We start from the raw sequence: 45,437 nt of genomic DNA, 5'->3' as shown, positions 1-45,437 counted from the left end.
CCGGCCCCCCCCGCCCCCCTCCCCGCCGCGCCCCCCCCCCGGGGGGGGGCGCCGGGGGGGGGGCCGGGGCGGCCCCGAGGGGGGGGTCCGGCCCCCGCCCCTGGACCAACACCGCCGTACAACTCCCCCCCCCCGCCCAGTGGACCCGCCCCTTCGGCCTGCTGCGGCCCGCCGACGAGATAGCCATGCTCACGCGCCGCTACATGCACGAGTACGGCGCGACCCGCGACCACCTCTTCAACGTCGCCCTCGCCTGCCGCAACCGGGCCAACCAGAACCCCGCCGCGATCATGTACGACCGCCCCCTCACCCGCGATATGTACATGACGTCACGCTGGATCAGCGAGCCCCTCTGCCTCTTCGACAACTGCCTGGAGACGGACGGGGCGTTGGCCTGCGTCATCGTCAGCAGGGAGCGTGCCCGCGACTGCCGGCACACCCCCGCATACGTCCACTCCGCCGCCCAGGGCCTGCCCGCCCAGCACCACGGCATGGTCAACTACTGGAACGACGACCCGCTCACCGGCCCCGCCTGGACCGCCGCCCGGCACCTGTGGAAACACGCCGACTTCACGCCCCAGGACATCGACGTCGCCCAGATCTACGACGCGTTCACGCCCCTCATCCCGCTCTCCCTCGAGGGCTACGGCTTCTGCGGGCGCGGCGAGGGCGGGGCGTTCACGGAGGGCGGCGCGCTGGAGATCGGCGGACGGCTGCCGCTGAACACGGGGGGCGGCGGGCTCTCCGAGGCATACGTGCACGGCTTCAACCTCATCAACGAGGGCGTGAAGCAGTTGCGCGGGACGAGCACCGCCCAGGTGCCGGGGGCCGCCACCTGCCTGGTCACGGCGGGCGAAGGGGTTCCGACGTCCGCACTGCTGCTGAGGAGTTGAGACCATGCTGGCTCCCGTCACCGACACCGACGGCGCCCCCTTCTGGCGCTACGCCGCCCAGGGGGAACTGCGCATCCAGGCCTGCGCCGACTGCGGCGAACTCCGCTTCCCGCCCCGCCCCTGCTGCCCCCACTGCCAGTCCTTCACGAGCGAGTGGCGGCAGGTCAGCGGACACGGCCGGATCTGGTCGTACGTCGTCCCCCACCCGCCCCTGCTGCCCGACTACGCGGCGCAGGCGCCGTACAACGTCATCGTCGTCGAACTCGCCGACGCCCCCCGGATCCGCCTGGTGGGGAACCTGGTCACGGAGGCCGGGGCGCCGCTCAACTCCCTTTTTCCCGACCGCGTTCGCATCGGCGCCAGGGTGCAGGTCGTGTTCACCGACACCGGCCTTCCGCAGTGGATCCTGGAGCGCCCATGACCCTCGGCCTCACGACCGACAAGGACACCGGCGTCGCGGTCGTCACCCTCGACCGCCCGGACCGCCTCAACGCGATCGACCTGACGACGGCGACCGAACTGCACGACGCCTGGCGGGAGTTGCGGTTCGACGACTCCGTACGGGCCGTCGTCCTCACCGGGGCCGGGGAGCGGGCGTTCTGCACGGGGATCGACCGGGACTCCGTCGTGCCGCAGCCGAACTCGCCGTACATGACGGACGATCCGCTCCTGCGCATCGGCCCGAAGGCGAACGACCTGTGGAAACCGGTGATCGCCGCCGTGCGGGGCATCGCCTGCGGCGGCGCCTTCTACCTCCTCGGCGAGTCCGACTTCCTCATCGCCGACCCGACCGCCACCTTCTTCGACCCGCACACCACGTACGGGATGGTCAGCGCGTACGAGTCGGTGCTGATGACACAACGGATGCCCTACGGCGAGGCCGCGCGGATGGCCCTCATGGGCACGGCGGAACGCATCTCGGCCCAGCGCGCCTACGACATCGGGCTCGTCTCCGAACTCACGGAGCCTGGCGGGGCGTTGGCGGCGGCCACCGAATGCGCGACGGTGATCGCCGGCTATCCGACGGAGGCGGTCCAGGGGACCGTACGGGCGCTGTGGGCGGCCCGGGAGGGGGCCGTGGCCCAGGGGTTCGCACAGGCGCCGCACCTGGTGGCCCTCGGCAATCTGCCGGGCGAGCGGCAGGCGGAGCTGTTCAAGGGACGGGGACAGGCGTTCCGGCTGCGCTGAACGGCGCCACATGGCGGCCCCTGCCGACCGGGCGTAGCGTCTGCCATGACGGCCGCCGTCCGAAACGCCCCTTCCGTGCGCCAGGCACGACGGCCGTCCCAGCGCCCTTTAGGGGCGCGGGGAACTGCGCGACCAGCCCCCACCGACCCGCACCCGGCAACGAACCCTAAGCAGTCCGAGCCGTCCCCGTACCCTTCTCCGCATCCAGCGCATACACGCAACGATCCTTACTGCACGCGTACACAACCCCATCCCGCACCACCGGCGACCCAGTGATCTCCCCACCCGTCGCCAGCTTCCACCTCAACCGCCCGTCATCGGCCTTGAGCGTGTACAGCAAGTGATCCGTGGACCCGAAGTGAATCCGCCCCTCCGCCACGGACGGCGAACCGACGACGTCCCCGCCCGCCTGGAACCGCCACTTAGGCGTACCGGTGACCGCATCGAGCGTGTAGAGCCCCTTGCCGCTGCCCACATGGACATGCCCCGCGGCCACCAGCACCGGCTCGACGGACGCGCGGGACTCGGTCGCGATGCGCCAGCGATCGCGGCCGTCCGTGGCGTCGAGGGCGTACACCGTGCCGAGGTAGTCGGCGAGGTAGACCCCGCCGCCGGCGACGGCAGGACCGGGGACGAAGGTCGGCGGGCAGAGGAAGACCGCCGGGGCCTCGAAGTGCCAGCGGACATGGCCGGAGGTCACGTCGACGGCGAGGACGCGCGTCCCGGCACAGACGTACACGAATCCGTCGTGGGCCTGCGCCACCCGTACCGGAACGCCGCCGCAGGAGGCCGCGTCGCCGATCGGGTACGACCAGCGCTCGTCGCCGGTACGAGCGTCCAGGGCACGCAGCCGGGCGTCCTGCCAGACGAAGACCGTGCCGTCGTACAGGGCGGGCCCGGCCTCAGGGGACTCGAAGTCGGTCTGCGCGCCGGTGATCTCCCACAGCTTCTGCCCGTTCGAGGCCTCCCATGCCTGGACGCCGCCGCCGCGCGTGCCGGTGATGACGGTGCCGCGGTCGGCCTTGAGCGAGTACACCCAGGCGTCGGTGGACAGGCGCCACAGGTCCGCGCCCTCCCGGGCGTCGAGGGCGTAGAGGGTGGGTCCGTCGGAGGCGTGGATACGGCCGTCCGCGACCGCCATCGACCAGGCGACGTCTCTCGTCTTGAAGCGGCGGCGGCCCGTGGCCACGTCGAGGGCATGGACCTCGAAGGAGGTGACGTAGACGAGGTCGCCGGAGACGGAGGGGGTGCCCCAGACGTCGTTCGACATGCGGAAGCGCCAGGGGCGCCAGCCGGCGGCGGTCTCGGGGGGTGCGGGCTGCGGTGCGGTGACCGCAGGGCCTACGGCGGGCTCCGTGCCGTTGACGCCGGGGCGGGGGCGGGACCAGGAGGCGACCAGGCCGGCCTCTGGAGGGGGTGCCTTCACAGCGGCGGCACGGGCGTCGGCGACGCGTGGGCCGGGTCCGATCGGCACCGCGCCGCCGGCCAGCCGTACGGGGCCGGTGTCGGGGGCGCCGACGGGGGCGGGCACGGGCGCCGGGACGACCGGGTCGTGCGAGGGCGGGGGCGGATGCGCCACGGCGCCCCGACCGCCGCTGCGGCCGGAACCCGGGGTGGACTTGGCCGGCGGGCGTCCGTTGCGGCGGGCCTCGATCAGGCTCACCGCCCGCTCGGGCAGCCACGCCGACGCCGTACCGCTGTCGTCGGAGCCGGAGCCGAAGAGATGGGGGGCCAGCTGGGCCTGGAGGTCGGCCGGGTTGGGGCGGGCGGTGGCCTCCATCTTCATAACGGACTCGATGAGGGGGCGCAGCTCCTCCGGGAGGCCCTCCAGGTCCGGGCCCTCGCGCAGCAGCATGAAGACGGTCTCGACCGGGTTGGCGCCGTGGAAGGGGGCGTGGCCGGTGGCGGCGAAGACGAGCATCGAGCCGAGCGAGAACACGTCGCTCGCGCCGGTCACGCTCCGCGAGTCCTTGGCCTGCTCCGGCGACATGTAGGCGGGCGTCCCCACGGCGACGTTGGTCATCGTCAGACGTGTGTTGGAGACGCCGGAGGCGATACCGAAGTCGATGACCCGGGGGCCGTCCTCGACCACGAGGACGTTCGACGGCTTGAGGTCGCGGTGGACCAGACCGGCGCCGTGGATGGACTGCAGCGCCTCCGCCACACCCGCCGCGAGCCAGCGGACCGCCTGGGCCGGGAGGGGCCCGCACTCGTTCACTATTTCCTCGAGCGAGGGAGCGGGCACATACGCGGTGGCCAGCCAGGGCACGGCCGCCCGCGGGTCGGCGTCGACCACGGCCGCCGTATAGAAACCGGAGACCGCCCGTGCCGCTTCCACTTCACGCGTGAAGCGGACCCGGAAGAGCTGGTCCTCTGCCAGCTCCGTCCGGACCGTCTTGATCGCCACGCGCCGGCCCGAAGCCGAGCGCGCGAGATAGACCAGCCCCATGCCGCCGGCACCCAGCCGTCCCAGCACCTCGAACGGCCCGATCCGCCGCGGATCGTGCTGCGTCAGCTGATCCACCACTTGCCTGCCACCTCCCCGTACGAGCCGCGTCATTCCACATGTGTACGCGACCGAAGTGCAGCGTCTCACCACCGCACCGCCTTGGCGGCACGCACCCTGATTCTTCCTGTCCCGGGCACTGGTTGCGAACCCGGGGGCGGATCGGGGTGTCTTGGGACAAAAACACAGTGCCCTGGGACAGAAACACAGGTTCAGCGCCGCGCAAAGGCCCCTTTCGCATGCTGGACGCGGCATCTCAGCAAGAGATCAGCGCTGCAGCAACGCGAAGGACGCCCCCTGATTGTCCGTGACAACGGCCACCCTGCCGTATGACGCGTCGAATGGGGGTGCCTGTACGCGTCCGCCGAGCTGCCGCACCGTTTCGAGTACGGCGTCGCAGTCGTCGGCACCGAAATGGACGAGGAGGTGGGGCGGCATCTCGGGCGGGAAGACGTCGGAGACGGGCGCACGGCCGAAGTCGGGCTCGGCGTCCGGCCCGAACAGGGCGTCGGTGAACAGACCGCCGTAGAAGTTGTTCGCCCCCTCCGTGTCCCGCGTGTACAGCTCGGTCCAGGCGAACGTGCCGGGCTCGTGCCGCTTGCCGAAGCCGCGGTGCGAGCCCGCCTGCCAGAGGCCGAAGACGGCGCCCTCCGGGTCGGCGACCAGCGCGGCCCTGCCCAGGTCGCCGACCGGCAGGGGCTCGGTGACGATCTGGCCGCCGGCCCTCTGGACCCGCACGGCCAGCGCCTGAGCGTCCGGCGTCGCGAAGTACACGGTCCACACGGTGGGCATACGGCCGTCCGCCTTGTGCGCGAGCGCGGCGACGGGGGCGCCGTCGCGAAGGGCCCATACGGAGCCGCCGTGCGCCGCCGGCTGATCTTCGAAGGTCCACCCGAAAAGTTCGCCGTAGAACCGCTTGCCCGCCGCCACGTCGGGCAGCTGGGCCTCCACCCAGCACGCGACGCCCTCGCCGTATGCCTCTTCGCCCGCGGATGCCCTGTTTTCGGCCATGCCGTCAACGTAACGGGCGCGCACACACCGCGCAGACCAGGCACACCACCCGCTCCACCCCCGTGCACCCCATTTGCAGTCGGCCGAATCGCGCTCCGATCACCCCTCGGTAAGCTGACGGCATGACAGGACAAGTGCGTACCGTCGACGGCCGCGTGGCCGGCCGGCGTGGGCAGGCGACCCGGCAGAAGCTGCTCGACTGCCTCAGCGAGATGCTCAGCTCCTCCCCGTACCGGGACGTCAAAGTCATCGATGTCGCCCGGAAAGCGGGCACTTCGCCCGCCACCTTCTATCAGTACTTCCCGGACGTCGAAGGCGCCGTCCTGGAGATCGCCGAGCAAATGGCCGCCGAGGGCGGCCAGTTGACCGAGCTGCTCGAGGGCCGGTCATGGGTCGGCAAGGCCGGCTGGCAGACCGCGCAGGAACTCGTGGACGGTTTCCTGGAGTTCTGGCGCAGGAACGACGCGATCCTGCGCGTCGTCGACCTCGGTGCCGCCGAGGGAGACAAACGGTTCTACAAGATCCGCATGAAGATCCTCAACTCGGTGAACAACTCCCTGGTGGACGCGGTCGCCGAACTCCAGTCCAAGGGCCGGGTCGACAAAGACGTGAACCCGGCCGCGGTCGCCGGTTCACTGGTCGCGATGCTCGCGGCCGTCGCCTCGCACCAGAAGGGCTTCCAGACGTGGGGCGTCAAACAGGCTGAACTCAAGCCGAATCTGGCGCTGTTGGTGCACCTGGGCGTGACGGGGAAGAAGCCGACGAAGTAGCACGCGCGCTCTTTTCCTTTCCTTCCCAGGTTCCCAGTCCTGTCTGACAGGCGGCGGCTCACTCCGGTGGGCCGCCGCCTGTCGCGCTATCCAGGCAGGGGCCGGTCCTTGACCACGTGCTTCATCACCAGCGTCGACGTCAGCCGCTGCACCCCCGGCAGCGTCGCCAGCCGCTCGTCGTACAGCCGCTGGAAGGCCGCCAGGTCGGCCGTGGCGACGCGCAGCAGATAGTCGGGCTCACCGAACAGCCGCTGCGCCTCCAGTACGTGCTCCACCTCGCTCAGCGCCCGCTCGAACTCGGCGACCGTGTCCCGGTCCTCCTGCCGCATCGACACGAAGACCAGCGCCTCGAAGGTCAGCCCCACCGCCGCCGGATCGACGACGGCCCGGTACCCCTGGATCGCCCCGGTCCGCTCCAGCTCCCGCAGCCGCCGATGACACGGCGAGACACTCAGCCGCACCCGCCCGGCCAGCTCGGTCACGGTCAGCCGCCCGTCCTGCTGCAGCTCGGCAAGAATCTTCCGGTCCACGTCGTCCATGAGGCAGATTTTCCCCCACATTCCGCGATGACGGGCAAAATGAGGGAACACTTTCGACCCATTCCCGCCTAATGTCCCCACCATGGACTCCGGAACGCTGATTTCCTTCCTCGCCGTCGACCTCCTGCTGGTGTGCGTACCGGGCGCCGACTGGGCGTATGTGATCTCGGCGGGCCTCCGCGGCCGTTCCCCCCTGCCGGCGGTGGCGGGCCTGGTCGCCGGCTACGCCCTGCACACGGTCCTGGCGACGGCCGGTCTCGCGGTGCTGGTGGCCAAGTCGCCGGGCCTGCTGACCGCGCTGACGGTGGCGGGAGCGGCGTACCTGGTGTGGCTGGGCTGGGGAGTGCTGCGGAATCCGGGGGTGCCGGGGGTGCCGGGGGCGGATCAGGCGGTCGAGACGAGTCCCGGCCGCGTCTTTCTGCGCGGCGCCACGATCAGCGGGCTGAACCCGAAGGGGCTGCTGCTGTATCTGTCGGTGCTGCCGCAGTTCCTGGTGACGGGGACCGGGCAGCTGCCGGTGCCGGTGCAGACGGCCACGCTCGGCGTCCTGCACATGGCGTGCTGCGCGGCGGTCTATCTGACGGTGGGCCTCCTGGCCCGCGCGGTCCTCGCCGCCCGCCCGACAGCGGCCCGCGCGGTCACCCGCACGTCGGGTGCGGCGATGCTGGGAATCGGGGCGTTTCTGCTGGTGCAGCGGCTGGGGACGCTGTAGGGATCAGTGCCACATCATCGTCGTACGATCCTGAACAGCCGGATCTCCCGCTCCACCCGCGCCTGATACGCCGCATACGGCGGCCAGAACTCCAGCGCCGCCTTCCAGGCCGCCGCCCGCTCCTCCCCCTCCAGCAACCGGGCCCGGACCGGAATGTCCCGTCCCTTCCAGCTGACCTCGGCGTCGGGACGGGCGAGGAGGTTGTGGGTCCAGGCGGGATGGCCGGGGCGCCCGAAGTTGGAGCCGACGAGGATCCAGCTGCGCCCGTCCTCCTCCGGCATGCAGGCGAGCGGCGTACGGCGGGTGAGCCCGCTCTTCGCCCCCGTCGAGGTCAGGATCACCCCCGGCAGCAGCCGTGCGCTCAGCAGCACCTTGCCGCGGGTGAGCCGGTGGACGGCGCGGTCCAGCGCGGGGACGACATGCGGGGCGACCTTGGCGAAGCCCGGCGTGGACGACACCTTCTGCACCAACCGCACCCCGGCATCCTTGACGCCCATCAGACGCTCACCTCCCCACCCGCGAAGAGCCGCGCCCCGTCGGCGGCATGCGCCCGCAGCCGATGCACGGGCCCGAAGAGCAGCTCGTCCCCCGCAGCCCGCTTGAAATACAGGTGAGCCTCGTGCTCCCAGGTGAAACCGATGCCGCCGTGCATCTGTATCCCTTCGGCGGCAGCACCCCGCAAGGCTTCCAGAGCCTGCGCAAGCGCAAGCCCGCCCACCCTGACCGCTTCCGACGAATTCGCCTGCGGTTCAGCAGCGCCCCGAAGGGGCGCGGGGAACTGCGCGACCAGCCCCAACGGTCCCGCAGACGACAGACGACCCATCGCGGCAGTTCCCGCGGCCCACGCCGCGTAGTACGCAGCCGAGCGCGCCGCCTGAATCTGCACGTACACATCCGCCAGCCGGTGCTTCACCGCCTGGAACGACCCGATCGCCCGCCCGAACTGCTCCCGCTGCCCCACGTACTCCACGGTCCGCTCCAGCACCCGGTCGGCGGCCCCGACGGCCTCGCAGGCGAGCACCGCGGCGGTCTGGTCGCCGACGCGGGTGAGGGTCCCGAGGACATCGCCGCCCTCGTCCCCCAACAACTCCGCGTCGACGTCGCGCAGTTGGAGGCGGGCCTGCGGACGGGTCGCGTCGAGTGCGGTCAGCCGGGTGCGGACGAACCGTGCCGCATCCCCGGGTACGAGAAACAGCAGCGTGCGCGAGCGGGCGAAGCCTCCGGCGTGGGCGGCGACGATCAGCAGCTGCGCGCTGTGCCCGTCGAGGACCTGGTCGACCTGCCCGTACAACCGCCAGCCCCCGTCCTCCGTACGCCGCGCCTGGACGCCCCCCGCGCGCCCCCCTCCGGCCCAGTCATCGCCATCGCTGCCGCCGTTGTCGCCGGTCAGCCCGAGCGCGGTGGCGAGCGCGGCGCCCGGCACGCCGAGGGCCGCGGTGAGCGAACCCGCGGCAAGGCGCGGCAGCAGCTCCGCGCGCTGGGCGTCGGTGCCGAGGGCGAGCAGCAGGGGCGCGCTGAGGACGGTGGTCGCGAGCAGGGGTGAGGGGGCGAGGGCCCGGCCCGTCTCCTCCGCCGCGAGGGCGAGTTCGGTGACGGAGCAGCCGACACCGCCGTAGGTCTCGGGAAGGGCGAGCCCGGGCAGGCCGAGTTGTTCGGCGAGGGCTGTCCAGAGTGCGGGATCGTGGCCGGCCGGCTGATCGACGGCGGCGCGCAGCTCCTCCGGTCCGCACCGCTTGTGGAGCAGTTCGCGCAGAGTGCGGCGGATCTCGTCCTGCTCGGTGGTGAAGCTGGCGTCCATGGCTCTTCCCTCCCGATCTGACGGGCCGTCATATTAGGAGCCCACGAACGATATGCCCAGGGGCAGGAGGCCTCTCATGATTCCCGGGAGCCGGAAAGTCGCCGTGGCCGGCGTCGCCCTCTCCGACTGCGGCCGCGTGGACGACACCACCCCGTACGCCCTGCACGCCCAGGCCGCCCGCCGCGCCCTGGCCGACGCGGGCCTCGACAAGTCCGTGATCGACGGCTTCGCGTCGGCGGGCCTCGGCACGCTGGCCCCGGCGGAGGTGGCCGAGTACCTGGGCCTGCGGCCCACCTGGGTCGACTCCACCTCGGTGGGCGGCTCGACCTGGGAGGTGATGGCCGCCCACGCGACCGACGCGATAGCGGCCGGGCACGCGAACGCCGTCCTGCTCGTCTACGGCTCCACCGCCCGCGCCGACATCAAGGCGGGCCGCCGGACCGGCAACCTGTCCTTCGGCGCGCGCGGCCCGCTCCAGTTCGAGGTCCCGTACGGCCACACCCTCATCGCCAAGTACGCCATGGCCGCCCGCCGCCATATGCACGAACACGGCACGACCATCGAGCAGTTGGCGGAGGTGGCGGTGCAGGCGCGGGCGAACGCCGCCCTGAACCCGGAGGCGATGTTCCGGGAGCCGATCACCGTCGACGACGTCCTCGACGGCCCGATGATCGCGGACCCCTTCACCAAACTGCACTGCTGCATACGGTCCGACGGCGGGGCGGCGGTGCTGCTGGTGGCGGAGGAGTACGTACGGGACTGCCGTACGGCGCCGGTGTGGGTGCTCGGCACCGGGGAGCACGTCTCGCACACGACCATGTCCGAGTGGCCGGACTTCACGGTCTCCCCGGCGGCGGTGAGCGGACGGCTCGCCTTCGATCGGGCGGGCGTACGGCCGGAGGAGATCGACTTCGCGGAGATCTACGACGCGTTCACGTACATGACGCTGGTGACGCTGGAGGATCTGGGGTTCTGCGGGAAGGGCGAGGGCGGGGCGTTCGTCGAGAAGGGGCGGCTGAAAGTCGTAGGCGGGGAATTGCCCGTGAACACGGACGGGGGTGGGCTGTCGGCTCAGCACCCGGGGATGCGGGGGCTGTTCCTGCTGGTGGAGGCGGTGCGGCAGTTGCGGGGGGAAGTCGGCGAGGCGCGGCAAGTGCGTAGGCCCGATGGGCAGTTGCCGCGCCTCGCGGTGGCGTCCGGGACGGGCGGGTGGTTCTGCTCGTCGGGGACGGTGGTGCTGGGGAGTTAGGGCCTGGCGGGCACGGTACGGACACCTGGTGACGAACGGACCGCCATGAAGTACCCGTCGGCGGACGTTTTGAATCCTCCCCTCCCTGAAGGGAGGGGATTCCTGGCTCAGGCTGCCTCCTGGAGCAGCGCTCCAGGAGGTCTTCCGCCATCGGCACCAGCCGGGTTGAGACCAGCCCGGACGAGCATCACGCGGGCGGAGTTCTTGTCCCTGGGGGAGACGGCTCCGCATGCGGTGCAGGTGTAGGTGCGCTCACCCAGCGGCAGGCGATGCTTGGCTCTCGCATCGCAGTGCGCGCAGTCCATCGTGGTGTGCGCGGGGTGGACCAGGCGGACGTCCCGCCCGTGCTTGCGGCCCATCTCGATCAGGGCCTGTTTCGTGGCGCCGATGGCGGCGTCGGCGGCCTTGCGGGCCATGGTGGTCTTGGCGAGGAACTTCGGGCGGAAGTCCTCGACCGCAAGGGCGTCGTGGTCGCGCACGACCTTCTTGGCCCACTTGCGACCGGTGTCCTGCCGCTGCCGGGCGATCTTCTTGTGCGCCTTCGCCCGCTGCTTCTTCGCCTCGCAGTAGCCCTTCGATCCGGGCTGTCCCTTCTTCGGTTTGCGGCGGGCCATCATCCGGTCGTACCGGGTCAGCTTCTGCTGCGCCTTCCTGCCGTGCTCGGGGTGGGGGAGGTCATGGGCACTGGAGGTGGTGGTCGCGGTCTCCCGCACACCCCAGTCGATTCCGATCACGCGGCCGGTCTTGGGCAGGGGCTCCACGGTCGCGGGCACGACGAACGAGCAGTACCAGTGCCCCAGGGTGTCCTGGTACACGCGCACGAGGACGGTTCGGCGGGCAGCTCCCGCGACCACACCACCGTCACGACGATGCCCCCGGCCAGATGTAACCGGCCGTCCTTCAGGCGGAACCCGTGCTTGGTGTAGTTGAGGGTGGGCAGCGCCTCACGCCTGGTCTTCCACGTCGGCATCCCGGCCCGCTGCTTTGGCGGCAGGCGCTCCTTGATGTCCTTGTGCGCCTTCGCGCGGGACTTGCCGAAGTCGCGGATGATCTGCTGCTGAGGAACCGATGAGCCCTCCCGCAGCCACGGCGTACGAGCGCGGGCCTCGGTCAGCATCTTGTCGAACTGCGCCGGACCGCACGTCTGCTTCTCCCCGGTGGCCTTGTTGTGTACGTACACGGCCTTGGACCTGGCGACACACTCGTTCCAGATCCACCGGCACCTGCCCCACTCCGCCGCCAGGGCGGTGCGCGCAGTGGACGGCACGCGAAGCCGGTAGGTGTACCGGGCATGCCCGGCCTCCGCGGCCGCACTCACCTGCACCAGGTCACCTCCCAACGTCCCCGGCCGGGATGCCGTGGCATCCCGGCCCCTCCGAGAAGACCGTACGTACGACCACCGCACACGCTTGCTCCGATCGGGCAGCCACAACCCCAACAGGCGATCACGGGAACATGCGTTCGCGCCATTCCGGTGCCGGGCAGCCGTACGGGCGCTCCGCGCCCGGAACCGGATACGGCGACGCTCCGCGCCGCAGCGCCCGAAGCGATCCCCGGTGTGAACGCCGGGGCATCCTCACAAGAAACAGGTGGACACTGGAATGCCACAGGAGTGCTACGGGGGAACCCACAGGAGAATCACAGGAAGACCGCCGAACGACTCGAGTCGCTGGAGGATCCCGACATGGCCCTGACCCGCGAGGAGCGCGAACAGTTCCTGGCCGAGCCGCACATCGCCGCGCTGGCGGTGGACGCCGAGGAGGGGCGCGCACCGCTCAGCGTCCCGATCTGGTACCAGGTCGAGCCCGACGGCACGGTCTGGATCCTGACCGGGCTGGACTCCCGTAAGCACCAGCTGATCAGCAAGGCCGGCAGGTTCTCCCTGATGGTGGACCGGCTGGAACCCACGATCCGCTACGTATCGGTGGAGGGCCCGGTCCTCGACACCACACCCGCCACCATCGAGAAACTCCGCGAACTCTCGGCCCGCTACCTCCCCGCCGAGAAGGTCGACGGCTATGTGGACTTCTCCTGGAACAACCACGGCGAGATGGTGATCATCCGGATGCACCCGGAGCGCTGGGTGTCGTCGGATCTGGGCACGGTTTAGCGGTCACGGGGGCGGGACAGAGGGGCCGGGCGGAGAATCGGAGGCATGGACTCCGAGTTTGTACGTCTACTGCGGTCGTCCCGCGTCTGGGAGGCGGGAGTCACCGAACTCCGCCCCTTCGACCCGGCCACCGCACCCGCCTCCCCCCTCCCGCTCTTCACCACCTGGTTCGCGGAGGCGGTGACGGCAGGCCAGCCCGAGCCGCACACCATGTCGCTGGCGACATCGGACGAGGAGGGCCTGCCGGACGTACGGACGGTCATGCTGCACGGCGCCGACGAGGACGGCTGGTCCTTCGCCACGCACGACCACAGCGCAAAGGGCCGCCACCTCGCGGCCCGCCCGTACGCGGCCCTCGGCTTCTACTGGCCGACCCTCGCCCGCCAGATCCGCATCCGCGGCCCCGTCACCACCGCCCCCTCCCAGGAAGCCCAGTCCGACCTCCACGCCCGCTCCACCGGCGCCCTCGCCGCCGCCCTCACCGGCCACCAGAGCGAAGTCCTCGGCTCCTTGGAGGAGTTGGCGACGGAATCGGCAGCGGCCTGGGAACGCGCCCAGCGCGCCCCGGACACACCGGTCCCGTCCTGGACGCTGTACCACCTCCAGCCGGACACGGTGGAGTTCTTCCAGGGGGACGCGGAACGACGGCATGTGCGGCTGAACTACCGGCGGGCGGAGGAGGGCTGGATCACCGAGTTGCTGTGGCCATGAACTCCCAGGCGAAGCGCGGCGATCAGATTGCGACGATGACCACCGCGTCCTCCAGCCCTTTGAAGTCTTCCGCGTTCCGCGTGTAGAGCGGCAGCCCCCTCACTGAGGCGATTGCGGCAATCATCAAGTCCAGAGGACGCGGGCGAGGATCCCGGTTGGCCGAGATGGTTAGTGCAACCAACGTGCCGTACCTCGCTGCGGCGTCACCGTCGAAAGGCAATGGGTCGAAGTCGGCGACAGCTGCGCCGAGCTTCTCCATCCGAGCGGCTCTCGCGGCAGGGTCCTTGGCCATGGCCACGCCCTGCTGCAGTTCGGCAAGTGTCACGGCGGTGAGTTCCGGCACGGCGGGCAGCGACTCTGGGGCGAGCAGGTCGAGATCGATGTACGTGCAGGTGTCGAGAACTCCCTTGGGGTGACGGTCAGCCACGCCGACGCTCCCACGGATCGTCATCGTCGCCCAGCCGTTCCTCGCCGCCGAAGAACTCGTCCGCCTCCGCACGCATCTGTGCATAGTCCACCCGCGGCAGTCGCCGGTGTCGGGCAACGAGTTCTTCGGCGCTCAGCCTGCGCCGCCGCGCCAGTGGGCGCAATTCAGCGACCTCTATGCCATTGCGCGTGATGTGGTACGTCTCCCCCGCCTCGACCGCGTCCATGACGGCGGCGGAGTTGTTGCGGAACTCGCGCTGCGTGATGGTCTTCATGAGCACGAGTGTAGCCCGGCGTGTCTCATCGTGCTACACCCCGAGAGCCCGGAACACCGGCACCCCCTCCCGGAACCCCACCTCCAGCTCCATCCCCACCCGCAGTTCCCCGCCCCCCACGACCTCCGTCATCATCCGGGGCCCCTCCGCGAGGTCGACGACCGCGGCGACGTACGGGGTGCGCTCGCCGAAGGGTGGCAGGTCGTTGCGGTGGACGACGGACCAGGTGTAGAGGGTGGCGCGGCCGGTCGCGGGTTCCCAGGTGACGTCCTCGCTCCAGCAGTGCGGGCAGAACTCGCGGGGGTAGTGATGGGCCCGGCCGCACGCCCCGCAGCGACGGATCAGCAGACGGCCCTCCGCGGCCGCGTCCCAGTACGTCCTCGTGAACGCGTCGATCTCCGGGACGTCCATGCGCACTCCCCGTGACGGCTACAGAATCTGACGGTACGTCAGTTCAGCAGCGCCCGACGCGGTCGCGCAAGAGGCTGTCGGGGGCCTGTCGAACCGCCGTGAATCTGCGAGCCCGCCTCGAATTCGATGCCGGCATCCGCCAACATCGCCGCCGCCGCGGACAACCTCGGCGACGACGTCAACCACCTGCACCACTGGGACGAGGGACACGGCGCCAGCACCGACCCCGGCGGCTTCATCACCTGGATAGCCAAGGTCGCCGGGTACAAGAACCGGGCCATGAAGCCGGGGGCACGAGAACCGGACCATGAAGTAAGCCCGGAGGCCCGGCCCGTCCGGCCCTCCCTCACGAACGCGGCGTCGTTTCCCGTCATAAAAGCGTGCGCCGCCCAACCGCGACGCCGAGCCCTTTCGCGCAGCCCGGGCCCGGCGTCGCGGCGTATCTACCGGCCCCTGAAAGCCCCCACAATCAGTCGCCCTACGCCACCGGTCCCACTCACACCTCCTACATGCGTGATCAATCCGCAACCAATTCCGGTCTTGACCGAGACCCATCAATCGGCCACGTGATTACGCTCGCGCTCATGGCCGACTCCACAGCGTCCGCATCTCCCGCGAACCAAGCGGCGCAGAGCCCCACAGACCGCCCGGTGTACATCATCGGCGGCGGTCCCGGCGGACTCGCCGCCGCGTACGCCCTGCGCGCCCGCGGCATACGCGCCGTCGTCCTGGAGAAGTCCGACCGGGTGGGCGCGTCCTGGCGGCGCCACTACGACCGGCTGCACCTGCACACCACCCGCCGCCTCTCGGGCCTGCCCGGTCTGCCGATGCCGCGCCGCTTCGGGCGCTGGGTGTCCCGCGACAACGTGGTCCGGTACCTGGAGAAGTACGCCGAGCACCACGAGCTGGAGATCGTCACCAGCGTCGAGGTCTCCCGCGTCGACCGCGCGCCCGACGGCTCCGGCTGGCTGCTGCACGCCACCGGCGGCCGCGAACTCACCGGCGCCGCGGTCATCGTCGCCACCGGCTACAACCACACACCCCACCTCCCCGACTGGCCCGGCCGCGACTCCTACACCGGGGCCCTCCTCCACGCCGCCGACTACCGCAGCGCCGAGCCCTACGCCGGCCGTGACGTCCTCGTCGTCGGCGTCGGCAACACCGGCGCCGAGATCGCCGTCGACCTCGTCGAGGGCGGCGCCTCCCGCGTACGGCTGTCCGTCCGCACCGCCCCGCACATCGTGCGCCGGTCGACCGCGGGCTGGGCCGCCCAGTACACCGGCGTACTGTGCCGCCGCCTCCCGGTCGGCCTCGTCGACCGGCTCGCCCGTCCGCTGGCCAAGATCAGCGTGCCGGACCTCTCGGAACACGGCCTGCACCGTCCCGACACCGGCCTCTACAGCCGGGTCAACGAGGGGTCGATCCCGGTGCAGGACGTCGGCCTCATCGACGCCGTACGCAACGGCACCGTCGAGGTGGTGGCCGCCGTCGACGGCTTCGAAGACGGCAAGGTCGTCCTCGCCGACGGCGACCGCGTCGGCCCGGACGCCGTGATCGCCGCCACCGGTTACGCCCGAGCACTCGACGGCCTCGTCGGCCACCTCGACGTCCTCGACACCCGCGGCAAACCGCTCGTCCACGGCGTCCGCACCCCCCAGCACGCCCCCGGCCTGTACTTCACCGGCTTCACCAACCCCATCAGCGGCATGCTCCGCGAACTGGCCATCGACGCCGAGAAGATCGCGAAGGCCATCGCGAAGAACGAGGCGGGTTCGGTGTCACGGCTGCCGGTCTGACGCCGGGGACGCACTTGTGACGCCGGGGACGCACTCGTGACGGGCGGGCCGCCGCAGGCGACGACAGTCACCGCCGCAGCACTGTGACCGTAGCCCCAGCCACCCCCCATACAGCCGCCTCCGCAGTACCTCCCCGGTTCAACGACTTCCTGACGCAGCGTCAGTTCAGTAATCTGACACTGCGTCAGTTAATTGCTGTCACACAGGAGCGGGGCGACCGATGCTTGGATCAACCCACGGCACCCTTACCACCGACTCCCGCCGGGGCCGGGTCGTCGCCTGCGGCGACCAGCCCGCACCCGCCGTCCACGGCCGCCCGGCCGACGTGGACGACTACGACGTCAGCGGGCGTCCGCTGTATGCGGGCGTCCCCGATCTGGACCGGTTCTTCCGGCCCGAGTCCGTCGCCGTGATCGGCGCTTCGGACGGGGAGGGCCGGCCCAACACCGGCGTCACCCGGCAGCTGTTGTCCTGGGCCGAGCGGGTCGGGGCCCGGCTGTATCCGGTGCATCCCACGCGGGACTCCGTCTTCGGCATCTCCTGCTTTCCTTCCGTCCGGGACCTGCCCGAGCAGGTCGATCTCGCCGTACTGCTGGTCGCCGACCCCCTCCCCGTGATCGAGGAACTGGGCGAGGCCAAGGTGAAGTTCGCCGTCGTCTTCGCCTCCGGGTTCGCGGAGACGGGGGACGAGGGCGCCGTCGCGCAGGGGCAGCTGACGGCCGCCGTGGAGCGGGCCGGTGTGCGAGTGCTCGGACCGAACACCAACCTGAACGCCTTCGAGCGGTTCCGGGACGACCTGGACGGTCCGTCCATCGCCCTCATCACCCAGTCCGGGCATCAGGGCCGCCCCGTCTTCGCCCTCCAGGAACTCGGCATCCGGCTCTCCCACTGGGCGCCCACCGGCAACGAGGCCGATCTGGAGACCGCCGACTTCATCTCCTACTTCGCCGAGCAGCCCGACGTCGGTGCCATCGCCTGCTATATCGAGGGGCTGAAGGACGGCCGCTCCTTTCTGCTCGCCGCCGACCGGGCCGCCCGGCGCCGGGTGCCGGTCGTCGCGGTCAAGGTGGGCCGCACCGAGACCGGCGCCCGCACGGCCGCCTCACACACCGGCAAGCTGACCGGCGCGGACGAGGTGGTGGACGCCGCGATGCGGCAGTTCGGGGTGATCCGGGTCGACGGGCTCGACGAACTCCAGGACACCGCCGCCCTGTTGGCCCGCGCCCGTCCGCCCCGCGCCGATGGAGTCGTCGTCTATTCGATCTCGGGCGGCACGGGCGCGCACGTGGCCGACCTGGCGAGCGAGGCGGGCCTGCGGCTGCCGGAGCTGTCTGAGGCCCGGCAGGCCGAGCTGCACCAGTGGATACCGGAGTACCTCAGCGTGGCCAACCCGGTCGACAACGGCGGGCATCCGGTCGGGGACTGGCGCGGGCGGAAGATCATCGACGCGATCCTGGACGACCCGGAGGTCGGGGTGCTGATCTGCCCGGTCACCGGGCCCTTCCCGCCCCTCAGCGACCGGCTCGTACAGGACCTGGTGGACGCGGCCGAGCGGACCGACAAGCTGGTGTGCGTGGTGTGGGGGTCGCCGGTCGGCACCGAGCCGGCCTACCGCGACGTACTGCTCGGCTCCTCCCGCGTGGCCACCTTCCGCACGGTCACCAACTGCCTCACCGCGGTCCGCGCCCACCTCGACCACCACCGGTTCATCACCGGCTACCGCTCCCCCTTCGACGAGGCACCGCGCACCCCTTCGCCCTCCTTCCGCAAGGCGCAGGCCCTGATGCGCCCAGGACAGCAGCTGAGCGAACACGCGGCGAAACAACTGCTTCGCGCCTACGGAATCCGGGTGCCGCGCGAGCAGTTGGTCACCAGCGCGGCGGCGGCCGTGCGCGCGGCGGGCCTCGTCGGCTACCCGGTGGTGATGAAGGCGTCCGGCGCGCAGATCGCCCACAAGACCGAGCTGGGCCTCGTCAAGATCGGACTGACCTCGGCCAGCCAGGTCCGCGACGCCTACCGCGAACTGACCGACATCGCCCGCTACGAGGACGTCTCGCTGGACGGCGTGCTGGTGTGCCAGATGGTCGAGCGGGGCGTCGAGATGGTCGTCGGCGTCACCCACGACGAACTCTTCGGACCGACCGTGACCGTTGGGCTCGGCGGTGTGCTCGTCGAGGTGCTGCGGGACGCCGCCGTACGCGTGCCGCCCTTCGGTGAGGAACAGGCGCGGGACATGCTCGGTGAACTGCGCGGGCGGGCCCTGCTGGACGGGGTCCGGGGGCGCCCCCCGTCCGACCTCGACGCGCTCGTCGAAGTCGTCCTGCGGGTGCAGCGCATGGCACTGGAACTCGGGGACGACCTCGCGGAGCTGGACATCAATCCGCTGATGGTGCTGCCCAGGGGGCAGGGAGCGGTGGCGCTGGACGCGTTGGCGGTGTGCCGCTGAGATGAACCCACCCAGTGAACTGAACCCGCCGCCGAAAGAACAGAACCCGCCGAACGAACTGAACATGCCTGATGAAGTGAACATCCCCGATTCCCCCCGTGAGGCCGGAAATTCCGCTGAGTCATTGATACGGCACACCACTGACAATCACGTCCGCCGTATCACCCTCAACCGCCCCGAGGCCCTCAACGCCATCACCCCTGACCTGCGAGAACGCCTGATCCAACTCCTCTTGGACGCCTCCGCCGACCCCGCCGTGAGAGCCGTCGTCCTCACCGGAACCGGCCGCGGCTTCTGCGCCGGCGCCGACCTGCGGGGCGGGGCGGCGGGCGGCAGGGAGCGGATCGCCGGTGACGTCGCCCGCACCCTCCGGCTGGGCGCTCAGCGGCTGATCAGCGCCGTCCTCGACTGCGAGAAGCCGGTGATCGCCGCCGTGAACGGCACGGCGGCCGGCCTCGGCGCGCATCTCGCCCTCGCCTGCGACCTCGTACTGGCCGCCGAATCCGCCAAGTTCATCGAGGTGTTCGTACGGCGTGGACTCGTGCCGGACGGCGGCGGCGCGTACCTCCTCCCCCGACTCATCGGCCCCCACCGCGCCAAAGAACTGATGTTCTTCGGCGACTCCCTCCCCGCCGCGGACGCCGAACGCCTGGGCCTGGTCAACCGCGTCGTCCCGGACGCCGAGCTGGACAAAACAGCCCGCGAGTGGGCCGACCGCCTCGCCACCGGCCCGACCCGGGCGATCGCGTTGACCAAGCAGCTCGTCAACGCCTCCCTCGACACCGACCGCACCACCGCGTTCGCCGCGGAAGCGGCCGCCCAGGAGATCAACATGACGACGGCCGACGCGAAGGAGGGGGTGGCGAGTTTCGTGGAACGCAGGAGTCCGGAGTATCGGGGGCGGTGAAGGCCCCCAGACCCCTGCCGCGCGCCCGTCAGCGCTTTACGATCCGCAGGTCACCCACCCCTTCCCATCTGACACCCCGTCAGCTTCAATGGATGACGTGATGGGACACGCAGGAATGGCCGCAGCAGCCGTCCGTTATCTCAGGTCCGGGCCCGCCCGGCCCGTGGAGGCGCTGCCGCGCCCGGAGTTGCGGTGTGTGGGGGAGGACGAGCGGGCGCCGGTCGACCAGGGCGAGTTCCGGCGGGTGCTCGGGAACTTCGCGACGGGCGTGGCCGTTGTCACCTCACCAGCCACCGATGGCGAATCCGGCCCCGCCGGCTTCGCCTGCCAGTCCTTCTCCTCCCTCTCCCTCGACCCACCCCTCGTCGCCTTCATGGTCGGCCGTACGTCGACGACCTGGCCCCGCATCGCCCGCGCGGGCGCCTTCTGCGTGAACGTGCTCGCCGCCGGCCAGGGCGAGTTGTGCCGCGGCTTCGCGGTGAGCGGCGGGGACAAGTTCGCGGGCGTCGCCTACGACGCGGCTCCGGTGTCCGGGTCACCGCGCCTCGCGGGCGCGCTCGCCTGGATCGACTGCACCATCCATGCCGTCCACACCGGCGGCGACCACCTCATCGTGGTGGGCCGGGTGGACGACCTGGGCACCGCCGAGACCCGTGAGGCGCCCCTGCTGTTCCATAAAGGACGCTTCCTGTAATCGGTCAAGCACCCTTGCGCGGTCTGCCTCTCCTCGACCGAGGCGAGGAACCGGTCGTCGAGCCGGGTGGCAGGGTCGACGACTTTCTCCAGGACGCGCATCGACTCGGCCGCCAGCCGGTCAAGTTCTGCCGCCTCGGCGAGGGGAAACGCCAGGGGAAGCGGCAGATCGAGAAGCCGGGTGGAGGTGAACTCGCACTGGTGGACTGTCGGTATTCGAGGGTTGCAGTATTCGCCCTAGAGCGAGCAGTCCCGTACCCGGCTCGCTCACGTCAGCGGTGGCAAAGTGTAAAGCTCTCGCCGAACGGGCGCTGTCTGCGCGAAGACGCCGGAGCAGGAAGAAGACTGGCCTCTTGCGGTGAACCCGCGCCCGGCCGCCCGCGCTCCGGTGCGGGGCCTTCGCCCTCTGTCACCGCGCCGTACGGCCCCCTCCTGGCAGCGGCAATTCCGCGCGACAGAAGACTCACCGGCGCTACGAGGTTCACGGCGCCGGTAGGGCACCGATCTGCTGCATCACCCCGAGGAGATCGGGCTGGCCCCGTTCGCCGACGATCCGGCCGTCGGCCAGGTAGTAGAAGTTCATGGCCTGCACCGAGATCTTGTTGCCGCTCGCCGGGATCCCGAAGAATTCACCGTCGTGGGTTCCCCGCATGGTGAACCGCGCGGCCACAGTGTCGCCTTCGGCGACTGTCTCCTCCAGCGTCCACTGGACGTCCGGGAAGGCGCTGCGCATCATCCCGAGGACTTCCATGTACCCATCGGGCCCCCGCAGTGGTTCCGGGTGGCTTGGCGCATGGAACACCGCGTCTGGAGAAATCACCTCGCGGGCGAGATCCTCGTTGCCCGTGTTGATGAACTCGACGAAACGGTTCATCACTGACTCGGTGGACAGCGGCGGCATCTTGCTGTGCCTCTCTCAAGACGGTGGGTGGATACCTGGCAGCTTACATCGAAACGATGTCCGCATCGATTCGATGTTCGCGTGCGAAGATGGACTCATGCTGGAACTCGCCATACTCGGCTTCCTCGCCGAGGGACCCCTGCCCGGACACGAGCTGCGCCGCCGTATCTCACAGCTGACCGGCTACACGCGGCCGGTCAGTGACGGCAGCCTGTATCCGGCGATCAACCGTCTGACCAGTGCGGGCTTGATCGAGCGGCGCGCCGACCCGGCCGCCGGGGCGGCCCGGTACGTGCTCAGCCTGACCGAGCCAGGGCGGGCCGACATGCTTCAGCGCCTGCGCAAGCCCGCCGACCACGAGATCACCGACTTCACCCGGTTCTACGTCGTCCTGGCCTTCCTCTCCCACCTGCCCGACGTGGCCGAACAGCACGCGGTGCTGCGCAGACGGCTGGAGTTCCTGGAAGAACCGGCGAGCTTCTTCTACGACAACGAGCGGCCCCTGCGTGCCGAGGAGATCGCCGACCCCTACCGGCGCGGCATGCTGCTCACCGCCCGCGCCACCAGCCGCGCCGAACGGACCTGGCTGCGCGAGGCCCTCGGTGAGAAACCGCCCGCATTCGACACCGCATGCACCGCCAGCGATCCGCAAGCGCCCGCCGCTCCCGCGAGCTGACTGTCCACGGAGGTACTCCCATGCTTGCTTCCTGGTACGACGTCCAGGGCCCCGCCGCCGATGTCCTGCACGTCGGTGAACTACCTGATCCCGTCCCCGGCCCCGGCGAGGTCCGCGTCCGCGTCACCGTCTCGGGCGTCAACCCCGGCGACACCAAGAAACGGCGCGGCTGGCTCGGCTCGTCCATGCCCTTCCCGCGGGTGATCCCGCACAGCGACGGCGCCGGAGTCATCGACGCGGTGGGCGACGGCGTCGACGCCCACCGCGTCGGACAACGGGTCTGGGTGTACGGGGCCCAGTCCTACCGCCCCTTCGGCACCGCCGCCCAGTACACCGTCGTACCCGACCACCAAGCCGCACCTCTGCCCGACCACCTCAGTGACGAGCTGGGCGCGAGCCTCGGCATCCCCGGCATCACCGCCCACCGGACCGTCTTCGCCGACGGCCCGGTCGACGGCCGACTGGTTCTGGTCCACGGAGTTCTCGGCGGCGTCGGCTCCCTGGCCGCCCAGCTCGCCCACTGGGCCGGCGCCACCGTGGTCGCAACCGTCCGCCGCACCGCGGACCTCGACCACGTCGACCCGGCCGTCGCCCACGCCATCGCCCTGGATACCGGCGACCCCGCCGCGGCCATCCGCTCGTACGCGCCACGGGGCGTCGACCGGATCATCGAGGTCGCGCTGTCCGACAACGCCGACCTCGACAACGCCGTCGCCGCCAACAACGCTGTCATCGCCGCCTACGCCACCCGCACGGACCGCACCGAGATCCCCTTCTGGCCCCTGCTGTTCAACAACGTCACCCTGCGGCTACTCGGCAGCGACGACTTCCCCGCCGAGGCCAAGCGCCAGGCCGCCCGAGACCTCACCTCCGCCGCCGCCGTGGGCGCCCTCACCGTCGCCGTCGGCGACCGCTACCCGCTGGACGACATCGCCAAGGCCCACGACCACGTCGACGCCGGCGGTGGCCGCGGCCGAATCCTGCTCACCATCCCCCAATAGCGCAGACTCGGAACACTGCCCTGCTCAACTGCCTAGCCCTACGGGCCGGCCCGTCGCGCTGCCAAGTAGTCGGCTGCCCCTTGCTCTGGCTCATCTGCTTGAACCAGAAGCACACGGCCGAGCTGTTGAGCGTGTGGGTGGCTATCGTCCTGATCGGCACCGTGGTGATCGGCGCCGTTGCAGCCCGTGTCGTCCGGGCGACCCCGGGAGGGCGCCGCTTTCTGAGCGGATGAGCCGCGAGGAACATACTCCTTAGAAGTGTGCTCCTAACGGGCGATCATGCAGCAGCCAAGGCCGATCAAGCCGTCACGCATTTTCGACCGAGGCCCTGAGTGGGACGCGCTCACCGCCTTTGTCGACCGGCCCCTGCCGCACGCCGCGCTCGGAGTCCTCAGCGGCAGGCGGCGTATGGGAAAGACATACCTACTGCGGGCACTCGTCGAGCAGTGCGGCGGTTTCTACTTCGGGGCCACGGACGCCACCGAGGCGGAGTCCCTTCGGCAGTTCAGCGCCGCCCTGGCCGCACATGTGGGTTCTCCAGTGCCTTTCTCCTTCGCCACCTGGGACGACGCGGTCTCGTACCTCTTCGGGCTTGCGGCATCCGGCCCCGGGACGCCTGGCGGTCCGGCGCCGGAAACCGCGTTTCTCGTGGTCATCGACGAGTTCCCCTGTCTGGTGCGGGCGGCTCCGGAACTTCCCTCACTGATCCAGCGCGCGATCGACCGGGGCCAGGTTGAGGAGAGCCGCATGCGGCTGCTGCTGTGCGGCTCGGCGATGTCCGTCATGGGCGGGCTGCCGGCCAGCAGCGCACCCCTGCGTGGCAGGGCCCAACTGGAACTCGTCGTACGCCCCTTCGGATACCGGGCGGCGGCGGACTTCTGGGGCGTTGCTGCCGACCCGGCACTCGCTGCCCGACTGCATGCGGTTCTCGGCGGTACGCCCGCATACCGCCGTCAGTTCCTGGCGGACGACGTCCCCGCCGATCTGGAGGGCTTCGACGAATGGATCTGCCGCACGGTCCTCTCGCCGTTCAGCCCTCTCTTCCGGGAGGCCCGCTACTTGCTCGCCGAGGAAGCCGACATCCGGGACACCGCGTTGTACCACTCAGTGCTTGCCGCTGTGGCGCAGGGCAACACCACGCGCGGCGGCATCGCGGGATACATCGGCCGCAAGTCCGTCGACATCTCGCATCCGCTCAATGTCCTGGAGGACAGCCACCTCCTGGTCCGGGAGGCAGACGTCTTCCGAGCCGGGAAATCCCAGTACCGCATCACCGAGCCGAGCCTCTGATCAACTTCTACGAGGCGGTCATGCGCCCGGCCTGGGCCCGGCTGGAAGGGGGCCAGGCCACCGAGGTTTGGGCCCAGGCAGGACAACGTTTCGCGGCGCAAGTGGCCGGGCCGCACTTCGAGGCGATGTGCCGTGAGTATGTGTTGGGGCCTGGGCGGACCCTGCTCAGCACCTCGCTAGGCGAGGTGGGCAACGGCATCGTGACCGATCCGAAAGAGCGCCGGCAGATCCAGGTCGATGTGGCCGTGGTCGAACAGGGGTCCGGCGGAAGCCGCCCGTCGGTCGCCCTGCTCGGCGAGGCGAAGTGGGGCACGGTCATGGGAGTCCCCCACCTCGAGCGTCTGGCACGGGCACGGGAATTGCTCGCCGGGCGCGGCATGGACACGTCTCACTGCGGGTTGGCCTGTTTCAGCGCGGCGGGTTTCAGCGAGGCTCTGCGGGCTGAGGCGGCACGGAGTGGGGTGCTGTTGATCGGCTTGGACGAGTTGTATGGCCGGGCCTTGCCGAGTGGGTTCCTGCCATAGGACGCAGCCTCGGATCAGCCTTAGGGTGACCACACCCTAGGTCGGCAAGGATTGACCCACGGCCCCGAGTTCTGCCGCCGGTGTGACCGGCCGCCGCCGGATCACCAGCGCCATCAGCGCCGCCGCCGCGCACAGCGCGCCCGACGCGTACCAGACCATGTCGTACGAGCCGGAGACATCGCGCACGACGCCGCCGATGAAGGCCACCAGGGCGGCGCCGACCTGGTGGGAGGCGAGGACCCAGCCGAAGACGATGGCGCTGTCGTCGCCGTACTGCTCGCGGCACAGGGCCACGGTGGGCGGGACGGTGGCGACCCAGTCGAGGCCGTAGAAGACGATGAAGAAGATCATCGGCGGGTGGACGCTGGGCGCCAGCAGCATGGGCAGGAACAGCAGCGAGATGCCGCGCAGCGCGTAGTAGACGGCGAGCAGTCGGCGCGGTTCGTAGCGGTCGGTGAACCAGCCGGAGGCGATGGTGCCGACCACGTCGAACACGCCGATGACCGCGAGCAGTGAGGCCGCCACGGGGACGGGCATGTGCTCGTCGTGGGCGGCGGGCACGAAGTGGGTCTGGATCAGGCCGTTGGTGGAGGCACCACAGATCGCGAAGGAGCCGGCGAGCAGCCAGAAGGGGCCGGTGCGGGCGGCCTTGAAGAGGACGGTCACGGCACGGCGCGCGGCGCCCGGCACCGGGTCCGGCTTCGGTACGAACTCCTTCGCGCCGTACGGCTTCACGCCCACGTCGGCCGGGTGGTCGCGCAGCAGCAGCCAGACGAAGGGGACGACCGCGAGGGCCGCAAGGGCGACCGTGATGGCGGCGGGGCGCCAGTTGCCGGCGTCGACCATCAGGGCCAGCACGGGCAGGAAGATCAGCTGGCCGGAGGCCGAGGCGGCGGTGAGGATGCCGGTGACCAGGCCGCGCCGTTCGGTGAACCAGCGGTTGGTGACCGTCGCGGCGAAGGCCAGCGCCATCGAACCGGTGCCGAGGCCCACCAACAGGCCCCAGCACAGCAGCAGTTGCCAGGCCGCCGTCATCCACACCGTGAGACCCGAGCCGATCGCGATCACGGTGAGCGCGGCCACGACCACGCGCCGGATGCCGAAGCGGTCCATCAGGGCGGCGGCGAAGGGTGCGGTCAGTCCGTACAGGGCGAGGTTGATCGAGACGGCGGCCGCGATCGTGCCGCGTGACCAGCCGAATTCCTGATGCAAGGGGTCTATGAGCAGCCCCGGCAGGGAGCGGAAGGCGGCGGCGCCGAGGATCGTCACGAAGGCGACGGCGGCGACGAACCAGGCGCGATGGATGCGGGTACGGCGCGGCTTGTGCGGGGTCCGGCCCGCGGCGGTGGCTTCGGTTGTCTGCGTCACGACAACGAGCTTCGGGCCTGCGCGCCCTCAGATCCATTGGCCCGAAGGACAGCATTCGTTAGGATCGGGCCATGAGCATGAGCCGGAACGTCGTGAGCGCGAGTGAGGGCGGACTCCATGAGCGTGAGTGAGCCGGAGCACCTGAGCGTGAGTGAGCCGGAACGCCACGAGCGTGAGCCGGAGTTCCGCCCGCACCGCGTCGTCGTCCTCGCCCTCGACGGGCTGCTCCCGTTCGAGCTGGGCATCCCGCACCGGATCTTCGGGCGCCCGAAGGACGCTGAGGGGCGGTATCTGTACGAGGTCGTCACCTGCTCGGTCCGGCCGCCGGGCCCGGTCCAGACCGACGCCGACTTCTCCATCCACGTCGGACACGGCCCTCAGGCGCTGGCCACCGCCGACACCGTGATCGTCCCGGCGTCGTACGAGCTCGGCCCGGTCTTCGACGAGGGTGTGCTGACCGACGAACTGGCCGCCGCGCTCGCCCGCGTCCGACCCGGCACCCGGATCGCCTCCATCTGCACCGGCGTCTACGTCCTCGCCGCCGCCGGCCTGCTCGACGGCCGCCCGGCCACCACGCACTGGTCCGACGCCGAGCGCTTCCAGCGGCTGTTCCCGAGGATCAAGGTCGACGCGGACGTGCTGTTCATCGACGACGGCGATGTGCTGACCTCGGCGGGCGTCGCCGCCGGGATCGACCTGTGCCTGCACATGGTCCGCCGCGACCACGGCACGGCGATCGCCAACGACGTGGCCCGCCGCACGGTCGTACCGCCCCACCGCGACGGCGGCCAGGCGCAGTACATCCACCGCCCGGTCCCCGACCCGCAGCAGGCGACCACGACCACCGCCCGTGCCTGGGCCCTGGGCCGCCTCCACGAGCCGATCCAGCTGCGCGACATGGCGGAGCAGGAGGCCATGTCCGTACGGACCTTCACGCGCCGCTTCCGCGAGGAGGTCGGCGTCAGCCCCGGCCAATGGCTCACCCAGCAGCGGGTGGAACGCGCCCGCCACCTCCTGGAGTCCACCGATCTCTCCGTCGACCAGGTCGCCCGGGACGCCGGCTTCGGCACGGCCCAGTCGATGCGGCAGCACCTACAGGCGGCGCTCGGCGTCACACCCACCAGCTATCGGCGCACCTTCCGCGCCGGGAGCAACGCCGACGTCCAGGTCCCCAGCGGCACGTGAGCCGTCCCGGCGGGCCTCTCCCCACCAGCCGAGCGCCGTCAGCAGCAGGGTCAGCACCACACCGGCCAGCATGGCCGTGGACGGCGCCACCACCTGGAGCAGCCCGCCGGCGAGGGAACCCGTCGCCGCGTAGCCCGCGCCCGCGGCGGCGTACATCACGGAGTAACCGGCCGCCAGTGCGCTAGGCGGCAAGGCCTCGCGCAGGGACAGGTTGCGGGTGATGAGCGCGCCCGACTGGAGCGTGCCCGCCAGGGTGAGGGCGATCGCGATCCCGGCCGCGCCCGGTATCAGCGCGGTGATGCTGACGAAGGCTGACATGCCGCACATCAGCACCACACTGCGCGTACGAAGCCGCCCCGGCCACGCTCGCACGCCGTACAGGAACGCCCCGATCCCCGCACCCACCGCGAGTCCCGCCAGCATCGGGCCGGACCAGCCCACGCCGATGCCGCGCTGCTCCAGCAGGGCGGGCAGGGTGAGTTCGGCCAGGCCGAGCAGGGTGAGGCTGGCCGCGCCCGTGACGTACACCGGCCAGGCGCGTATCAGCACGCGGAGCTTCCCCCGGCCCGCCTCCCCGTCCTGATCCCCTTTGGCCCAGCCCGCCGGAAGCAGCCAGTGGCCCGCTATTGACGACGCCATCAGGGCGGCCCCGAGGAGCAGCGGTATTCGAGGCGCCACCCCGAGGGCGAGGCCGGCCACCGCGACCGGGGAGACGGCCCACACACCGGACATCAGCATGGACTCGGCCGACAGCGCCTGCGTCACGGCACGCTCCGGGACCAGCGAGGTCAGCAGCGCACGCTGACCGCCCGCGACGGCCGCCGGAGCGGCACCGGCCAGAAACGCGAACGCCCCCAGCACGACAGGGTGCGCACCGGCCAGCACCCCGAGCCCCGCGAACCCCACCGCCCCGCCCGCGAGCCCCACGGCCAGATGCCGCCGACCGCGCGCCGGATCCAGCCGCATCCCCAGGACCGGCGCCCCGATGATCTCGCCGATCACATAGGCCGCCGCGAGCGCTGCACCCAGCGTGTAGCCGCCGGGCCGCTCCCGCACCAGGAACACCAGCGCCAACGGCGCCATGGCGACCGGCATACGGGAGCCGACGGCGGTGCAGGCCCAGATCAGCACCTGTTTGGAGGCGACATCGCGATAGGTCATGAGTCGAAGGTAGGCGGCGGCACTGACAACACGGCAGCGGATTTCCGGGCCTGTGGATAACTCCGCGAGGACAGCGCCAACCAAGCACCGAATGACTCAGAACGTGAGCACCCCGCGAGCCACCTTCCCCGCCTCAGCATCCGCAGCCGCCCGCTCGAACTCCTCGACCGGATACGTCTGCGTCACCAACTCGTCCAGCAGCAGCCGCCCGTTGCGGTACAGCTCGGCGTACAGCGCGATGTCCCGCTGCGGGCGCGACGAACCGTACCGGCACCCCAGGATCGACTTGTCCAGATACATCGAGGACACGACGAAGGAGGCCTCGGCGCCGACCGGCGGCACCCCCAGCAGGATCGCCTGCCCATGCCGGTCGAGCAGATCGACGGCCGCACGGATCAACTCGACGCGCCCCACGCACTCGAAGGCATGGTCCGCCCCCGTCGGCAGCAGCTCCCGCACGCCTTCCGTCGAGGTCAGGAAGTCGGTCGCGCCGAACTGCCGCGCCACCGCCTCCTTCGCCGGATTGGCATCGACGGCGACGATCCGCAACGCACCCGCGATCCGCGCCCCCTGAAGGACGTTGAGCCCGATGCCTCCCGTACCGATGACGAGCACGCTGTCCCCGCGGTCCACCTTCGCCCGGTTGAGCACGGCGCCGACGCCGGTCAGCACGCCGCACCCGATGAGCGCGGCGGAGGGCAGGGGAATGTCCTTCGGGATCCGCACCACCTGCACGGCCTTGACCACGGTCCGCTCGGCGAACGCGGAGTTGGACGCGAACTGGAAGACGGGCCGCCCACCGCGGACGAACGGCTGCCCGGGCCGCCCGATCGCCTGCCGGCACATCGTCGGCCGCCCCCGGTCGCACTCCGCGCAGGTACCGCAGTTGGCCAGCGTGGACAGGGCGACATGGTCACCGGCCGCCACATGCGTGACCCCCGCGCCGACGGCCTCCACCACCCCGGCCCCCTCATGCCCCAGCACCACGGGCACAGGGAACGGAATGGTGCCGTCCACAACGGACAGATCGCTGTGGCACAAACCCGCCGCCGAGATCGACACCAGCACCTCACCCGGCCCCGGATCCCGCACCTCCAGGTCGTTCGCGACCTCGACCCGCTTCCCGTCGAACACCACGCCGCGCATCACACAACCCCCTTGGGTTCCCTCGGCAGCCCGAGCACCCGCTCGGCGATGATCGTGCGCTGAACCTGGTCCGAGCCGCCGTAGATGGTGTCGGCCCGCGAGAACAGGAACAGATGCTGCGCCTCGTCGAGTTCGTACGGCGCCGAGGCCGACCAGTCCGCGGGGCCCACGCCCGCCCGCGCCCCCCGCACCTGCATCGCCAGCTCCCCGAGCCGCTGATGCCACCCGGCCCACAGCAGCTTGGCCACGCTGGGCGCTCCAGCGTCGCCCGAACTCCCCAGCGTCCGCAGGGCGTTCCACCGCATCACCCGCAGCTCCGCCCACTGCCGCACCAGCCGGTCCCGTACGACCGGATCCCCGACCGCCCCCGTCTCCACGGCCGTCCCCACGATCCGCTCCAACTCCCGCGCGAAGCCGATCTGCTGGGCAAGGGTGGAGACACCGCGCTCGAAGCCGAGCAGACTCATCGCCACCCGCCAGCCATTGCCCTCACCCCCGACAACATGCTCCACGCGCGCGTGCGCCCCGTCGAAGAAGACCTCATTGAAGTCACTGGTGCCGGTCATCTGCCGAATGGGCCGCACATCGATGTGATCCGGCTGATCCATCGGCACCAGCAGAAAACTCAGCCCCTGATGACGCCGCGAATTCACATCCGTCCGCGCCAACACAAAACACCAGTCCGCCTCATGTGCGAGCGACGTCCAGATCTTCTGCCCGGTAATGCGATACGTCCCCTGCGACTCCCGCGTCGCCACGGTCCGTATCCCGGCCAGATCCGACCCCGCGCCAGGCTCGCTGTACCCCTGACACCACAGCTCCTCACCCGCGGCAACCGCCGGCAGAAAGCGCCCCTTCTGCTCATCGGTGCCATGAGCAATCAGAGTCGGAGCAAGCAGATTCTCCCCGATATGCCCCGACCGCGGAGGCGCCACAGAACGCGCATACTCCTCCGCCCAGACAACCTGCTGAGTAAGCGTGGCCGACCGATTCCCATACCCGGTCTCCCCCCAGGAAAGCCCAATCCACCCGGCCTCCCCAAGTACACGTTCCCAACTACGCCGATCTTGCACCCCGTTGGCGTGATCAGCGAGCCAAGCGCGCGCTTCCATACGGAATGCTTCATCCTCCGGCGCAAAACCGAAGTCCATGAGGGCCTCCCTCAAAATCACCGGTGAGCTGGAGCGCCCCTTTAGGGGCGCGGGGAACTGCGCGACAAGCCACAAACCAACCCGCAGCCGCCAAACAAGGAACACCCCCCGAGCTACTGGGCGTTAGGCCGCACCCCAGAAACCGCCGCCCTCTCCATCCCCGCCACCTCGGAGAGCATCGGCATCGGATCCACCCCCACCGACCCCGGCAAAAACTCCGCAATCCGCTCCGGCGTCCAAGAACCCTCCGCATAAGCCGAACGCAGTTCCCTCGGCTGCGCCCACACCGCGATCTTCGGCCCAGCGATCGTGTACACCTGCCCGGTCACCTCCTGAGCCCGATCCGACAACAGGTAGACCACCAGCGCCGCCACATCCTCCGGCTCCCCGATCTCCGCCAGCTCCATCGGCACGTTCGCCGACATCCGCGTACGAGCGACCGGCGCCACCGCATTGGCGCTCACCCCGTACTTGTGCAACCCCAGCGCGGCGCTCCGCACCAGCGAGATGATCCCGCCCTTCGCGGCGCTGTAGTTGGCCTGCGACACGGACCCCTGATGGTTGCCGCTGGTGAAACCGATCAGCGTCCCGGCCCGTTGCTTCCGCATCACCGCGGACGCCGCCCGGAACACGGTGAACGTGCCCTTGAGATGCGTGGCCACGACCGGGTCCCACTCCTCCTCGGTCATGTTGAACAGCATCCGCTCACGCAGAATCCCGGCCACGCAGACCACACCGTCGAGCCGGCCGTACGAGTCCAGCGCAGTGTCGACCACGCGCTGCCCGCCCGCCATCGTGGCCACGTCGTCCGCCACGGCGACCGCGTCGCCGCCCGCCGCCTCGATCTCTTTGACGACGGCTTCGGCGACCTCGCTGGTCGGGGAGGCACCGTCGATCGCCACGCCGTAGTCGTTGACCACGACCTTCGCTCCCTCGGCGGCCGCCGCGAGCGCGACCGCCCGGCCGATGCCCCGTCCGGCGCCGGTCACGGCGACGACCTTGCCTGCCAAGAAGTTCCCCATGCCCGGCCCCTTCCCGCGGTTTCTGACGGACCGTTAGATTTTAAGTCCCGTCAGACACCTGGAGACAAGCCCCGGGGGGCTCCCATGTCACTACCGGCCGAGTTCCATGACATCGCCAAGCGGGTCAACAACTGGGGCCGTTGGGGGTCCGACGACGAGATCGGGACCCTGAACCTCATCACGGACGAGGTCGTACGGGAGGCAGCCGCCCGCGTCCGCAGCGGGCTCCGGATTCCGCTCGCGCTCCCCCTGAGGCAGGACGGCGTCCAGACCGGGATGATCCCGGGGCGCGTCAATCCGCTGCACGCCATGGTGCAGATCAACCAGGAGATCTTCGGCCCGGGAACGGTCGCGTGCAGCGACGACGCGGTGACCATGGGGTTGCAGGCCGGCACCCACTGGGACGCGCTCACGCACGTCTCGCACTCGGGCCGGCTCTACAACGGCCGCCCGGCCGACACCGTCACCCCGCACGGCGGCGCCGAGTTCAGCGGCATCGACAAGGCGCGGCACATCGTCTCGCGTGGAGTGCTGCTCGATGTGGCGAAGGCGCACGGCGTGGACCGTCTCGACGGGGGGCATGCCGTGACCCCTCAGGACCTGGACGCCGCCGAGGAACTCGCGGGCACGCGCGTGCGTGCCGGTGACATCGCGCTCGTACGGACGGGGCAGGTGCAGGTGTATCTCGCCGGGGACAAGCACGCGTACGCCTATCCGTCACCCGGGCTGTCGATCCGCACCCCGGAGTGGTTCCACGCGCGCGATGTCGCCGCCGTCGCGAACGACACCCTCACATTTGAGATATTTCCGCCGGAAATAGAGGATTTGTGGCTGCCGGTGCATGCGCTCGACCTGGTGGAGATGGGGATGCTGCAGGGCCAGAACTGGAATCTCGAAGAGTTGTCCACAGCCTGTGGACAAGCGGGCCGCTACGACTTCCTGCTGTCGGCGATGCCCGAGCCGTTCGTCGGCGCCACGGGAACTCCGGTGGCCCCGGTGGCCGTTCTCTAGTCGCCGGCCACGCTTCCGCCTCCCCGGGCGCGGCCGGCTGGCGACGCGCCGCGCCCGCCCCGAGCACGGTGTCGCGCGCCGCCATCCGGCTTCGGCGCACCCGCCCCGGTTCCTCATGACCCCAAGCAGAACCGACGCCGTCGCGACCCACACTCGTCGAGGGCTCCCGTCACCGGAACCCTCGTCGTCCCCTCGCGGCGAATCGCTGACCACCAGCGTGATCAAACGGTCACGTCCCGTCAACACCCGAAAGGGGATTCATCACTTACGCACCGATTTCAATGGCCGCGCACAGAAGCACATCCGGGCGCATGCGCCCTGTCGGCCAGGGAGGGGCGATAGGCGTTTGTCGCCATGCCCGCGACCACGCGCCGGGGGCACACTCAGCCACGAACGGCTATACGGCTTCGTACGCCAGCCCCTCATACCCTTCATAGGCCGAGGCCCCGCCGCCGAACGCCGTCGCCGCCTGAGGCGGCTCCGTACAGCGGTCCAGTTCGCACCAGATGCGCTTGCCGGCACCCTCGGGGCTCCAGCCCCAGCGGTCGGCCAGGCCGTCGATGAGGGCGAGGCCGCGGCCGCCCGTCTGTTCGCCGTCCACGCACCGGGGGACGGGGGCCCGGTCGCTGGCGTCGGCCACCTCCAGCCGGACCGGAGCGGCTGACTGAGCCGCCTCTGCGGGCAGCGACAGCCGGAGCACGGCCGGGCAACCGGTGTGCACGACGGCGTTGGTGACAAGTTCGGAGACGAGCAGGATCAGCGTCTCGGCGAGCGACTCATCGGCCTCTATCCCGGACCCGGCGAGCCGCGAACGGGCCCACCGCCGGGCGCGCCCCACTTCTGCGGGGTCGGGCCGGATCTCCAGCTGCACTTGAAGCACCTGCACCGCTCACACCATCCGAACCGGCGGACACATGACCTCGCGCCACACGAGTGCCACGATCGTAGCCATTCTTTGCATGACCAGAACAATGGTCAGAGCCGGGTTCACAGAACGTGAATCCCTTACGAGACAGCATGGTTGACGTACAGTCACCCCAACAAGCGCTTCGGGCATATTCCAGCGCGAAGGAGTACCCGTGCGGCATACTGTGCGACGCTCGTCGTGGCGAGTCGAACAGGGGCACATCGCCGGATCCGGGGCCGCCTCAAGGGCAACACCGGCATGATTCGTGCTCGGACCCGCTCGCATCCCACACAAGGTACCGGAGCAACACAGCGACTCCAGGCCGTGACGAGTCACCCTTAGGACACAACCCGATATCAACGCTCCGTAATTCCGGTATGCCACAATCCGCGACATCCGTGCCACCTGCGTTCGTGATACCGCAGCCCAGCGCCCCTTTTGCCGCTCAGGCCACCAGATCCGCCGCGAGCAGTTCCTCACTCTCCGTGCTCGCACCACCACGTCGAGCACGCACCCAGGCGCGCTTCAGATGGAGATGCACCTCGGACTCCCAGGTGAAGCCCATGCCGCCGTGCACCTGTAGGCAGTCACGGGCGCCGCATACCGCGGCCTCGTCGGCGAGCAGCCGGGCCGCCGCGATGTCCGTCCGCTCGGCGGTCACGGCGGCGGCATATACCGCCGCGCGGGCCACCTCCGTCCGCACCAGCATTCCGGCGCACAGATGCTTGACCGCCTGGAAGGCCCCGATCGGCTGCCCGAACTGCTCACGGGTCCGGGCGTGTTGCACCGCCAGCTCGCACACCCGCCCGGCCGTGCCCAACTGTTCGGCGGCGGTCAGGAGTACGGCGACGGGGCCCACGGCCGCCCCGCCCTCCCCCACCCGGTGCAGCGGAGTCAGCGGATCCACCGACCGCAGCGGTACGGCCCCGGCGGCGTCCCCTCGTACGACGTCCGCCTCGGCCAGCCACTCCACGAGCCCGCTGCCGTCCACGGCCGCGACCACGGTCTCCCCCTCCGCGGCGCCCGCCACCTCCCCCGCCGCCAGATGTGTGGCGATCAGCGGCCCCGGCAGCAGTGCCCGGCCCGCCTCCTCGAAGGCCAACACCGCTTCGGGCAGCCCGAGTCCGACCCCGCCGTCCGCCTCCGGCAGCCGCAGCGCGAAGAACCCCGCCTCGCCGAGCGCCCGCCACAGCCCACGGTCCAGTCCGGGTGCGTCCACGGCCGCCCGCAGCGCCTCGGCGTCGAATCGCCGCGTCACCAGCTGTCGTACCCCGTCACGCAACGCCCGCTGATCCTCGGTGAGTTGGAATTTCATACGCGCCGTCACCGTCCCTTCGGCAGCCCGAGGATGCGCTCGGCCACGATGTTCTGCTGGATCTGCGAGGTGCCGGCGGCGATGGTGTAGGAGAGGGACGACAGACGGTCCAGCATCCACGGCCGGTCGAGGTCGAGACAGTCCGGTCCCAGGACGTCGGCCGCGGTGTCGTACAGCTCCTGCCGCGCCTGTGAATACCTCAGTTTGAAAACCGAACTCCCCACCCCGGGGACCCCGCTCTCCGCCTCGCTCACATTCCACTGGGTCAGCCGCCAAAGCGCCCGGAACTGTGCGTTCAGCCGACCCAGCCGTCGCCGCAGCACGGGATCGTCCCAGCGGCCGTTCTTCCGTGCCTCACCGGCGAGTTCGCGCAGGACGCGGCGGCAGGCGACCACCTCGCCGACGAAGGCCGTGCCGCGCTCGAAGGAGAGGGTCACCATCGTCACGCGCCAGCCGTCGTCCTCGTCGCCGACGCGGTTGGCGACCGGAATGCGGACCTCGTCGAGGAACACCTCGGCGAACTCGGCGGACCCGGCGAGCGTGCGCAGTGGACGTACGGTGATGCCCGGGGCGTCCATGGGCATGGCGAGCCAGGTGATGCCGCGGTGCTTGGGCGCGGCGGGGTTCGTGCGGACCAACAGCTCGCACCAGTCGGCCACTTCGGCATGGGAGGTCCAGATCTTGGACCCACTCACCACATAGTCGTCGCCGTCCCTACGCGCGCGCGTGCGCAGCGCCGCGAGGTCCGATCCGGCGTCCGGTTCGCTGAAGCCCTGGCACCAGACCTCCTCGCCCCGAAGGATCGGCGGCAGCCAGCGCGCCCGCTGCTCCTCGCTCCCCTCGGCGGCGATCGTCGGCCCCGCGTGGAGCAGCCCGACGAAACCCGCCCCCACATAGGGCGCGCCTGCCTTCTCGGTCTCCTCCAGGAAGATCAGCCGTACGGTCGGGGAGGCGTCCCAGTGCACGTGCGCGTACCCGGCGTCGTACAGCATCCGCTGCCAGCCGAGGTCGTACGCCCTGCGCGCGGGCCAGTCGTCCGGGGACGGCTTCGGCGGCAGCGTCGGAAGGACCTTCCCCAGCCACTCCCGCAACCGCACCCGGAACTCGTCCTCTTCGGGCGTGTACGTGAGGTCCATCCACCACCTGCCTGACGATCCGTCAGATTCAGCAGCAGGCTAGCCCCGCACCCCTGGACCGACAAGGCGTCGAGCCCTACGCTCTCCGCACGATCTGACACACCGTCAGCCAGAGGGGGTCGTCGTGAACGACACCGCACACGCCCTGGGTTCCTCGCGCACGCTCTGGGAACTGGTCACACGCCGTGCCGAACTGACCCCCGACCGCCCCGTCCTCCTCCAGGACGACCGCACGCTCACCTTCGGTGAGCTGCATGACCGTGCCGAGCGCGTGGCGGCCGGCCTCCACGGCAGGGGCATCCGCCCCGGCACGGTCGTCGCCTGGCAGCTGCCCACCCGCATCGAGACCGCCCTGCTGTCCTTCGCGCTGGCCCGCCTGGGCGCCGTGCAGTCGCCGGTCATCCCGTTCTACCGGGACCGCGAAGTCGGCTTCGCCCTGCGGGAGTCGGAGGCGGAGTTCTTCGCGGTGCCGGGCACCTGGCGCGGCTTCGACCACACGGAGATGGCCCGGCGGCTCGGCGCCAAGGGGATCTTCGAGGCGTACGACGGTCTCCCGGACGGCGACCCGGCCGTACTGCCCGCCCCGCCCACCGACGGCACCTCCGTCCGGTGGATCTACTGGACCTCGGGAACCACCTCCGACCCCAAGGGCGTTCTCCACACGGACCGTTCACTCATCGCGGGCGGGTCGTGCCTCGCGCACGCGCTGCACCTGTCGGCGAACGACGTGGGCTCGATGGCCTTTCCGTACGCGCACATCGCCGGCCCCGACTACACCGTCATGCTCCTGCTGTACGGCTTCCCGGCGGTGATGTTCGAACAGTTCGCGCTGCCGGACGCGCTGGAGGAGTATCGCAAGCACGGGGTGACGGTGGCGGGCGGGTCGACGGCGTTCTACTCGATGTTCCTCGCCGAGCAGCGCAAGCAGCCGGACCGGAAGGTCATTCCCTCGCTACGGCTGCTCGCGGGCGGCGGAGCACCCAAGCCGCCGGAGGTGTATCACGCCGTCGTGCGCGAGATGGGCGTGCAGCTCACCCATGGGTACGGCATGACCGAGGTGCCGATGATCACGATGGGGGCGCCGGACGACACGGTGGAGAACCTGGCGACGACCGAGGGGCGGCCCCCGGAGGGCATGGAGATCCGGATCGTGGACGGGGAGGTGCGGCTGCGCGGGGAGGCGGTGTGCCGGGGGTATCTGGATCCGGCGCAGACGGCGGAGGCGTTCGACGGGGAGGGGTTCCTCAGGACCGGTGACCTCGGGCGGCTCACCGACAGCGGGCACCTGGTGCTGACGGGGCGGCTGAAGGACGTGATCATCCGCAAGGGCGAGAACATCTCCGCCAAGGAGATCGAGGATCTGCTGCACCGGCACCCGGACGTCGGGGACGTGGCCGTGGTCGGGCTGCCGGACGCCGAGCGCGGGGAGCTGGTGTGCGCGGTGGTGGAACAGCCGCCGGGGGCCGGGGAGTTGACTCTCGAGGCGGTGTCGTCCTACCTGCGCGCGGAAGGGCTGTCGGTGCACAAGCTGCCGGAGCGGCTCGAGGTGGTGGACGCCCTTCCGCGCAACGAGACCTTGCGGAAGGTGCTCAAGTACAAGCTGCGTGAGCGCTATTCAGACAGATGACAGGTGACGGGTGACAGGTGACAGGTGACGTCATTCGGGCACGGTGAAGTAGCGGGCGAAGGAAGACACGATCTCCGCCTCGCCGATCTTGCCGTCGCCGTCGGTGTCGAGGGTGGCGGCGGCCGTCGCGGCCACGTCCTGGCTCACGCCGAGCGCGGTCAGCACGCGCGCGGTGTCACCGACGGTGGCCGCTCCGTCGCCGTCGCGGTCGGCGAGGTCGAGCGCGGCATGCAGAAAGGGGCGGGCGATCTCGGCGAACCGGTCCGGGTTGTCGCGCAGGCGCTTGACCGCGCCGCCGACGAACTCGTCCCGGCTGATCCGCTGGTCGCCGTCCCGGTCCGCTATGCCGGCCATCCCCTGCCAGAACGCCTCGGCGCCGATGTACAGGGCCTGTCCCTTGTCGGAGCGGGCCGCCGTACCGAACTCGGCGAGCAGCCTCTTGGCCGCCGCGCTGAAGTCCTCACGGTCGATGTAGCCGTTGCCGTCCTGGTCGAAGGTGGCGAACCGGGCGGCGATCTTGCCGTCGTACTCGCTGCTGACCATGTCTGTTCGTGCCGCCTTACGTCACGTGGGTGCGTACTGGCAGGGAGCGTACGACGCCCGGAGCGGCCTTGGCGCGGAAAACGTCGCTTGTGTCAAGACCGGGCTGATTTTGCGACACTGACGTGGCAGAGCGGCGGTGTGACGTACACCGAGTGCGGAGATCCGGTAGCGGCGGGTCACGCCGAGAGCGGTTCGGCCCCCTCGTCGACCGCCGCCGCCACGTCCGGGTACACCTCGAACAGACGGCGTACGCCGAGGGCGCCGAGCACCCTGTTGACGTGGGAGCCGTCCACGGCCCCCTGGGCGGGCAGTATCAGCCGCAGGCTGCCCTGGCAGGAACGGATGAGGCGGCGGGAGCCGATGAGCACGCCGACGCCGCTGGAATCGCAGAACAGGACCTCGGAGAGGTCGAGGACGAGACTGTGCCGGCCCTCGGCCACCACGTCGTGCACCCGCTGCCGCAGCACGGGCGACGTCACCAGGTCCAGTTCGCCCGACACTTGGAGCACGGCCCACTCGCCCTGCTTGTCGCCGGTCACGTAGAACGCCACCACCAGGCCCTTCGCTCGCCGGAAACGGAAGCCTCACCTACGCTTCCTTGCAGCGCGGCTGCCCAGCGGCCGTTCCCCGAAACCAGGTACTGGAAACGGAAACCAATCAGAACAGGCTTGTTTCAGTCGTATTCGATCCTGTTCGATCGGGTCTGATCGCGCCGGGAGTGGGTAGGCGCGCGAAGGCACGGGGGCGGACGGGGCCCGGAAGGTGCACTACCACCTGCGCCTCCGCTGGGAGCACCCATTGCCACAAAGGGGCGTGCGTTGTCAGAGGTGCCGACTACATTCGAGATGACGGTGGACGCAGGCCGGACCGGAGAAGAGCACCGGAGAAGAGCAGGGTGAGGGGGCCGTATGGCGAAGAAGGACGCGCCGCCCCGCTGGGACCGCAAGATGCAGCAGCGGCTCGCACGCGGAGAGGCGGCGGCCCTCGGTGAGCTGTACGACCGTTTCGCTTCGCTCGTGCACGGCCTCGCCCACCGCGTCCTCGGCGACGAGCGCGCGGCCGACGGCATCACCAGGGACGTCTTCACCCACGTCTGGCAGCACCCGGAGGCGTACGACCCCAAGCAGGGCCCGCTGCGCTCCTGGGTCGCCACACTGACCCATCGCCTGGCCGTGCAGCGGCTGCGCGCCACCGAGACCGCCGCCCTCACCCAGGGCGGCGGCTCCACCGAGGACCTGGAGCGCAAGGTCCGCCAGGCCTCCGTCGCCGCCCGCGCCGACTACATCGTCCAGGCCATGCCCGTCCCCCTGCGCACCGCACTGGAGCTGGCCTACTTCCAGCGCCGCGACTACCGCCAGACCGCCGCCGACCTCGGCGTCACCGAGGACGAGGCCCGCCGCCGCCTCCGCCTCGGCCTGCAACTCCTGTCCACCGCCCACGACGCCGGCGCCCCCGGGCCGCCCCCCGGATACGGGGGTGCCGCGTGACCGGCCCGGAGCGGTTCGAGGCGTACGACGACCACGAGGGATACGGCGACGCGGGGCACGGCGGCTACGACGGTCCCGGGCACGGCGGCGGCTACGACGACTCCGGCCACGAGAAGGAGCAGCACGGCGCCCCGGACGACGAGGGCCGCCCGAAGGTGACCGAGCCCGACGGCCCGGGCAACGCGGACGGATCCGACGGCCCGGGCAGCGGCGGCGGAGGCGACCCCGGCCGTGGGCGAGAGCCCGGCCATCCGCCCCGTATACCCCTGCCGCGCTCCTCCGTCGAGGACGGCGGGCGGCCGCTGCCGTCGCTGGAGGAGCTGGGGGACCTGGCGCCGCGGCCCGCCCCGCCGGCGCTGGAGCACCACGTCCTGAAGGCGCTGCTCGGCGCGTGGGCGCTGGCCGCCTGCTCACTGGAGGAGACGGCGGCCGTCGAGGACCACCTCGGCACCTGCGGCACCTGCGCCGACGAGGCGCTGCGGCTGCGGGAGGCGGTCGGGCTGCTGCACCCCCCGGAGAGCCTCGACCTCGACCCGGGCCTGCGCACCCGCGTCCTGACGGTCTCCTTCGACCGACGGCCACCGCGCATCCCCGTGCCTGAGTGGGCCGGTCCCTACGACGCCGAGACCGCCCGCCTCGACGCCCTGCTGCAGGACATAGGGGACGCCGAGTGGCACGCGCCGGTGCGGCTGCGGTGGTTCGAGGCCGACAAGGAGACGACCCGGCGTACGACCGTCGCCGGGGTCATCGCGCACCTGCTCACCGTCGACGGCCTCGTCGCGCTCGCCCTCGGCCTGGACGACCCCTTGGGCGACATCCCGTCCGCGGCACCCGCCCCCGCCGAGCGCACGGAGGCGTACTGGGCGGCCTCCCACTTCCCGCCCACCCGGTCCGTGCGGGGTCCCTGGCGGGAGCAGAGCCACGACCTCGTGCGGACCGTGTCCTTCACCGGTAGCAACTCCGGTTCGCTACCGGTGTCGTACGGCGCCTGCGAGCTGCCGCTGCGGGACGCGATGCTGGACCGGGCGTTCGAGTGCTGGGTCCACGCGGAGGACATCGCCGAGGCGGTCGACTACCCGTACGAGCCGCCCGCGCCGCGTCATCTGCACGGCATGATCGATCTTGCGGCGCGGATGTTGCCGGGGGTGCTGGCAACTCGCCGCCGTGATGACCGCCGGCATCTCGTGCCGGTGGGCGAGACCGGTCGCAGCCTGCGGCTGGAGATCGAAGGGCTGGGCGGCGGGGAGTGGTTGATTCCCCTGGACTCCCCCGGGTTGGGCTCCGCCGAGCGTGAGGTCGCCCATGTCGCGCTGGACGGCGTGGAGTTCTGCCGGTTGGCGGCGGGTCATGTATCGCCGCAGGAGGCGGCTGCGGGGCAGGTCGGGGACCGGGAGGCGATCAGGGATGTGCTGTTCGCTGCGGCGAGCTTGAGCCGGATGTAGGGGCGGGTTGGGGGTGCGCGGGCGGGTGCGGGTGCGTGGGGGTTGCTCGCGCAGTTCCCCGCGCCCCTAAAGCACGTGCAGTGGACGCCCTTTAGGGGCGCGGGGAACTGCGCGACCAGCCCACGACCACCCGCACCCGCCCCTGAAACCGAACCCCCCGACCCCCTAGGCGAACACAACCGTCCGTCGCCCATTGAGCAGAATCCTCCGCTCCGCATGCCACTTCACCGCCCGCGCCAGCGCCTGGCACTCCACATCACGCCCCACCGCCACCAGCTGATCCGGCGTGACGTCATGCCCCACCCGCTCGACCTCCTGCTCGATGATCGGCCCCTCATCGAGATCCGCGGTGACATAGTGCGCGGTCGCCCCGATCAGCTTCACGCCCCTCGCATGGGCCTGGTGATACGGCTTCGCGCCCTTGAAGCTCGGCAGGAAGGAATGGTGGATGTTGATGATGCGGCCGCTGAGCGCCTTGCAGAGGTCGTCGGAGAGGACCTGCATATAGCGGGCCAGCACCACCAGCTCGACGTTCTCCTCGCGCACCAGCTCCAGCAGCTGCGCCTCGGCCTGCGGCTTGTTGTCCCTGGTCACCGGAATGTGGTGGAAGGGAATGTCGTACGAGGCCACCAGTTCGGCGAAGTCGGTGTGGTTGGACACCACCGCGGCGATCTCCACCGGCAGCGCCCCGATCCGCGACCGGAACAGCAGGTCGTTCAGGCAGTGGCCGAACTTGCTGACCATCAGGACGACGCGCATCTTCTCGTCGGCCCGGTTGAGCTGCCACTCCATGTGGAAGGCGTCACCGATCGCCGCGAAGCTCGCCCGCAGCTTGTCCACGGTCACCGGCGCCTCCGCCGAGAAGTGGACGCGCATGAAGAACAGTCCCGTGTCGTGGTCGCCGAACTGCTGGCTGTCCTCGATGTTGCAGCCGGTCATGAAGAGGTAGCTCGACACGGCGTGCACGATGCCCTGCTTGTCGGGGCAGGACAGGGTGAGGACGTACTGGTCGGGCGCGACCGCGGGTCGGTTGGACTGCTCGTTCATGCAGGACAGGGTCGCATATCGGCCCAGCCCGGGCGGACCCCGTCCGCTACGCGGACCTCGTCATGATCTGCAGCACCTCGAGACTCCGGGGAGGCGTGTCAGGGTCGTCCCCGTCACTCGCCGCGAGGCGCACGTGTGCGTCGCGGGCCGCCCGTACGGCCTCCGGCCACGCCTGGTTCTCGAGGTAGGCGGAGACCGGGGCGTCCGGCCCGACCTGGTGCATGATCCGCAGCACACGCAGGACGGCGGTGTCGACGAGCGCCGCCTCCTGGGAGTCCCGGAAGATCGTGCCCACGTATTTCTCGGCGGACCAGTTGTCCAGCCAGGTGTCCTCGACCAGGCGGTACACGGCGTCGGTGACGTCTCCGTACCCGTCGACTCCGGCGAGCCAGACCTCTCGCTGGAACACCGGATCGGAGAGCATGTGCAGCGCGGAGCGCACATTGCTGCGCCAGCGCCACCACGGCATGTCGTTCAGTGGCATGCCGCCCATGGTGGAGGAGCGACGGCCGCGACGGGAAGAGTTCTCCGAACCTTGCACGGTCACCGATCGTACGTTCTTTCTCATACGACGCTCAGGGACCCCCGTAATTCACCTCGCCGTCACCTACCGTTGACCGAGGGTCACTCCCGGGTTAGCGATGTGGCGGAATCGTGCGTGTCCATGACCGGCAGGCGTCACCACCGCAAGACCCACCTCCCCGCGCTCACCCGACCCGTCACAACCACCGTCCGCAGAGCGGCGGCCCTGGTCGCGTGTGCGTCGCTCGCCGTCGGTTGCGGGGTCGTCCCCGGTGTCTCGGGGGGCACCGGGGACGACACCATCACCGTCATGACGTGGGCGCCGAGTGAGACGGGCGCCACGAACAAGCCCGGCATGCCCGCCCTCGCCCTCGCCTACGCGCGCTGGGTCAACGCAAGCGGCGGCATCAACGGCCACAAGCTCAAGGTCCTGATCTGCAACGACCACAACGACACCGTGGACGCGGCCAACTGCGGCCGGCGCGCGGTCAAGGAGAACGTCGTCGCGGTCGTCGGCTCCTACAGCCAGTACTCCGACTCGTTCTTCCCGCCCCTGGAGGGCGCGGGCATCCCGTACATCGGCGGCTACGGCCTCACCGAGTCCGAGTTCACCAGCCCGCTGTCGTACCCGGTCAACGGCGGCCAGCCCGCCCTGCTGGCCGGCCTCGGGCAGGCGCTCGCCAAGAACTGCGGGCGCGTCGCCCTGGTCCGGCCCGACACCATCGCGGGTGACGAGCTGCCCCCGATGCTCAACTCCGGCCTGAAGGCGGGCGGACACGCGCCGGCCGGCAATCAGCTGGCCAAGGACGACGCCACCGAGTACTCGGCCCCGGCCGAGCGTGCCCTCGAGTACGCCACCGCCGACTCGACGGAAACCGGCTGTGTGGTGCCCGCCCTCGGCGACCGCACCAGCACCTTCATGGACTCCTTCCGGCGTGCCCGCGCGGACTATCCCGACGTACGGGCGGGCACCGTGCTCGGCAGCGTCGACCAGTCGGTGATCAACCAGAGCGGCGGTGCCTCGTCGCCGTACGAGGGGTCGTTCATCACGGGCTGGTACCCGGTCTCCACCGACAAGCGGTGGGACCGGATGAAGCAGGTCATCAACAAGCACGCGTTCGGCGACAACCGCATCGACACCGGGGATGTCGGCGTGCAGACCACATGGATCGCCTACACCGTGTTCAAGGCGGTCGTGGAGTCGCTCGGCGACGGCGAGGTGAGCGCCGACTCCGTGCGCAACGCCCTCGACGGCGGCCTCAAGGTCTCCACGGACGGGCTCACACCGACCCTGCGCTGGCAGTTCCAGGACAAGCTCGCCTCCATCGGCCTCCCGCGCATGGTGAACGCCGATGTGACCCTCCAGGTCGTACGCAAGGGCCAGCTCGTCGCGGCACGCAAGAGCTCCACCGACATGACGGACACGCTGAAGCAGGCGGATGTGAGCTGACCGGTGGAGCCGGCCGGCTCGTGTGCGTCACTCCCACACGGCCGGCCGGCTCCGGCCGTCACAGCTGGGTCGGCTGGCGCTGGGTCAGGCCGTACGTCTTGGCGATCGCGTTCCACAGCTGGGCCGCCTTGGCCTTCTGCGTGGTCGCGGTGCCGCTCGCACGGTTGCCTGCCGCGGTCTGGCCGGTGGTGCGGGCCTGGCCCTTCTTGCAGAGGCTGCCCTTCTTGGCCGCGACCTGGTCGGCCCACGCCGCGTAGTGGTTGTCGGCCGACGCCGACGCATGCCACGCGCTGTTGAGGGCCGAGGTCAGCGCGGCATGGTTCGGGAGCTTGTCGACGGACAGCTTCGACAGGCTGGTGACCAGGCCGGTGCGCTGCTTGGCCGCGTCGCGCAGGTCGGCCGCCGCCTGCCCCATGTTCTTGCACGTCTTCACATCGGCGACCGCGTTGATCACGGTGGCCCGGCTGTCGCCGCTGTCGGCCAGCAGCTTGTCCAGCGCGACGGCCTGCTGCTCGGCCGCGTCGGTGGACGGCGAGGCGGAACCCTCGGTCGCCGGGGCGGTGGCGGACACCGTCTGGTTCTTGTCGTCGCTCTGGTCGTCGCCGCCACCGCTCGCGAGCAGCGCGCCCGCCCCGACCCCGAGGACGGCGATCCCGACCCCGACAGCCGCGATGAGCGGCACCCGCGAGCCGGTACGGCCGCCGCGGCCACCGTGTCCGCGGTGGTCGTCGGCGCCGGGCGGGACGTAGGCGGGCTGGGGGCGCGCCGGTGCCTGCCCCGGCTCGAAGCGGGGCAGCTGCTGGGTGGCCGCGGCGGGATGCTCCCTCCCCGGCTCACTGCGGAAGAGGCTGTCGAACTCGGCGGGCGGCTGCCGGTCCCGCCCGGCCGCCACGGGCGGAATGTACTGCGTCGCTTCGGCATCGGGATTGGCCGGCGGCAACGGCCCCGGGTTCTGCCGCGCCCGCCCCAGATAACGGGTCTCCTCCCCGGCCGCCCCAGCAGGCACCTCGGGCGGCAGCGCCCCGGGCCCCACCGGCGGAATGTACTGCGTCGCACCCTCATCCCCGGGCCCGGAAGGCGCCGC

40 protein-coding genes and 4 pseudogenes are annotated in these 45,437 nt (G+C 70.6%); 21 read left to right on the top strand and 23 right to left on the bottom strand.

Annotated features, from left to right (window positions below; genetic code table 11):
- Positions 1-80 precede the first annotated feature (80 nt).
- The 3 genes and pseudogenes from KCH48_RS40240 to KCH48_RS40230 all read left to right on the top strand — a co-directional run.
- Positions 81-893: pseudogene (locus KCH48_RS40240) on the top strand (lipid-transfer protein); the annotation flags it as partial.
- Between the two features lie 4 nt (positions 894-897).
- Positions 898-1,314 carry a Zn-ribbon domain-containing OB-fold protein gene (locus KCH48_RS40235; RefSeq protein WP_210582593.1) on the top strand — a complete coding sequence of 139 codons (417 nt, stop codon included), beginning with the start codon at positions 898-900 and terminating at the stop codon, positions 1,312-1,314.
- Complete coding sequence (locus tag KCH48_RS40230; protein WP_210582592.1) at positions 1,311-2,081, top strand: enoyl-CoA hydratase/isomerase family protein; 771 nt, start codon at positions 1,311-1,313, stop codon at positions 2,079-2,081. The genes KCH48_RS40235 and KCH48_RS40230 overlap by 4 nt, the downstream gene beginning before the upstream one ends.
- Before the next feature lie 166 nt (positions 2,082-2,247).
- Here the strand turns inward: KCH48_RS40230 and KCH48_RS40225 are convergent, their stop codons facing one another.
- The gene (locus KCH48_RS40225; protein ID WP_210582591.1) at positions 2,248-4,608 is read right to left on the bottom strand and encodes a serine/threonine-protein kinase; all 2,361 of its coding nucleotides are present in this window, start codon (positions 4,606-4,608) and stop codon (positions 2,248-2,250) included.
- Between the two features lie 246 nt (positions 4,609-4,854).
- Positions 4,855-5,598 (bottom strand): VOC family protein, encoded by a 744-nt coding sequence (locus KCH48_RS40220; RefSeq protein ID WP_210582590.1) that lies wholly within the window; start codon positions 5,596-5,598, stop codon positions 4,855-4,857.
- Between the two features lie 134 nt (positions 5,599-5,732).
- Between KCH48_RS40220 and KCH48_RS40215 the strand changes: the two genes are divergently transcribed.
- The gene (locus KCH48_RS40215) at positions 5,733-6,368 is read left to right on the top strand and encodes a TetR family transcriptional regulator (protein ID WP_210582598.1); all 636 of its coding nucleotides are present in this window, start codon (positions 5,733-5,735) and stop codon (positions 6,366-6,368) included.
- An 86-nt stretch (positions 6,369-6,454) separates the two neighbouring features.
- On the opposite strand, the gene KCH48_RS40210 is transcribed toward KCH48_RS40215, so the two are convergent.
- Positions 6,455-6,907, bottom strand: a complete 453-nt coding sequence (locus KCH48_RS40210; RefSeq protein ID WP_210582589.1) for an Lrp/AsnC family transcriptional regulator — start codon at positions 6,905-6,907, stop codon at positions 6,455-6,457.
- 82 nt (positions 6,908-6,989) lie between these two features.
- Here KCH48_RS40210 and KCH48_RS40205 point away from each other — a divergent pair, with 82 nt between their 5' ends.
- On the top strand, positions 6,990-7,619 hold the full coding sequence (locus KCH48_RS40205; protein WP_210582588.1) for a LysE family translocator: 630 nt from the start codon (positions 6,990-6,992) through the stop codon (positions 7,617-7,619).
- A gap of 14 nt (positions 7,620-7,633) precedes the next feature.
- Here KCH48_RS40205 and KCH48_RS40200 read toward each other — a convergent pair whose 3' ends face one another.
- Together KCH48_RS40200 and KCH48_RS40195 are read right to left on the bottom strand one after the other, a co-directional pair.
- A complete protein-coding gene (locus tag KCH48_RS40200) occupies positions 7,634-8,116 on the bottom strand; it encodes a nitroreductase/quinone reductase family protein (RefSeq protein WP_210582587.1) in 483 nt (160 codons plus the stop codon).
- Entirely contained in the window at positions 8,116-9,417 is a 1,302-nt protein-coding gene (locus KCH48_RS40195) for an acyl-CoA dehydrogenase family protein (RefSeq protein WP_210582586.1), read from the bottom strand. The genes KCH48_RS40200 and KCH48_RS40195 overlap by 1 nt, the downstream gene beginning before the upstream one ends.
- Positions 9,418-9,493: 76 nt before the next feature.
- On the opposite strand from KCH48_RS40195, the gene KCH48_RS40190 reads away from it, so the two are divergent.
- On the top strand, positions 9,494-10,666 hold the full coding sequence (locus KCH48_RS40190) for an acetyl-CoA acetyltransferase (RefSeq protein WP_210582585.1): 1,173 nt from the start codon (positions 9,494-9,496) through the stop codon (positions 10,664-10,666).
- Between the two features lie 107 nt (positions 10,667-10,773).
- Here the strand turns inward: KCH48_RS40190 and KCH48_RS40185 are convergent.
- A pseudogene (locus KCH48_RS40185) lies at positions 10,774-11,783 on the bottom strand (RNA-guided endonuclease InsQ/TnpB family protein).
- Positions 11,784-12,350: 567 nt separating this feature from the next.
- On the opposite strand from KCH48_RS40185, the gene KCH48_RS40180 reads away from it, so the two are divergent.
- Positions 12,351-12,776, top strand: a complete 426-nt coding sequence (locus KCH48_RS40180) for a pyridoxamine 5'-phosphate oxidase family protein (protein ID WP_210582584.1) — start codon at positions 12,351-12,353, stop codon at positions 12,774-12,776.
- Between the two features lie 45 nt (positions 12,777-12,821).
- Complete coding sequence (locus KCH48_RS40175) at positions 12,822-13,487, top strand: pyridoxal 5'-phosphate synthase (RefSeq protein ID WP_210582583.1); 666 nt, start codon at positions 12,822-12,824, stop codon at positions 13,485-13,487.
- 22 nt (positions 13,488-13,509) lie between these two features.
- On the opposite strand, the gene KCH48_RS40170 is transcribed toward KCH48_RS40175, so the two are convergent.
- The 3 genes from KCH48_RS40170 to KCH48_RS40160 are packed head-to-tail and all read right to left on the bottom strand — an operon-like array spanning position 13,510 to position 14,599.
- Positions 13,510-13,914 (bottom strand): type II toxin-antitoxin system VapC family toxin, encoded by a 405-nt coding sequence (locus tag KCH48_RS40170; RefSeq protein ID WP_307841083.1) that lies wholly within the window; start codon positions 13,912-13,914, stop codon positions 13,510-13,512.
- Positions 13,907-14,188, bottom strand: coding sequence for a type II toxin-antitoxin system Phd/YefM family antitoxin (locus KCH48_RS40165; RefSeq protein ID WP_210582581.1), 282 nt, complete (start codon positions 14,186-14,188; stop codon positions 13,907-13,909). The genes KCH48_RS40170 and KCH48_RS40165 overlap by 8 nt, the downstream gene beginning before the upstream one ends.
- A gap of 33 nt (positions 14,189-14,221) precedes the next feature.
- Complete coding sequence (locus tag KCH48_RS40160) at positions 14,222-14,599, bottom strand: Zn-ribbon domain-containing OB-fold protein (protein WP_210582580.1); 378 nt, start codon at positions 14,597-14,599, stop codon at positions 14,222-14,224.
- Positions 14,600-15,183: 584 nt separating this feature from the next.
- Here KCH48_RS40160 and KCH48_RS40155 point away from each other — a divergent pair.
- The 4 genes from KCH48_RS40155 (at position 15,184) to KCH48_RS40140 (ending at position 20,442) form a co-directional block, all read left to right on the top strand.
- Entirely contained in the window at positions 15,184-16,395 is a 1,212-nt protein-coding gene (locus KCH48_RS40155; protein ID WP_210582579.1) for an NAD(P)/FAD-dependent oxidoreductase, read from the top strand.
- Positions 16,396-16,615: 220 nt separating this feature from the next.
- A complete protein-coding gene (locus KCH48_RS40150; RefSeq protein ID WP_210582578.1) occupies positions 16,616-18,841 on the top strand; it encodes an acetate--CoA ligase family protein in 2,226 nt (741 codons plus the stop codon).
- A gap of 64 nt (positions 18,842-18,905) precedes the next feature.
- Positions 18,906-19,748: an enoyl-CoA hydratase/isomerase family protein gene (locus KCH48_RS40145; protein WP_210582577.1), complete on the top strand. Its 843-nt coding sequence runs from the start codon at positions 18,906-18,908 to the stop codon at positions 19,746-19,748.
- A 100-nt stretch (positions 19,749-19,848) separates the two neighbouring features.
- Positions 19,849-20,442 (top strand): flavin reductase family protein, encoded by a 594-nt coding sequence (locus KCH48_RS40140; protein WP_246886646.1) that lies wholly within the window; start codon positions 19,849-19,851, stop codon positions 20,440-20,442.
- A gap of 480 nt (positions 20,443-20,922) precedes the next feature.
- Here the strand turns inward: KCH48_RS40140 and KCH48_RS40135 are convergent, their stop codons facing one another.
- The gene (locus KCH48_RS40135; protein ID WP_210582576.1) at positions 20,923-21,342 is read right to left on the bottom strand and encodes an ester cyclase; all 420 of its coding nucleotides are present in this window, start codon (positions 21,340-21,342) and stop codon (positions 20,923-20,925) included.
- A 97-nt stretch (positions 21,343-21,439) separates the two neighbouring features.
- Between KCH48_RS40135 and KCH48_RS40130 the strand changes: the two genes are divergently transcribed.
- The 3 genes and pseudogenes from KCH48_RS40130 (at position 21,440) to KCH48_RS40120 (ending at position 24,833) form a co-directional block, all read left to right on the top strand.
- Positions 21,440-22,018 (top strand): PadR family transcriptional regulator, encoded by a 579-nt coding sequence (locus KCH48_RS40130; protein WP_210582575.1) that lies wholly within the window; start codon positions 21,440-21,442, stop codon positions 22,016-22,018.
- 20 nt (positions 22,019-22,038) lie between these two features.
- On the top strand, positions 22,039-23,019 hold the full coding sequence (locus tag KCH48_RS40125) for an NADPH:quinone reductase (RefSeq protein ID WP_210582574.1): 981 nt from the start codon (positions 22,039-22,041) through the stop codon (positions 23,017-23,019).
- A gap of 279 nt (positions 23,020-23,298) precedes the next feature.
- Positions 23,299-24,833: pseudogene (locus KCH48_RS40120) on the top strand (ATP-binding protein).
- Positions 24,834-24,869: 36 nt separating this feature from the next.
- On the opposite strand, the gene KCH48_RS40115 reads toward KCH48_RS40120, so the two are convergent.
- Complete coding sequence (locus KCH48_RS40115) at positions 24,870-26,201, bottom strand: MFS transporter (protein ID WP_210582573.1); 1,332 nt, start codon at positions 26,199-26,201, stop codon at positions 24,870-24,872.
- A 117-nt stretch (positions 26,202-26,318) separates the two neighbouring features.
- Between KCH48_RS40115 and KCH48_RS40110 the strand changes: the two genes are divergently transcribed.
- The gene (locus KCH48_RS40110) at positions 26,319-27,386 is read left to right on the top strand and encodes a GlxA family transcriptional regulator (protein WP_246886644.1); all 1,068 of its coding nucleotides are present in this window, start codon (positions 26,319-26,321) and stop codon (positions 27,384-27,386) included.
- Here the strand turns inward: KCH48_RS40110 and KCH48_RS40105 are convergent.
- From KCH48_RS40105 to KCH48_RS40090, 4 genes are all read right to left on the bottom strand, one after another.
- Positions 27,294-28,547: an MFS transporter gene (locus KCH48_RS40105; protein WP_210582572.1), complete on the bottom strand. Its 1,254-nt coding sequence runs from the start codon at positions 28,545-28,547 to the stop codon at positions 27,294-27,296. The two genes, KCH48_RS40110 and KCH48_RS40105, sit on opposite strands and share 93 nt — an antisense overlap.
- Positions 28,548-28,643: 96 nt before the next feature.
- Positions 28,644-29,693: a Zn-dependent alcohol dehydrogenase gene (locus KCH48_RS40100; RefSeq protein ID WP_210582571.1), complete on the bottom strand. Its 1,050-nt coding sequence runs from the start codon at positions 29,691-29,693 to the stop codon at positions 28,644-28,646.
- The gene (locus tag KCH48_RS40095) at positions 29,693-30,844 is read right to left on the bottom strand and encodes an acyl-CoA dehydrogenase family protein (RefSeq protein WP_210582570.1); all 1,152 of its coding nucleotides are present in this window, start codon (positions 30,842-30,844) and stop codon (positions 29,693-29,695) included. Before KCH48_RS40095 ends, KCH48_RS40100 begins: the two co-directional genes overlap by 1 nt.
- Before the next feature lie 113 nt (positions 30,845-30,957).
- On the bottom strand, positions 30,958-31,866 hold the full coding sequence (locus KCH48_RS40090; protein WP_210582569.1) for an SDR family oxidoreductase: 909 nt from the start codon (positions 31,864-31,866) through the stop codon (positions 30,958-30,960).
- An 84-nt stretch (positions 31,867-31,950) separates the two neighbouring features.
- On the opposite strand from KCH48_RS40090, the gene KCH48_RS40085 reads away from it, so the two are divergent.
- Entirely contained in the window at positions 31,951-32,877 is a 927-nt protein-coding gene (locus KCH48_RS40085) for a cyclase family protein (protein ID WP_210582568.1), read from the top strand.
- A gap of 397 nt (positions 32,878-33,274) precedes the next feature.
- Here the strand turns inward: KCH48_RS40085 and KCH48_RS40080 are convergent, their stop codons facing one another.
- The 3 genes from KCH48_RS40080 to KCH48_RS40070 form a co-directional block, all read right to left on the bottom strand.
- Complete coding sequence (locus KCH48_RS40080; RefSeq protein WP_210582595.1) at positions 33,275-33,748, bottom strand: ATP-binding protein; 474 nt, start codon at positions 33,746-33,748, stop codon at positions 33,275-33,277.
- 481 nt (positions 33,749-34,229) lie between these two features.
- The gene (locus KCH48_RS40075) at positions 34,230-35,099 is read right to left on the bottom strand and encodes an acyl-CoA dehydrogenase family protein (RefSeq protein ID WP_210582567.1); all 870 of its coding nucleotides are present in this window, start codon (positions 35,097-35,099) and stop codon (positions 34,230-34,232) included.
- An 8-nt stretch (positions 35,100-35,107) separates the two neighbouring features.
- Positions 35,108-36,235 carry an acyl-CoA dehydrogenase family protein gene (locus KCH48_RS40070; RefSeq protein WP_210582566.1) on the bottom strand — a complete coding sequence of 376 codons (1,128 nt, stop codon included), beginning with the start codon at positions 36,233-36,235 and terminating at the stop codon, positions 35,108-35,110.
- A gap of 124 nt (positions 36,236-36,359) precedes the next feature.
- Here KCH48_RS40070 and KCH48_RS40065 point away from each other — a divergent pair, with 124 nt between their 5' ends.
- Entirely contained in the window at positions 36,360-37,862 is a 1,503-nt protein-coding gene (locus KCH48_RS40065; protein WP_210582565.1) for a class I adenylate-forming enzyme family protein, read from the top strand.
- Between the two features lie 30 nt (positions 37,863-37,892).
- Here KCH48_RS40065 and KCH48_RS40060 read toward each other — a convergent pair whose 3' ends face one another.
- Both KCH48_RS40060 and KCH48_RS40055 read right to left on the bottom strand, forming a co-directional pair.
- Positions 37,893-38,405, bottom strand: a complete 513-nt coding sequence (locus tag KCH48_RS40060) for an EF-hand domain-containing protein (protein WP_210582564.1) — start codon at positions 38,403-38,405, stop codon at positions 37,893-37,895.
- 176 nt (positions 38,406-38,581) lie between these two features.
- Positions 38,582-38,962: an STAS domain-containing protein gene (locus KCH48_RS40055; protein ID WP_210582594.1), complete on the bottom strand. Its 381-nt coding sequence runs from the start codon at positions 38,960-38,962 to the stop codon at positions 38,582-38,584.
- A 351-nt stretch (positions 38,963-39,313) separates the two neighbouring features.
- On the opposite strand from KCH48_RS40055, the gene KCH48_RS40050 reads away from it, so the two are divergent.
- A complete protein-coding gene (locus tag KCH48_RS40050) occupies positions 39,314-39,892 on the top strand; it encodes a sigma-70 family RNA polymerase sigma factor (RefSeq protein ID WP_210582563.1) in 579 nt (192 codons plus the stop codon).
- Positions 39,889-41,334, top strand: a complete 1,446-nt coding sequence (locus KCH48_RS40045) for a maleylpyruvate isomerase N-terminal domain-containing protein (protein WP_210582562.1) — start codon at positions 39,889-39,891, stop codon at positions 41,332-41,334. The genes KCH48_RS40050 and KCH48_RS40045 overlap by 4 nt, the downstream gene beginning before the upstream one ends.
- Positions 41,335-41,499: 165 nt before the next feature.
- Here KCH48_RS40045 and purU read toward each other — a convergent pair whose 3' ends face one another.
- The gene (gene purU, locus KCH48_RS40040) at positions 41,500-42,381 is read right to left on the bottom strand and encodes a formyltetrahydrofolate deformylase (protein ID WP_210582561.1); all 882 of its coding nucleotides are present in this window, start codon (positions 42,379-42,381) and stop codon (positions 41,500-41,502) included.
- A gap of 46 nt (positions 42,382-42,427) precedes the next feature.
- Positions 42,428-42,928 (bottom strand): hypothetical protein, encoded by a 501-nt coding sequence (locus KCH48_RS40035; RefSeq protein WP_210582560.1) that lies wholly within the window; start codon positions 42,926-42,928, stop codon positions 42,428-42,430.
- A 117-nt stretch (positions 42,929-43,045) separates the two neighbouring features.
- On the opposite strand from KCH48_RS40035, the gene KCH48_RS40030 reads away from it, so the two are divergent.
- A complete protein-coding gene (locus tag KCH48_RS40030) occupies positions 43,046-44,353 on the top strand; it encodes an ABC transporter substrate-binding protein (protein ID WP_210582559.1) in 1,308 nt (435 codons plus the stop codon).
- Between the two features lie 58 nt (positions 44,354-44,411).
- On the opposite strand, the pseudogene KCH48_RS40025 reads toward KCH48_RS40030, so the two are convergent.
- Positions 44,412-45,437, bottom strand: a pseudogene (locus tag KCH48_RS40025) (hypothetical protein); the annotation flags it as partial.

The sequence above is a fragment of the Streptomyces sp. GESEQ-4 genome (genome assembly GCF_017948455.1).
GTDB lineage: Bacteria > Actinomycetota > Actinomycetes > Streptomycetales > Streptomycetaceae > Streptomyces.
This window is presented reverse-complemented; position numbering and strand designations above follow the sequence as displayed.

Bases quoted from the DNA above. Each gene is read 5' to 3' on its own strand.
- KCH48_RS40070 (WP_210582566.1), bottom strand. From the start codon at position 36,235: ATGGACCTCACGTACACGCCCGAAGAGGACGAGTTCCGGGTGCGGTTG.
- KCH48_RS40220 (WP_210582590.1), bottom strand. From the start codon at position 5,598: ATGGCCGAAAACAGGGCATCCGCGGGCGAAGAGGCATACGGCGAGGGC.
- KCH48_RS40205 (WP_210582588.1), top strand. From the start codon at position 6,990: ATGGACTCCGGAACGCTGATTTCCTTCCTCGCCGTCGACCTCCTGCTG.
- KCH48_RS40095 (WP_210582570.1), bottom strand. From the start codon at position 30,844: ATGGACTTCGGTTTTGCGCCGGAGGATGAAGCATTCCGTATGGAAGCG.
- KCH48_RS40100 (WP_210582571.1), bottom strand. From the start codon at position 29,693: ATGCGCGGCGTGGTGTTCGACGGGAAGCGGGTCGAGGTCGCGAACGAC.
- KCH48_RS40050 (WP_210582563.1), top strand. From the start codon at position 39,314: ATGGCGAAGAAGGACGCGCCGCCCCGCTGGGACCGCAAGATGCAGCAG.
- KCH48_RS40105 (WP_210582572.1), bottom strand. From the start codon at position 28,547: ATGACCTATCGCGATGTCGCCTCCAAACAGGTGCTGATCTGGGCCTGC.
- KCH48_RS40060 (WP_210582564.1), bottom strand. From the start codon at position 38,405: ATGGTCAGCAGCGAGTACGACGGCAAGATCGCCGCCCGGTTCGCCACC.
- purU (WP_210582561.1), bottom strand. From the start codon at position 42,381: ATGAACGAGCAGTCCAACCGACCCGCGGTCGCGCCCGACCAGTACGTC.
- KCH48_RS40140 (WP_246886646.1), top strand. From the start codon at position 19,849: ATGGGACACGCAGGAATGGCCGCAGCAGCCGTCCGTTATCTCAGGTCC.
- KCH48_RS40175 (WP_210582583.1), top strand. From the start codon at position 12,822: ATGGACTCCGAGTTTGTACGTCTACTGCGGTCGTCCCGCGTCTGGGAG.
- KCH48_RS40200 (WP_210582587.1), bottom strand. From the start codon at position 8,116: ATGGGCGTCAAGGATGCCGGGGTGCGGTTGGTGCAGAAGGTGTCGTCC.
- KCH48_RS40125 (WP_210582574.1), top strand. From the start codon at position 22,039: ATGCTTGCTTCCTGGTACGACGTCCAGGGCCCCGCCGCCGATGTCCTG.
- KCH48_RS40110 (WP_246886644.1), top strand. From the start codon at position 26,319: ATGAGCGTGAGTGAGCCGGAGCACCTGAGCGTGAGTGAGCCGGAACGC.
- KCH48_RS40085 (WP_210582568.1), top strand. From the start codon at position 31,951: ATGTCACTACCGGCCGAGTTCCATGACATCGCCAAGCGGGTCAACAAC.
- KCH48_RS40235 (WP_210582593.1), top strand. From the start codon at position 898: ATGCTGGCTCCCGTCACCGACACCGACGGCGCCCCCTTCTGGCGCTAC.
- KCH48_RS40180 (WP_210582584.1), top strand. From the start codon at position 12,351: ATGGCCCTGACCCGCGAGGAGCGCGAACAGTTCCTGGCCGAGCCGCAC.
- KCH48_RS40075 (WP_210582567.1), bottom strand. From the start codon at position 35,099: ATGAAATTCCAACTCACCGAGGATCAGCGGGCGTTGCGTGACGGGGTA.
- KCH48_RS40155 (WP_210582579.1), top strand. From the start codon at position 15,184: ATGGCCGACTCCACAGCGTCCGCATCTCCCGCGAACCAAGCGGCGCAG.
- KCH48_RS40030 (WP_210582559.1), top strand. From the start codon at position 43,046: ATGACCGGCAGGCGTCACCACCGCAAGACCCACCTCCCCGCGCTCACC.
- KCH48_RS40165 (WP_210582581.1), bottom strand. From the start codon at position 14,188: ATGAAGACCATCACGCAGCGCGAGTTCCGCAACAACTCCGCCGCCGTC.
- KCH48_RS40210 (WP_210582589.1), bottom strand. From the start codon at position 6,907: ATGGACGACGTGGACCGGAAGATTCTTGCCGAGCTGCAGCAGGACGGG.
- KCH48_RS40150 (WP_210582578.1), top strand. From the start codon at position 16,616: ATGCTTGGATCAACCCACGGCACCCTTACCACCGACTCCCGCCGGGGC.
- KCH48_RS40135 (WP_210582576.1), bottom strand. From the start codon at position 21,342: ATGCCGCCGCTGTCCACCGAGTCAGTGATGAACCGTTTCGTCGAGTTC.
- KCH48_RS40195 (WP_210582586.1), bottom strand. From the start codon at position 9,417: ATGGACGCCAGCTTCACCACCGAGCAGGACGAGATCCGCCGCACTCTG.
- KCH48_RS40145 (WP_210582577.1), top strand. From the start codon at position 18,906: ATGCCTGATGAAGTGAACATCCCCGATTCCCCCCGTGAGGCCGGAAAT.
- KCH48_RS40090 (WP_210582569.1), bottom strand. From the start codon at position 31,866: ATGGGGAACTTCTTGGCAGGCAAGGTCGTCGCCGTGACCGGCGCCGGA.
- KCH48_RS40130 (WP_210582575.1), top strand. From the start codon at position 21,440: ATGCTGGAACTCGCCATACTCGGCTTCCTCGCCGAGGGACCCCTGCCC.
- KCH48_RS40160 (WP_210582580.1), bottom strand. From the start codon at position 14,599: ATGGACGTCCCGGAGATCGACGCGTTCACGAGGACGTACTGGGACGCG.
- KCH48_RS40230 (WP_210582592.1), top strand. From the start codon at position 1,311: ATGACCCTCGGCCTCACGACCGACAAGGACACCGGCGTCGCGGTCGTC.
- KCH48_RS40190 (WP_210582585.1), top strand. From the start codon at position 9,494: ATGATTCCCGGGAGCCGGAAAGTCGCCGTGGCCGGCGTCGCCCTCTCC.